Origin of the sequence: Streptomyces sp. NPDC089799, assembly GCF_040684755.1 — a bacterium.
In the GTDB taxonomy this organism is placed as follows: domain Bacteria; phylum Actinomycetota; class Actinomycetes; order Streptomycetales; family Streptomycetaceae; genus Streptomyces.
In genome coordinates this window covers 1-49,758 of sequence record NZ_JBFBGR010000049.1, presented here as the reverse complement: position 1 = coordinate 49,758, position 49,758 = coordinate 1, and the positions used below count along the sequence as shown (strand labels likewise).

Annotated in this window: 41 protein-coding genes and 1 pseudogene; 20 read left to right on the top strand and 22 right to left on the bottom strand. The window is 74.6% G+C overall.

Annotation, left to right across the window (positions count from 1 at the left end; genetic code table 11):
- Positions 1-240 precede the first annotated feature (240 nt).
- The 3 genes from AB0O36_RS34255 to tdh all read right to left on the bottom strand — a co-directional run bounded on the left by AB0O36_RS34255 (position 241) and on the right by tdh (position 3,951).
- The gene (locus tag AB0O36_RS34255) at positions 241-1,155 is read right to left on the bottom strand and encodes a LysR family transcriptional regulator (RefSeq protein WP_365117212.1); all 915 of its coding nucleotides are present in this window, start codon (positions 1,153-1,155) and stop codon (positions 241-243) included.
- 222 nt (positions 1,156-1,377) lie between these two features.
- Positions 1,378-2,586, bottom strand: coding sequence for a glycine C-acetyltransferase (locus AB0O36_RS34250; protein WP_365117209.1), 1,209 nt, complete (start codon positions 2,584-2,586; stop codon positions 1,378-1,380).
- Positions 2,587-2,919: 333 nt separating this feature from the next.
- Positions 2,920-3,951 (bottom strand): L-threonine 3-dehydrogenase, encoded by a 1,032-nt coding sequence (gene tdh / locus AB0O36_RS34245; protein WP_365117206.1) that lies wholly within the window; start codon positions 3,949-3,951, stop codon positions 2,920-2,922.
- 465 nt (positions 3,952-4,416) lie between these two features.
- Here tdh and AB0O36_RS34240 point away from each other — a divergent pair, with 465 nt between their 5' ends.
- Positions 4,417-5,325 (top strand): alpha/beta hydrolase, encoded by a 909-nt coding sequence (locus tag AB0O36_RS34240; RefSeq protein ID WP_365117204.1) that lies wholly within the window; start codon positions 4,417-4,419, stop codon positions 5,323-5,325.
- 12 nt (positions 5,326-5,337) lie between these two features.
- Here AB0O36_RS34240 and AB0O36_RS34235 read toward each other — a convergent pair whose 3' ends face one another.
- Positions 5,338-6,207: a class I SAM-dependent methyltransferase gene (locus AB0O36_RS34235; protein WP_365117202.1), complete on the bottom strand. Its 870-nt coding sequence runs from the start codon at positions 6,205-6,207 to the stop codon at positions 5,338-5,340.
- Positions 6,208-6,639: 432 nt separating this feature from the next.
- Here AB0O36_RS34235 and AB0O36_RS34230 point away from each other — a divergent pair, with 432 nt between their 5' ends.
- The 5 genes from AB0O36_RS34230 (at position 6,640) to AB0O36_RS34210 (ending at position 10,940) form a co-directional block, all read left to right on the top strand.
- Positions 6,640-7,281 (top strand): hypothetical protein, encoded by a 642-nt coding sequence (locus AB0O36_RS34230; protein WP_365117200.1) that lies wholly within the window; start codon positions 6,640-6,642, stop codon positions 7,279-7,281.
- Positions 7,278-8,684, top strand: a complete 1,407-nt coding sequence (locus tag AB0O36_RS34225; RefSeq protein ID WP_365117198.1) for an MAB_1171c family putative transporter — start codon at positions 7,278-7,280, stop codon at positions 8,682-8,684. Before AB0O36_RS34230 ends, AB0O36_RS34225 begins: the two co-directional genes overlap by 4 nt.
- Positions 8,681-9,679 carry a dihydroxyacetone kinase subunit DhaK gene (dhaK, locus tag AB0O36_RS34220; protein WP_365117195.1) on the top strand — a complete coding sequence of 333 codons (999 nt, stop codon included), beginning with the start codon at positions 8,681-8,683 and terminating at the stop codon, positions 9,677-9,679. Before AB0O36_RS34225 ends, dhaK begins: the two co-directional genes overlap by 4 nt.
- A gap of 86 nt (positions 9,680-9,765) precedes the next feature.
- A complete protein-coding gene (gene dhaL, locus AB0O36_RS34215; protein WP_365117193.1) occupies positions 9,766-10,413 on the top strand; it encodes a dihydroxyacetone kinase subunit DhaL in 648 nt (215 codons plus the stop codon).
- A 113-nt stretch (positions 10,414-10,526) separates the two neighbouring features.
- On the top strand, positions 10,527-10,940 hold the full coding sequence (locus AB0O36_RS34210; protein WP_365117215.1) for a PTS fructose transporter subunit IIA: 414 nt from the start codon (positions 10,527-10,529) through the stop codon (positions 10,938-10,940).
- Between the two features lie 76 nt (positions 10,941-11,016).
- On the opposite strand, the gene AB0O36_RS34205 is transcribed toward AB0O36_RS34210, so the two are convergent.
- Positions 11,017-11,400: an RNA-binding S4 domain-containing protein gene (locus tag AB0O36_RS34205; RefSeq protein ID WP_365117191.1), complete on the bottom strand. Its 384-nt coding sequence runs from the start codon at positions 11,398-11,400 to the stop codon at positions 11,017-11,019.
- A gap of 134 nt (positions 11,401-11,534) precedes the next feature.
- Here AB0O36_RS34205 and AB0O36_RS34200 point away from each other — a divergent pair, with 134 nt between their 5' ends.
- The 3 genes from AB0O36_RS34200 (at position 11,535) to AB0O36_RS34190 (ending at position 14,961) form a co-directional block, all read left to right on the top strand.
- Entirely contained in the window at positions 11,535-11,930 is a 396-nt protein-coding gene (locus AB0O36_RS34200) for a helix-turn-helix transcriptional regulator (protein WP_365117188.1), read from the top strand.
- A 53-nt stretch (positions 11,931-11,983) separates the two neighbouring features.
- Positions 11,984-12,802, top strand: a complete 819-nt coding sequence (modA, locus tag AB0O36_RS34195) for a molybdate ABC transporter substrate-binding protein (RefSeq protein WP_365117186.1) — start codon at positions 11,984-11,986, stop codon at positions 12,800-12,802.
- Between the two features lie 227 nt (positions 12,803-13,029).
- A complete protein-coding gene (locus AB0O36_RS34190; RefSeq protein WP_365117183.1) occupies positions 13,030-14,961 on the top strand; it encodes an ABC transporter permease in 1,932 nt (643 codons plus the stop codon).
- A 134-nt stretch (positions 14,962-15,095) separates the two neighbouring features.
- Here AB0O36_RS34190 and AB0O36_RS34185 read toward each other — a convergent pair whose 3' ends face one another.
- Positions 15,096-15,632 carry a GNAT family N-acetyltransferase gene (locus AB0O36_RS34185; protein WP_365117182.1) on the bottom strand — a complete coding sequence of 179 codons (537 nt, stop codon included), beginning with the start codon at positions 15,630-15,632 and terminating at the stop codon, positions 15,096-15,098.
- A 109-nt stretch (positions 15,633-15,741) separates the two neighbouring features.
- Positions 15,742-18,783 carry a phosphodiester glycosidase family protein gene (locus tag AB0O36_RS34180; protein ID WP_365117179.1) on the bottom strand — a complete coding sequence of 1,014 codons (3,042 nt, stop codon included), beginning with the start codon at positions 18,781-18,783 and terminating at the stop codon, positions 15,742-15,744.
- A gap of 291 nt (positions 18,784-19,074) precedes the next feature.
- Between AB0O36_RS34180 and AB0O36_RS34175 the strand changes: the two genes are divergently transcribed.
- The gene (locus AB0O36_RS34175; protein WP_365117176.1) at positions 19,075-19,731 is read left to right on the top strand and encodes a DUF4328 domain-containing protein; all 657 of its coding nucleotides are present in this window, start codon (positions 19,075-19,077) and stop codon (positions 19,729-19,731) included.
- Between the two features lie 32 nt (positions 19,732-19,763).
- Here AB0O36_RS34175 and AB0O36_RS34170 read toward each other — a convergent pair whose 3' ends face one another.
- Positions 19,764-21,974, bottom strand: a complete 2,211-nt coding sequence (locus AB0O36_RS34170) for a SpoIIE family protein phosphatase (RefSeq protein ID WP_365117174.1) — start codon at positions 21,972-21,974, stop codon at positions 19,764-19,766.
- Between the two features lie 63 nt (positions 21,975-22,037).
- On the opposite strand from AB0O36_RS34170, the gene AB0O36_RS34165 reads away from it, so the two are divergent.
- Positions 22,038-22,502, top strand: coding sequence for an SRPBCC family protein (locus AB0O36_RS34165; protein WP_365117172.1), 465 nt, complete (start codon positions 22,038-22,040; stop codon positions 22,500-22,502).
- A gap of 988 nt (positions 22,503-23,490) precedes the next feature.
- On the opposite strand, the pseudogene AB0O36_RS34160 reads toward AB0O36_RS34165, so the two are convergent.
- Positions 23,491-24,534: pseudogene (locus tag AB0O36_RS34160) on the bottom strand (DUF6777 domain-containing protein); the annotation flags it as partial.
- A 106-nt stretch (positions 24,535-24,640) separates the two neighbouring features.
- Between AB0O36_RS34160 and AB0O36_RS34155 the strand changes: the two are divergent.
- Positions 24,641-25,957 (top strand): streptophobe family protein, encoded by a 1,317-nt coding sequence (locus AB0O36_RS34155; RefSeq protein ID WP_365117171.1) that lies wholly within the window; start codon positions 24,641-24,643, stop codon positions 25,955-25,957.
- Between the two features lie 12 nt (positions 25,958-25,969).
- Here AB0O36_RS34155 and AB0O36_RS34150 read toward each other — a convergent pair whose 3' ends face one another.
- From AB0O36_RS34150 to AB0O36_RS34140, 3 genes are read right to left on the bottom strand one after another with little or no spacing between them, the layout of a single operon-like run.
- Positions 25,970-26,962 (bottom strand): serine/threonine-protein kinase, encoded by a 993-nt coding sequence (locus AB0O36_RS34150; protein ID WP_365117169.1) that lies wholly within the window; start codon positions 26,960-26,962, stop codon positions 25,970-25,972.
- On the bottom strand, positions 26,962-27,738 hold the full coding sequence (locus AB0O36_RS34145; RefSeq protein ID WP_365117166.1) for a hypothetical protein: 777 nt from the start codon (positions 27,736-27,738) through the stop codon (positions 26,962-26,964). The genes AB0O36_RS34150 and AB0O36_RS34145 overlap by 1 nt, the downstream gene beginning before the upstream one ends.
- Positions 27,739-27,744: 6 nt before the next feature.
- A complete protein-coding gene (locus AB0O36_RS34140) occupies positions 27,745-30,216 on the bottom strand; it encodes an FHA domain-containing protein (protein ID WP_365117163.1) in 2,472 nt (823 codons plus the stop codon).
- 186 nt (positions 30,217-30,402) lie between these two features.
- On the opposite strand from AB0O36_RS34140, the gene AB0O36_RS34135 reads away from it, so the two are divergent.
- The 5 genes from AB0O36_RS34135 to AB0O36_RS34115 all read left to right on the top strand — a co-directional run bounded on the left by AB0O36_RS34135 (position 30,403) and on the right by AB0O36_RS34115 (position 35,901).
- Positions 30,403-31,419, top strand: a complete 1,017-nt coding sequence (locus tag AB0O36_RS34135; RefSeq protein ID WP_365117161.1) for a cation diffusion facilitator family transporter — start codon at positions 30,403-30,405, stop codon at positions 31,417-31,419.
- Positions 31,420-31,460: 41 nt separating this feature from the next.
- A complete protein-coding gene (locus AB0O36_RS34130; RefSeq protein ID WP_365117160.1) occupies positions 31,461-31,961 on the top strand; it encodes an NUDIX domain-containing protein in 501 nt (166 codons plus the stop codon).
- Between the two features lie 47 nt (positions 31,962-32,008).
- Positions 32,009-33,268, top strand: coding sequence for a Tm-1-like ATP-binding domain-containing protein (locus tag AB0O36_RS34125; protein WP_365117158.1), 1,260 nt, complete (start codon positions 32,009-32,011; stop codon positions 33,266-33,268).
- Between the two features lie 294 nt (positions 33,269-33,562).
- On the top strand, positions 33,563-35,239 hold the full coding sequence (locus tag AB0O36_RS34120; protein WP_365117156.1) for a serine/threonine-protein kinase: 1,677 nt from the start codon (positions 33,563-33,565) through the stop codon (positions 35,237-35,239).
- Positions 35,236-35,901: a hypothetical protein gene (locus AB0O36_RS34115; protein ID WP_365117153.1), complete on the top strand. Its 666-nt coding sequence runs from the start codon at positions 35,236-35,238 to the stop codon at positions 35,899-35,901. The genes AB0O36_RS34120 and AB0O36_RS34115 overlap by 4 nt, the downstream gene beginning before the upstream one ends.
- A 13-nt stretch (positions 35,902-35,914) precedes the next feature.
- On the opposite strand, the gene AB0O36_RS34110 is transcribed toward AB0O36_RS34115, so the two are convergent.
- The 4 genes from AB0O36_RS34110 to AB0O36_RS34095 all read right to left on the bottom strand — a co-directional run bounded on the left by AB0O36_RS34110 (position 35,915) and on the right by AB0O36_RS34095 (position 41,160).
- Complete coding sequence (locus AB0O36_RS34110) at positions 35,915-37,288, bottom strand: pyridoxal-dependent decarboxylase (RefSeq protein WP_365117151.1); 1,374 nt, start codon at positions 37,286-37,288, stop codon at positions 35,915-35,917.
- A 64-nt stretch (positions 37,289-37,352) separates the two neighbouring features.
- Positions 37,353-39,293 (bottom strand): S41 family peptidase, encoded by a 1,941-nt coding sequence (locus AB0O36_RS34105; RefSeq protein WP_365117148.1) that lies wholly within the window; start codon positions 39,291-39,293, stop codon positions 37,353-37,355.
- A gap of 214 nt (positions 39,294-39,507) precedes the next feature.
- Positions 39,508-39,822, bottom strand: coding sequence for a DUF6191 domain-containing protein (locus AB0O36_RS34100; RefSeq protein ID WP_365117146.1), 315 nt, complete (start codon positions 39,820-39,822; stop codon positions 39,508-39,510).
- A gap of 48 nt (positions 39,823-39,870) precedes the next feature.
- The gene (locus AB0O36_RS34095) at positions 39,871-41,160 is read right to left on the bottom strand and encodes a bifunctional GNAT family N-acetyltransferase/ATP-binding protein (protein WP_365117144.1); all 1,290 of its coding nucleotides are present in this window, start codon (positions 41,158-41,160) and stop codon (positions 39,871-39,873) included.
- A 200-nt stretch (positions 41,161-41,360) separates the two neighbouring features.
- On the opposite strand from AB0O36_RS34095, the gene AB0O36_RS34090 reads away from it, so the two are divergent.
- From AB0O36_RS34090 to AB0O36_RS34080, 3 genes are all read left to right on the top strand, one after another.
- Positions 41,361-42,848: a hypothetical protein gene (locus AB0O36_RS34090; protein ID WP_365117142.1), complete on the top strand. Its 1,488-nt coding sequence runs from the start codon at positions 41,361-41,363 to the stop codon at positions 42,846-42,848.
- Between the two features lie 271 nt (positions 42,849-43,119).
- Positions 43,120-43,944, top strand: a complete 825-nt coding sequence (locus AB0O36_RS34085; RefSeq protein ID WP_365117139.1) for a serine protease — start codon at positions 43,120-43,122, stop codon at positions 43,942-43,944.
- Positions 43,945-44,004: 60 nt separating this feature from the next.
- Positions 44,005-44,421 carry a VOC family protein gene (locus tag AB0O36_RS34080; RefSeq protein ID WP_365117136.1) on the top strand — a complete coding sequence of 139 codons (417 nt, stop codon included), beginning with the start codon at positions 44,005-44,007 and terminating at the stop codon, positions 44,419-44,421.
- 57 nt (positions 44,422-44,478) lie between these two features.
- Here the strand turns inward: AB0O36_RS34080 and AB0O36_RS34075 are convergent, their stop codons facing one another.
- The 6 genes from AB0O36_RS34075 to AB0O36_RS34050 form a co-directional block, all read right to left on the bottom strand.
- Entirely contained in the window at positions 44,479-44,931 is a 453-nt protein-coding gene (locus AB0O36_RS34075; protein WP_365117133.1) for a hypothetical protein, read from the bottom strand.
- A complete protein-coding gene (locus tag AB0O36_RS34070) occupies positions 44,928-45,422 on the bottom strand; it encodes an NUDIX domain-containing protein (RefSeq protein WP_365117132.1) in 495 nt (164 codons plus the stop codon). Before AB0O36_RS34070 ends, AB0O36_RS34075 begins: the two co-directional genes overlap by 4 nt.
- Before the next feature lie 9 nt (positions 45,423-45,431).
- Positions 45,432-47,093: an apolipoprotein N-acyltransferase gene (gene lnt, locus AB0O36_RS34065; protein WP_365117129.1), complete on the bottom strand. Its 1,662-nt coding sequence runs from the start codon at positions 47,091-47,093 to the stop codon at positions 45,432-45,434.
- 70 nt (positions 47,094-47,163) lie between these two features.
- A complete protein-coding gene (locus AB0O36_RS34060) occupies positions 47,164-47,688 on the bottom strand; it encodes a hypothetical protein (RefSeq protein WP_365117128.1) in 525 nt (174 codons plus the stop codon).
- A gap of 141 nt (positions 47,689-47,829) precedes the next feature.
- Entirely contained in the window at positions 47,830-48,960 is a 1,131-nt protein-coding gene (locus AB0O36_RS34055) for a YncE family protein (protein WP_365117126.1), read from the bottom strand.
- The gene (locus tag AB0O36_RS34050) at positions 48,960-49,580 is read right to left on the bottom strand and encodes an ankyrin repeat domain-containing protein (protein ID WP_365117124.1); all 621 of its coding nucleotides are present in this window, start codon (positions 49,578-49,580) and stop codon (positions 48,960-48,962) included. The genes AB0O36_RS34055 and AB0O36_RS34050 overlap by 1 nt, the downstream gene beginning before the upstream one ends.
- Between the last annotated feature and the right edge of the window lie 178 nt (positions 49,581-49,758).

Here is a 49,758-nt window from a genome sequence, read left to right as displayed (position 1 = left end):
GGGCGCGGGCAGATCGATGGGACGGACCGGGCATCGGGCTATTCGCATCGGGCATCGCTTCGAAGCAGATCGAGGAGACACAGCAGGGGGCAGCGCGAGGGCACAGAGCGGGGGCAGAGCGCGGGCGGAGCAGGGGCACGAGGCGGAGGGGGGAAGAGCGGGGAGGGAAGAGCAGGCAGGCAGCGCTGGAAGGCTCGACGTGGCAGCTTTGGCGGTCACCGCGGGTCAGGCCTGCAGGGGTCAGTCTCGGCGTAGGTGGGAGGACTCTCGGAGCAGGGCTTCCAGGACCGGGGCCAGGAGCGGGTGGGATTCCGCGCCGCGGCGGGTGGCGGCGAAGACCCGGCGGGTGGCGGACGGGCCGGTCACCGGGCGGACGCGGACTTCCTTGAGGTCCATGCCGCGGAGCGCCGAGCGTGGGACAAGGGCCACGCCCGCGCCCACCCCCACCAGGGCGACCACCGCGCGGAAGTCGTCCGAGGAGTGGGTGAAACGGGGGGCGAAGCCGGCCGACTCGCATGCCAGCAGGGTCACGTCGTGGCAGGGGTTGCCCGGGTACTGGCCCACCCAGTCCGCGTCGGCGAGGTCGGCCAGGGCGACCGTGGGATGGTCCGCCAGGGCGTGCCCCGGCGGCAGTACCGCGTCGAACGGTTCGGCGTAGAGCGGGAGGACGGAGAAGCGGACGTCGTCCGCGCCGGGGCCGCCCCGGTACTCCACGGCCAGTGCCACGTCGGCCTCGCCGTCCAGCACCATCGGCAGGCTCTGGTCGCCCTCAGCGTCGCGGACGCGCAGGCGGATGCCCGGTCGGTCCACCCCCAGCCGGGCGATGACCGGGGCGAGGACCTCCGCGATTCCGGTCGCGAAGGCCACCACCGTGACCTCGCCGGAGGCGCCGCCCGCGTACGCGGCGAGTTCCGCCTCCGCGCGTTCGAGCTGTGCGAGGACCTCGTGGGCGTGGCCGAGGAGGATTTCGCCGGCGGAGGTCAGCCGCACACCGCGTCCGCTCCGGGTCAGCAGGGCGTGCCCGGTCTCCTGTTCCAGCGCCGCGAGCTGCTGGGACACGGCGGACGGGGTGAGGTACAGCGCTGCGGCCGCGGCGGTCACCGTACGGTGGTCCGCCACGGCGCGCAGGATGCGCAGCCGGCGGGGGTCGATCACCCCACCATCCTCTCAGCCCCGCGTGGCATGCAGTCCCGCGTCACCCCTCGTCACCGTTCACAACGGTGCGTCGCCTTCAGTGGCCTGTTGTGCGGGTGCATTGCGACCGGGTGGCGTTGTTGCGTTCCCGATCCATCCCGGCGCGCGTCGGTGCCTTCGCGGCCGCCGTGCGATCAGCACGCGTCGTGTGCCGGGACACGCCGGGTCAGGACCGTGTCGGGGTCAGGACTGTGCCGCGGTCAGGGCTGCGCGGGCGTCCGTGAAGGCGGCCACGGCGCGCTCCACGTCCTGCGTGGAGTGGGCGGCCGAGAGCTGGACGCGGATGCGGGCGGCGCCCAGCGGGACGACGGGGTACGAGAAGCCGATCACGTAGACGCCGCGCTCCAGCAGCAGTTCCGCCATGCGGGCCGCCTCGGCCGCGTCGCCGATCATGACCGGGGCGATCGCGTGGTCGCCGGGCAGGATCTCGAAGCCGGCCTCGGTCATCTTCGTGCGGAACAGGGCCGTGTTCGCGGCGAGCCGCTCGCGGAGGTCGCCCGCCGACTCCAGCAGGTCCAGGACCTTCAGCGAGGCCGCCGCGATGACGGGCGCGAGGGAGTTGGAGAAGAGGTACGGGCGGGAGCGCTGGCGCAGCAGCTCGACGATCTCGGCGCGGGCGGCCACGTAGCCGCCGCTCGCCCCGCCGAGGGCCTTGCCGAGGGTGCCGGTGATGATGTCGACGCGGTCCATGACCCCGTGCAGTTCGGGGGTGCCGCGGCCGCCCGCGCCGACGAAGCCGACGGCGTGCGAGTCGTCGACCATGACCATCGCGTCGTACTGCTCGGCCAGGTCGCAGATCTCGTCGAGCGGGGCGACGTAGCCGTCCATCGAGAACACGCCGTCGGTGACGATGAGCTTGCGCCGGGCACCGCCGTCGGTGGCCTCCTTCAGACGCGCCTCCAGCTCCGCCATGTCGCGGTTGGCGTAGCGGAACCGGCGGGCCTTGGAGAGCCGGATGCCGTCGATGATGGAGGCGTGGTTGAGGGCGTCGGAGATCACCGCGTCCTCGGGGCCGAGGAGGGTCTCGAAGACGCCGCCGTTGGCGTCGAAGCAGGAGGAGTAGAGGATCGTGTCCTCCTGGCCGAGGAAGGCCGAGAGGCGGGCCTCCAGCTCCTTGTGGACCTCCTGGGTGCCGCAGATGAAGCGGACGGAGGCCATGCCGTAGCCCCAGCGGTCCAGGGCGTCCTTGGCGGCCGCGGTGACCTCGGGGTGGTCGGCGAGGCCGAGGTAGTTGTTGGCGCAGAAGTTGAGGACCTCGCCGGGGGCGCCGCCCGCCGTCACCTCGACGGAGGCGCTCTGCGGGGTGCCGATGACCCGCTCGGGCTTGTGCAGTCCGGCGGACCGGATCTCGTCGAGGGTGGTACGGAGGTCCTCGCGGACGGACGTGAACATGTGTGCTCCTAGTGCGGCGTGGGCGACCTGTGCGACCTGTTCGACCTGTGTGCCGGGGGCGGCTTGGGCGACGGCTGTGCTGGTGTGTGCGGCGTCTGCGCGGCGTCTGCGGTGTGTGCGGCGTCTGCGCGGTGCGTGCGGAGGCTGCGGTGTGTGCGGCGTCTGCGGGGTGTGGCGTGTGTGCCCGGGTGGAGGGCCGGACCCCGCGGAAGGGGGGAGGGGTGCGGGGTCCGGCCGGAGGGGGTGGTCTGCTCCGGACCGGCGGCCGGGGCGGGCGGGCGAGGCGGGCGGCCGGGGCCGTCGGCTCCGGCCGACGGGCCGGCGCTTGCCTGCCTAGGCCGCGGTCCAGTCCAGGATGATCTTGCCGCTGCGGGCCGTGGCCGCCTCGTCGAAGGCCGCCTCGAAGTCGGTGTACGCGTAGCGGCCGGTGATCACCGGGCTGAGGTCCAGGCCGCCCTCCAGGAGGACGGTCATCGCGTACCAGGTCTCGAACATCTCGCGGCCGTAGATGCCCTTGATGGTGATCATCGAGGTGACGATCTTGGCCCAGTCCACCGGGAACTCCTGCGCCGGCAGCCCCAGCATGGCGATCCGTCCGCCGTGGGTCATGTTGTCGATCATGTCGCGCATGGCCTCCGGCCGGCCGGACATCTCCAGGCCGATGTCGAAGCCTTCGCGCAGCCCGAGCTCGCGCTGGGCGTCCGCGATCGTCGACTCCGCGACGTTGACCGCCATCGTGGCGCCGGCCTTGCGGGCCAGGTCCAGGCGCTCGGGGCTGACGTCGGTGATGACCACGCTGCGGGCGCCGGCGTGCCGGGCGACGGCCGCGGCCATGATGCCGATCGGCCCCGCGCCGGTGATCAGGACGTCCTCGCCGACGAGCGGGAAGGACAGGGCGGTGTGCACCGCGTTGCCGAACGGGTCGAAGATCGCCGCCACGTCCAGGTCCACCCGGGTCCGGTGCACCCACACGTTCTGCGCGGGCAGCACCACGTACTCGGCGAACGCGCCGTCGCGGCCGACGCCGAGGCCGAGCGTGGACCGGCACAGGTGGCGGCGGCCGGCCAGGCAGTTGCGGCACTTGCCGCAGACCAGGTGGCCCTCGCCGCTGACCAGTGCGCCGACCTCGATGTCCTGGACGTCGGCACCGATCGCGGCGACCTCGCCGACGAACTCGTGGCCGAGGACCAGCGGGGTGCGGACGGCGCCCTGCGCCCAGCCGTCCCAGGTGCGGATGTGCAGGTCGGTCCCGCAGATGCCGGTGCGGAGCACCTTGATCAGCACCTCGCCCGGGCCGTACTCCGGCTCCGGCACGTCCATGAGCCACAGCCCGGGCTCGGCCTTGTGCTTGACGAGTGCCTTCATGGGTGGGCTCCAGGCAGGTGAGAGGGGCGTACGCGACCGCCGGTGCCGGCGTGAGCGGGCTGGTCGGCACGGTCGGCGAGGTCGCCGGGACCGTTGTGACCGGTGCGGCGTCTGGGACGAGACCAATGTGCCGAGGCCGGTGGTGATCAGTCCATCGAGGATTTCTTAAGCGGGCCGACAGCAAACCTTCATGCCCGTACGTTCACCGCAACGCCCCTCCCCCGAGCCCGGTCCCGAGCCCGGTCCGGAGCCTGGTCCGGCGCCGCTCCTGCCCCGGTCCGGCCCCCCCTCCGGCCCTGGGTCCGGCCCCGGTCCGGAGCCGCTCCCGAGCCCGTGCCGGGCCCGCTCGCCGGGGCTGCCGGAAGGTTCGTCACTGCATGCCCCTGCACCTCGCTTGACCTGCACCTCTATGCTCCTCCCGTGACCGGGGTAGGGCATGGAGCAGGTAGCGGGGAGGTGGCGGGCGTGCCGAGTCTGCGGAGTCGGGCGCTGACGGCCGCGCTGATGGCGGCCGGACGGCGAAGACGCTTCGCGTCCGCCGAGGCGGTACGGGACCAGGTGGCGCGCTCCGCGCGGCGGCCGGCCTCGCACCTGCCGCCGCGCTCGCTGGGGCGGGTGGCGGAGGTCTCCCGTACGTTCGTGGGCGCCTGGCCCGTCTACGACGCCGCGCCGCGCGGGGCCGACCCGGTGACCCGGGTCCTCTACATCCACGGCGGCAGCTACATCGACGAGCTGGTCCGGCCGCACTGGTCCCTGGTGCGGACCCTGGTCACCGAGGCGCAGGCGCACTGTGTGGTCCCGGCGTACGTCCTGGCCCCGCGCGGCACCGCCGACCGTACCGTTCCGGTCGCGACCGACCTGCTGAGCGGGCTGATCGCGAGCAGCGGGGACGGCGGGACCGTGCTGATCGGGGACTCTGCGGGCGCCGGGCTGGCCCTGGCCGCCGCCCAGCGGCTGCGGGACCGCACCGGCGCGCAGCCCTCGCGGATCGTGCTGATCTCGCCGTGGCTGGACGTGAGCATGACCCACCCGGACCAGGCCGCGCTGGAGCCGGCCGACCCGATGCTGGCCCTGCCGGGGCTGGCCGAGGCGGGCCGGCTCTACGCCGGCACCCTCGCCCTGGACGATCCGCTGGTCAGCCCGCTGCACGGGTCCTTCGCCGGGCTCGCCCCGATCAGCGTGTTCACCGGCACCCGGGACGTGCTGACGACGGACAGCCGGGAGTTGTTGCGCCGGGCGCGGGCGGACGGCGTGGAGGTGGACTTCCACGAGGCGCCGGGGTTGCCGCACACCTATCCGCTGCTGCGGGTGCCCGAGGGCAGGGCGGCCCGGGACCGGATCGTGTCCCTGGTCAGGGACGCCGCGGAGGGGTGACGGCCGCCGCCGTCAGGCGGTGCAGATCATCAGTGAGCTGACGGGCGTGGTCCGGTACGCCGTCCAGAACGCCTCGTCCCGGTCCCGGTCCGGCGGCGGGGTCCGGCTCGGCTGCCAGCTCACCGAGGCGAAGCCCGCCTCCACGGCGGCTTCGGCGTACTCCTGGTGCGGCCACTCGCGGCAGGTGAACGGCACCGGCGGGTCGGTCGGGAAGGACAGCCGCAGGAGCGGCGCGTCGCCCTCCGGGATCCGCTCCAGGAAGCGCACGCCGAAGGGCGACCAGTCCGTGTGGGGGTGGGCGCCGGGGTTGAGCACGATCGCCAGCAGCCGTCCGCCCGGCCGGAGGCCGGCGCGGATCGCCCGGAACACGGAGTGCAGGGCGTTCCGGTTCTCGGCGTAGTTGAAGAGGTAGACGGCGGTCGCGAGGTCGAAGGCTCCCAGGGGTGGCAAATCGGCCATGTCGGCCGTCACGTACTCGATCCCGTCGATCTCGTGGGTGCCGTGGCTGCCGTGGCTGCCGTGGCTGTCATCGGTGCCGCCGGTGCCGCGGGCTCCGTCGGCCCCGCCGGAATCCGCTCCGGCCGGTCCGGCCGCCGGGGCCTCCTCCCCCGCGCGTCCCCGGGAGTGGGACCGCGCCAGCCTGATCATCTCCGCCGAGGTGTCCACGCCGACGGTGCGCCGCGCGCCCGCGCGCGCCAGCAGCCGGGTGTGGTGGCCGCGGCCGCAGGCGAGGTCGAGGACGTCGAGCCCCTTCACCCCGCCGAGCTGGTCGAGCACCGTGAGGAGGGTGTGCGTGTCGGCCGCGCAGAAGGCAGCCGCGCTCTTCGACTCCTCGAAGCGCGTGCCGATCACGTCGTACTGCAGGTGGTAGTCGTGCCGCATGCCGATCATGCTCCCGCCGCCGGACGGGCGGGCGCGGGCGCGGGAGCCGTACGGTCCCCCGGACGGGTCGGCGTTCGGCGCAGTCGGGTACGGCGACCGGGGTGCGGAGCGGCAGGGGGAGCGCGCGGGAGCGTGCCCCGGGAGCGCGCGGGAGGGCCGTACGGCGCGCACGGCGTCGGGGCGCCCGGTGGCTCCCGCACCCGGAGGCCGGATTTCCGGTCACCGGGAACGAGTGGAGCGATCTTCGGCCGAGCACCACTTCGGCCGATAACTGCCGCCATTCGCAGGCAACACCGCACAACCGGGGACATGTCACTGCCCCAATCCGGGCAGAGCACCCCCGCGGTGACGGCCCGGCAGGTTCGGGGAACGGCCGGAGATCGGTCCCGGAACTGCCTTTCGGCCAGCGGAGACGGACTTTACGATCAGGCCGTGACCTTCACTCCACGGCTGAGCGGCGGCAGGCACGGCACGGGCATCAAAGCGATGCGCCGGACCCGGGACGCGATACTCCGCGGACTGGAGCTGCCCACGCCCGTGGACGCGGCGGGGGTGTTCTCGGCGCTGTGCGCCTCGATGGCCCGCAGGCACCGCCAGCCCGTCGACTACCGGCTGGTCCGGTTCCCGGTCAGCACGGTCAGCGGCCTGCTGGTCCGGACCGAGCACAGCAATCTGATCCTCATCGAGGAGAACACCTCCACCGAGCACCAGCTGGGCATCCTGGGCCATGAGCTGTGGCATCTGGAACAGGATCCCCGGCCGGCCCCGGGCTCGTACGCCGGTCCGTATTCCGGCCCGTATTCCGGCCCGTATTCCGGCCCGTCCTCGCGCTTCGGCACGCGGGACGCCCGGGACGTGCGGGACGCCCACCTGGACCCGCGGGCGCACTCGCGCCCCGACTGTTCGCGCAGCCCGGAGGCCGAGGCGGACTGCGAGCTCTTCGGGGCGCTCGTCGCCGGGCACTGCATGCGCTGGCTGGACACCGGCGCGCACGGCATGCCCCGGTCCTCCAGCCAGTTCGAACGCCGACTGCACACCTCCCTCGGCCGGCCGGGGCCCGACTCGGTCTGGTGAACGACAACTCCGGTTACTGGATCCTCGCCGGGACGATGTGGACCGCGTGTCTGATCAAGACACCGGGCCTGCGCCACCGGCGGAGTCCCCTGTACCTCACGGTGTGCGGCGTGCTGCTGCTCGGCGGCATGGCCTACTGCTTCGCGAACCCCGACGTGATCGGCGCGGTGAACACGGCGACCGGTGTGCCCAACTTCTCCGCCCCGCTCGTCTACGGCCTGCTGACCGCCGAGAGCGCCATGATCCTCACCCTGCTGGTGTACTGGCGGGACGGGCCGGAGGAGCGGGCCCGGCGGGCCGCCCGGCGCTGGCAGGCCGCGTACGGGGCGGTGGCCGTCGCCCTGGTCGTGCTGTTCGTGATCGGCGACGCCCCGGAGGAACACCGGATCGACTTCGACGTCCACTACGCGAAGACGCCGTACGTCCGCGAGATGATCCTCCTCTACCTGCTGGCGCACACCGGGGCGGTGCTGTCGGCGACCGTGCTGTCCATCCGCTGGTTCGCGAAGGTGACGGGCCCGCCCTGGCTGCGCCGGGGGCTGCGGGTGCTGATCCTGGGCTTCGCCCTGAACTTCGGTCTGGACGTGTCCAAGTTCGCGGCGATCGGGGCCCGCTGGGCCGGTGGCGACTGGGAGGTGCTGAACAACCGGGTCGCCCCGCTGTTCGCCTTCGCCTCGACCCTGTTCATGTGCCTCGGGTTCATCCTGCCGCTGGTGGGCGAGCGGGTGTCCGGCGCGGTCTCCGACGTACGGACCTTCGTACGGCTGGGGCCGCTGTGGCGGGCCCTGCGGTACGCCGGCCCGGTCGTGGTGGTCGCGCTGCCCGTGCCGTGGTGGGAGATGGAACTGCGGCTGACCCGGAGGGTCGCCGAGATCCAGGACTGCCGGCTCTCGCTGCGGCCCTACCGGAGCGATTCGGTCGCGACGGGCGCCCGGGCCCGGGCGGCGGCCGCCGGGCTGCCCGGGGAGACCGCCGACGCGGCCGTCGAGGCGGCCGTGCTGGCCGCCGCGCTGGCCGCGAAGATCGCGGCCGAATGGAGCGGGGAGGCCGAGCCCGAACTGGGCGGTCCCGCCGCCACCTTGCCGCTGCTGGACCGGGACGCGCTGGTTCGGGTCTCGCGGCAGTTCGGCCGGCCCGGCCGGGGCCGCGGCGGCCGGAAGGGACGGACTCGCCGGGGTGGCCGGGGCGGCGGGAGCCGACCGGGTGGCCGGGGCGGCGGGAGCGGCCGGGGCCGGCACGGGGTCTGGGGCCGTTGGGGCGGCCGCCCGGCCGGGTCCGGGTCCGGGTCCGGGTCCGGGTCCGCCGGACTGTCCGGTGCGACGGCGCGGGCTTGGGCCCGTACCCGCCGAATCCGGCGCAATGACCGCGCTCCGGGGACCCGGTCGGCAAGGATGAGCCCATGACGATGCTCATCAACAGCGCCGGGACCGTGGTCGAGGACGCGCTGCGCGGGATGGCCGCCGCCCACCCCGAACTGTCCGTGGACGTGGCACGGCGGCTCGTCGTACGCCGGGACGCCCCGGTGGCGGGGAAGGTCGGCCTGGTGTCCGGCGGCGGATCGGGGCACGAACCGCTGCACGCCGGGTTCGTCGGGCTCGGGATGCTCTCCGCCGCCTGCCCCGGCGAGGTGTTCACCTCGCCGGTGCCCGACCAGGTGGTGCGGGCCGCGGCCGCGGTGGACGGCGGGCAGGGCGTCCTGTTCGTGGTCAAGAACTACACGGGCGACGTACTGAACTTCGAGATGGCCGCGGAGCTGGCCGAGGAGGAGGGCATCCGGGTCGAGCGCGTTCTGGTGAACGACGACGTGGCCGTCGTGGACAGCCTCTACACGGCGGGCCGGCGCGGCACCGGGGCCACCCTCTTCGTCGAGAAGATCGCGGGCGCCGCGGCCGAGGAGGGCGCCCCGCTGGACCGGGTCGCCGCCGTGGCCCGCCGGGTCAACGAATCCTCGCGGAGCTTCGGGGTGGCGCTGAGCGCCTGCACCACCCCGGCGAAGGGCAGCCCGACCTTCGAACTGCCGGAAGGACGGCTGGAACTGGGGATCGGCATCCACGGCGAACCGGGGCGGGAGCAGCGGCCGTCGATGACCTCGCGGGAGATCGCGGACTTCGCGGTGGGTGCCGTGCTCGACGACCTGCCGGGGCCGGCCGGCGGCCCGGTGCTCGCGCTGGTCAACGGCATGGGGGCGACCCCACTGCTGGAGCTGTACGGGTTCGGTGCGGAGGTGCACCGGGTCCTCGCGGAACGCGGGGTGCCGGTGGCCCGGACCCTGGTCGGGAACTACGTCACCTCGCTGGACATGGCGGGGTGTTCGGTGACGCTGTGCCGGGCCGACGAGGAGCTGCTGCGCTGGTGGGACGCGCCCGTGCGGACCGTCGCGCTGCGCTGGGGCTGCTGACCGTATGGTGGCCGGAGTCGGCGGTTCGGGACGGTGCGGGGCGGGCCCGGGCAGGGCGCGGCTCCGGGACGAGACGAGGAGACCGGGTGCGTGACGCGGAGTTCTTCCGGCGCTGGATGGCGGCCGCGGCCGCCGCGGTGGAACGGGAGGCGGAACGGCTGACGGAACTCGACTCCCCCATCGGGGACGCGGACCACGGCAGCAACCTGCTGCGCGGTTTCACCGCGGTCGTCCGGGAACTGGAGGCGGAGCGCCCGGAGCAGCCGGGGGCCGTGCTGCAGCTGGCCGGGCGGACGCTGATCTCCACGGTCGGCGGGGCGTCCGGGCCGCTGTACGGGACGCTGCTGAGGCGGACCGGCAAGGAGCTCGGCACGGCCGCCGAGGTCTCGGACGGGGAACTGCGGGCGGCGCTGGACGCCGGGGTCGGCGCGGTGGCCCGGCTGGGCGGTGCCGCGCCGGGCGACAAGACGATGCTGGACGCCCTGCTGCCGGGGATCGGGGCGCTGGGCGCCTCCTACCGGGCGGCCGGTGAGGCGGCGGAGAAGGGGGCACGGGCGACGGTGCCCATGCAGGCGCGCAAGGGCAGGGCCAGCTACCTGGGCGAGCGGAGCATCGGCCACCAGGACCCGGGCGCCACGTCCTCGGCGTTGCTGCTGGGAGCCCTGGCGGACGTGGCGGACGCGTGGGACGCGATGGATGCGATGGACACGGCGGACGGGGAGGGCGGGGCATGACCGCCTCGGACACGGGTGCTGCGGGCACCGCGGGCGATGCGGGGGGTACGGGAGCCGCGGGTGCTGCCGGTGCTGCGGGAGGCACGGGCCCGGACGCGCCCGGCGGCGGGCCGGTGGACGAGGGTGCCGGGCCGCTGGTCGGGATCGTGCTGGTCTCGCACAGTGCCCAGGTCGCCCGGTCCGTCGCGGAGCTGGCCCGGGGCCTGGCGGCCGGGGGCCCGGTGGCGCCGGTGGCCGCCGCGGGCGGCACCGCCGAGGGCGGGCTCGGCACCAGCGCGGACCTGATCGTGGCCGCGGCGATCTCCGTGGACCGGGGCGCCGGGGTGGCGCTCCTGGCCGACCTGGGCAGTTCGGTGCTCACCGTGAAGTCGCTGCTGGCGGAGGAGGAACTGCCGCCGGGCGCCAGGCTGGTGGACGCGCCCTTCGTGGAGGGCGCGGTCTCCGCACTGGTGACCGCCTCGGCGGGGGCGCCGCTGGACGCGGTGGTCGCGTCGGCGGCCGAGGCGTACAGCTACCGCAAGGCGTGACGGGCGGCGGGGCCGTGCCCCGCCCTGCCCGGCGCGCCCCCGCGGGACCGGCCGGCGTCCGCCCGGACCGTAACGGTCAGCGGCCGCGCAGCTGCTCCATCTCGCGCCGGTCGCGCTTGGTCGGGCGGCCCGTTCCGCGGTCGCGGAGGCCCGTGGCGGCCACCTCCACCCGCGTGGGCGGCGGCGGGCTGTTGTCGACGTACGCCTCGGCCGCGACGGGGGCGCCGACCCGCTTGGTGAGGGTCTGCCGGACCACCACGATGCGTTCCCGGCCCTCGTGGAAGAGGCGTACCTCGTCCCCCGGCTTCACCGACTGAGCCGGCTTGGCCCGGTCACCGTTGACGCGTACGTGTCCCGCGCGGCAGGCCGCCGCCGCGATCGAACGGGTCTTCGTCAGGCGGACCGCCCAGATCCAGGCGTCGACACGTGCCGATGTCTGTTCGCTTCCCGTGGCTGCCATGTCCCGACTCTATCGATCGGACCGCCCCGAAGCGGAGTGCTTTTTGGCAGATGAGACAACAGGTCCGGCATGTGCCATGGAGATCGGGCCAAGAGAATTGCAAATGCGCCAGCGGTGCCCCTACCTTGTCGCCCATGCAGTCCTACACCATCGGTCAGGCGGCGCGACTCCTCGGCGTGAGCCCGGACACGGCACGCCGCTGGGCCGACGCAGGCCGGGTCGCGACCCATCGCGATGACAGCGGCCGGCGGCTCATCGACGGCCGCGACCTGGCCGCCTTCTCCATCGAAATGGGACAGAACTCCCAGGCCGAGGACGACGAGCCGTACACCTCGACCCGCAACGCGTTCCCCGGGATCGTCACGGCCGTGAAGCTCGGCGACGTATCCGCCCAGGTCGAGATCCAGGCCGGTCCGCACCGGCTGGTCTCCCTGCTCACCAGGGAAGCGGTCGAGGAGCTCGGACTCCAGGTCGGCATGCGGGCCACCGCCCGCGTCAAGTCGACCAACGTCCACATCGACCGCGCCTGAGACCGGACCGACCGGCCCGGCCCGCCGCCCGCACCCCATCGGAGTATCCGCGCATGTCCCCCAAGACCTCGTTCCTGAACCACCGCCGCGCCGCGGCCGCCGTGCTGTCCTCGGCCCTGCTGCTCTCGCTCACCGCCTGCGGTGGCGACAAGGACGACAAGGCCGACGAGTCGAAGGCCTCGGCATCCGCCCCGGCGGCGCCGAAGGCCGCCAACCTGACCGTGCTCGCCGCCTCTTCGCTCACCGACGTGTTCAAGACCGCCGGTGACGTGTACCAGAAGACCCACCCCGGCACGAAGATCACCTTCTCCTTCGCCGGTTCGCAGGAGCTGGCCGCCCAGGTCAAGCAGGGGGCCCCGGCCGACGTGCTGGCGACCGCCGACACCAAGACCATGGACGGTCTGAAGGCCGAGACCGGCAACCCGACGATCATCGCCAAGAACCGCCTGGTGATCGCCGCAGGCAAGGGCAACCCGTTCAAGGTGGACGAGCTGAAGGACCTCGCCGACACCAAGCTGAAGGTGGTCCTCGCCGCTCCCGAGGTCCCGGTGGGCCGCTACAGCAAGCAGATCCTCGACGCCCAGAAGATCGAGGTGAAGCCGGTCTCCCAGGAGCCCAACGTCCGCGCCGTGCTGAGCAAGGTCGAGCTGGGTGAGGCCGACGCCGGTCTCGTCTACAAGACGGACGCCGCCAAGGCCAAGGGCAAGGTGGAGGCCGTGGAGATCCCGGACGAGCAGAACGCCGTGGCCTCCTACCCGGCCGCCACGCTGAAGGCGTCCAAGAACGCCGAGGCCGCCGCCGCGTTCGTCGCCTGGCTGAGCACCCCGGAGGCGCAGCGCATCCTCCAGGACGCCGGCTTCCAGCAGCCGTAACCCGCCGCCGGCCGCCGCCGTTGCCGCGGCCGCCGAGAGGGACTGTCCGATCCACCGAAAGGGACTGCCTGGTCCGGGGGGACAGGCAGTCCCTTTCGGGCTGTCCGCGGCCTGTTCGTGCGGGTGGCCGCGCGCGATGATCGACCCCGGCCCACGCCCCGTCCCGGTCCCGGCCCCGTCCCCGCACCGGCCCCGTGCCCCTTTCCCTCCTCCCGCCAGGAAGCCGTATGCGCAAACCCCGTACCCGACCGCCCGTCGCGCTCGTGCTGCCCGCGCTGCTCGCCGTGGCGTTCCTGCTGCTGCCGCTCATGGGCATCCTCGCCCGGACCTCCTGGCAGGACCTGGGCGAGCACCTCACCACCCCCGGGGTGGTCGAGGCGCTGAAGCTGTCCCTGCTGGTGTCGGGCTGGGCCCTGGGGCTGTCGCTGGTGCTCGGCGTGCCGCTGGCGTGGCTGCTGGCCCGGGTCGACTTCCCGGGCAAGGCGCTGGTGCGGTCGCTGGTGCTGCTGCCCATGGTGCTGCCGCCGACGGTGGGCGGTGTGGCGCTGCTGCTCGGCTTCGGGCGGCGCGGGCTGCTCGGGCCGTGGCTGGAGGAGACCTTCGGCATCACCCTGCCGTTCCACACTTCCGGAGCGGTGGTGGCGGCCACGTTCGTGGCGATGCCGTTCCTGGTGATCAGCCTGGAGGGGGCACTGGGCGGGCTCCGGCAGAGTTACGAGGAGACGGCGGCCTCGCTCGGCGCCGCACCGTTCCGGGTGTTCCTGACGGTGACCCTGCCCATGGTGGCGCCCGGACTGATCGCGGGCGCGGCGCTCACCTGGGCGCGGGCGCTCGGCGAGTTCGGGGCGACGATCACCTTCGCGGGCAATCTGCCCGGGACCACGCAGACCCTGCCGCTCCAGGTCTACCTGCTGCTGCAGGACAAGCCGGAGGCCGCCACCTCGCTGTCGCTGCTGCTCCTCGCCATCGCGATGGCGGTGCTGATCGCGCTGCGCGGCCGGTGGACCGGTACTCCGGTGGCGCGCAGGGACGTTTCTCCCGCGTCGGCCGACGACACCGCACCCGAGCCCGAACCCGCTCCGGCGTCGGCCGGGGCGACCGCCACTCCGGCCGTCCCGGCCGGACAGTGGCCCCTGCACGCCGAGGTGACCGGCTTCAACCGGCTCACGCTGGCCGCCGAGCCCGGCACCACCATCGCCGTCGTCGGCGAGAACGGCGCCGGCAAGACGACGCTGCTGCGCGCCCTGCTGGGGCTCACCCCCCGCGCCCACGCCGAACTCCGCCTCGGCGACGCCGATGTCACGGCACTGGCCCCGCACAAGCGGCAGGTGGCCTGGGTCCCGCAGGACGGTGCCCTGTTCCCGCACCTGAGCGCGCTCGCCAACACCGCCTACGGTCTCCGCGCCCGCGGGGTGCCGCGCGCCGAGGCGCGCCGGGAGGCGCGGGAGTGGCTGGACCGGCTGGGCGTGGGCCACCTCGCCCACCGCAAACCGCCCCAGCTCTCCGGCGGCCAGGCACAGCGGGTGGCGCTGGCCCGGGCACTGGCCGCACGGCCCCGGCTGCTGCTGCTCGACGAGCCGCTGGCCGCGCTCGACCAGACCACCCGCGCCCATGTCCGGCACACGCTGCGCAGCCACCTGGCCGGTTTCGGCGGGGTCTGCCTGATGGTCACGCACGACCCGGTGGAGGCGGTTTCGCTGGCCGACCGGGTGCTCGTACTCGCCGACGGCGAGGCGCTGCAGGACGCGCCGCCGGCCGAGGTGACGCGGCATCCGCGCTCGCCGTGGGTGGCCCGGATGCTGGGCCGCAACGCGTGGCCCGGCGAGGCCGGGGAGGACGGCCTGGTGCTGGACGGCGGCGGCCGCCTGGTGTCGGCGGAGCCGGCCCCCGCGGGCAGCCGGGCGCTCGCGATCATCGCGCCGGAGTCGGTGTCCGTGCACCGTGAGCGCCCGGACGGCAGTCCGCGCAACGTGTGGCCGGGCACCGTCCGCGAGATCACCTCGGTGGGCAGCCGTCTGCGCGTGCTGATCACCTCCGCCGAGGCACCCGACCTGGTCGCGGAGATCACCCCGGACGCGGCGGCGGAACTCGGCCTGTCCGACGGGGCTCCGGTCTGGACGAGCGTGAAGGCGACCGAGGTCACCCTCGTGGAGCTCTGACGCCGCCGGGGGCGGTGCGTCACGCGGTCTGCCCGGGCGGAGCGTCTCGGGGTCTCCGCGGGCGGTGCGTCACGCGGTCTCCCCGGGCGGAGCTTCACGCGGACTCCCCCAGGCGGTCCGTGACGCCGTCTCCGTCAGCCGATGCGGCGGGCCAGCACCCGGCCCGGCCAGCCGTCGGACAGGTAGGTGTCGGTGGGGGTGAACCCGTTGCGCTCGTAGTACGCGACCAGTTCGCCCCCGCCGCCCGCCCAGCAGTCCACGCGCAGCAGCCCCACACCGGCCCGCCGGGCCTCCTCCACGGCGTGGTCCAGCAGCGCCGCGCCCACGCCCCGTCCGGCGTACCGGCGGTCGGTCACCAGCAGTCGGACGAACCGCTCGGGCTCTCCGGCCGGTGCGACGGGTATCTGCGGGCTGGGCCCGGAGTCGAGCACCATGGCGCCGACCGGTGTGCCGTCCGACTCGGCGATGTACGGGGCGTTCTCGGTGGTGTAGCGCTCGACCCGTTCCGCCCCGCCGGGGCGCCGGGAGTACGGCACCGTGCCCCACTGCTCGGTGTTGCCGCGCGCGTTCATCCAGGCGACGGCGGAGTCGAGCAGGGAGAGGATGGCCGGTGCGTCGGTGATGCCGCCGGGCCGGATCCTCAGGCCGTCGGGCCGTGCGGTGTCGTCCATGGCGGAAGCCTAGGCGGCGGGGCGTACTTCGAGGTCGGCGAGGTCAGCGAGGGCGGCAAGGCGGGCGAGGGCACCGAGGGACGCGAGGTCGAAGTCGCGGTCGTCCGCGTCACCTGGGGTTCCGGGGGTGTGCGGAGAGCCAGGAGCGGCCCGCCGTCGTTGCTGCCGTGTCGACGTCGAGGACCGTGCAGTCCCCGTCGGCGGTCCGGACGGACAGCACCCCGTCCGAGCGGGCCGCGCCGGGAGCCGGCGCGCCCAGGGTGATCACCGCCGCGCTCTTGCCGCTGGTCCGGCGGAAGTCCGCGAGCAGCAGCGACCGCGCCGCGGCCTCCCGGTCGTCCACCTGCTCCGGACCGGCGTGCTGCTCCACGACGGCCAGGGCGCCGGTCTCCGGGTCCCGGGCGGCCGCTTCGATGCCGGCGCGCAGGGCGCCGAGCCGGGCGGCGCCGCCGCCCTCCAGGGTGGAGCGGGAGGTGTCCAGGGGGACGAAGCGGACTCCCCTGTGTCGGAAGGAGACGGCGCCGGGCATCCGGCGGAACGTTTCCGTGGTGGCGTCCTCGGACCAGCCGGCCGAGGATCGCCCGGCTTGCCCGACGCCGGCCCGTCCCTCGCCGACCCGTCCGTCACCGGCTGCCCTCGGGATGCCGTCCGACGTGCCGTGCGTCGGGCCGTCCGTTGAGCCGTCCGGGCCGGGGGGTGCCGACAGCACGAAGTCCACCTGCCCGGCCGCCGCCCGGCCCACGGCCTGTCGCGCCTCGGCCTCGGACAGCCCGCCCGGGAGCACGGCGAACCGCCAGGCCCGGTGTCGGTTTTCACCGGCGGCCCCACCGGCATGCGCCGCCGGCGCCGTCCCCGGTCCGGCAGTCGGCCGCCGCGGGAGCCAGGCGGGAACGGCCGGTTCGAGGCCGCCCCGGGCGGACCGGCGACGTACCACGTCGTACGGCACCCCCCGTGTCGCGCGCGGACCGTCCGCCGCTCCGACGGTGCCACCGAGCCAGGCCGGGCGAGGCCCGAGCCACTGCCCCGTGGCCACGGTCGCGGCGAGGTCCCGGGGTACGCCCGCGCGGTGGCTGCCGGTGCCGGCGACGGTCCACCACCGCGGGGCGGGGCCGGGAACCCGCCCGGACGCCGGCAGGGTTCCCGAGCCGGCTCCGCCCGGGCCGCCCACCGGTCCCGGCGGGCCGGAGGCGCCGCGCACCTCCCCGGGCGCCCGCGCCGGATCGTCGGGGGAGGGCTCCGTCGCCGCCCCGCCGTCCGCCCATGCGCCGTCCGCGGGTCCGCCCTCCGCCTCTTCGCCTTCCCCGGAATCCTCCTCGCCGGACTCCTCCTCGTTCTCCCCCTCGCCCGGGTGCACGGCCTCCGGGAACTCCGCCTCGCCGACCGAGACCGGGAGCACGGTCGTGGCGCCGGTTGCGGGGACCGTCGCGCGGAGTTCCGCCGTGCCGTGCGCGGAGAGGGCGGTCACCGTGAAGCCGCCCGCGCCGTCGCCGTCGACCCGCCAGCGCGAACGGTCGTACTGCCAGCGGACGTCGCGTGCCTCCACCGGGGCGAGGTTGCCCCCGCTGTCGGAGCCGAGCAGCTGGAAGGCCCTCCGGTCGCCCGGGGCGGGCAGGGCGACGTGGTCCTCCGACGCCTCGATCCGGGTGAGCGGGCCGAGCACCTCCATCCGGAGCTCGCCGGTGTGCGGCGCGCGGGGCGCGTGCGCCCGGTGTCCTGCGGACCGGTGGCGTTCCGCGCGCCCCGCGTACACCGGTGCGCTGCCGGGCCGGTCCGCGTGGAAGACCCCGTCCCGCCCGGCCCGTCCGGCGCTGCCCGGGGCGGTCCACCAGTCGGGGCGCGGCGCCACGGCGGGCCCGAGCGTCTCGTCGTAGGCGGTGGCGGTGAGGGTGCGGCTGAGGCCGGGGAACACACGGGCGGTTCCGGCGAGTGCCGTGACCTCGTAGCCGGCGGGCCTGCCGCTGCCCGATCGGGCGGTCAGCACCAGTCCGTTGGGGACCGTACGGAGGCTGCCGTCGGACGGGGAGTTCTCCACGGTGAGGTCCGCCCCGCCGGGGTGTCCGGCGAGCAGGGTGCTGGAGCCGCCGCCGTCGAGGTTGAGGGCGTTGTGGGCGCCGTGTTCGCGGAGCAGGCGGCCGAGCGCGGTGAGGGTGATGCCGGCGCTGTCGCGCTGCCGCCCGTCCACGGTGATGATGCGGACCTGCCTGCCGTCGCGGGAGAAACCCACTGCGGTGCGCGGTGCAGGGGTGTTGTTCCGGATGTGGTCGAGGTTCTGCGGGACCCCGTCCACGACCAGCGGTTCGCGCCCGCCCACGGCAGCCGTGGGCAGCGGCCGGCCGGCTCCGGCGGTGGGGCGGGCGCTGACGTGCACGGGGTCGCCCGGGCGCAGCGCGGCCACTTCGGCGGCGGCGGTGCCGCGGCCGGCGAGCAGTACTCCCCCGGGCAGCGGGGCGATGCCGCGCGCGGGCCGGCGTACGGCGGTGACCCGGCCGTGCCGGATCTCGGCCTCGGCGTCCGCGCCGGGCGGGAGGGCGCCTCCGGTGCCGGTCCACTCGGCGGTGTAGGCGGCGATGCCGTTGGCGGGCGGCCGGGCGGAGTTGTGTCCGACGAGCCGGCGGACGGCGCCGCCGGGGAGGGTGACGGTGCCGTCCAGGGCCAGGCGCAGCACACGGCCGACCGGGCCGGGGCCGAAGCCGACGGCGGCGCCCGCGCCGCGTGCCGGGGAGTGCAGCAGCCGGCCGGCGGCGATGCCGGGGCCGAGCGGGGCGCCGGTGCGGCGGATGTCGAAGAAGTCTCCGTTCACCGCGGCGACCACGCGCCGGCCGGAGCCTGCGGGGTGGCGGGCGGCGGCGTCGGCGACCGTGCCGCGGACGGCTCCGCGGCCCGCTCCGGGTGCCGGCGCCGGTCCGCCGAGGTACTCCACGCCGAGGCCCGGCGCGTCGAGGTCGACGACGAGTTCGTCGATGCGGAGCCAGCGGTCGGCTTCCACCCGGTCGTAGGACTCCAGGCGGACACCGGGGGCGATCCGGCGGGTGGTACGGGCGGTGTCGGCGCCGCCCGCGGGCCCGGGGGCCGCCTGTGCGGCTCCGGCGGCCGGCAGGGCGGTCAGCAGCAACGGCAGGGCCGCACCGATGATCGGACGGAGAATCACCATACCGGCAGCATCCGCCCGCCGACGCGTGCGCCCGGTGACGACACAGGGGGAGCGAACCGGCCGCGGCCCGTTGTTCAGCCATTCGTCGCCAAGGGCGATGAGATGCCCGCCCAGGCCCGGCCGCCCCGCGGGGCGGGGGTTCGTGATCCTGTGCGCCGGAGTCCCCGGCGCATCCGCCGCTCCGCCGCCGTACCGACGGAACGATCCGCCGGCACTTCCGTTCTGCCGCCGTCCCCACCGGGCGGACCGGTTCCGACGCACACCGGGCGGTCGCTCCCGCCGCCGCCCCCGTTGCGCTCCCCTCAGGGCCTGTCGACAGCGCTCACCGTGCTGCTCTCGGTGGCCGGGGCGGTCCGGTTGTTCGCGATCGGCGCGGGGGTGCGGATGCATCTGCCGGCAAGGGACACGGACGGCCTGGACGACCGGGACCACGACGGCGCCTTCGGCTCCGCCAACCTGCTCCTGAGCATGGCCACTTCCCTGCAGGTACTGGTTCAGATCGCCACCGGAACGGTCTTCATCGTCTGGTTCCACCGGGTGCGCAGGAACGGCGCGGTCTTCCGGCGTGACGGCTTCCGGCGTCCTTCCGGCTGGGCCGTCGGCGCCTGGTTCATCCCGTTCGGCAACCTGGTGATCCCGTACGGAATCGCGAGGGACACCTGGCACGCCGGCACGCAGCGGGGTCCCGGCGGCGAGCACCGCCGGGTGTCCACCGTTCCCCTGACGGCCTGGTGGACCCTGTGGGTCACCTCCGCGGTGGTCGACCGGGTCGCGAGCAAGCTCTACGGGGCCTCCGACACCGCCGAAATGCTGCGGACCGCCTCGGTGATCGGCATCGCAGGCGATCTGCTCACCCTCGCCGCCGCGGTCTGCGCGGTCCTCTTCGTACGCAAACCGACGGCCATGCAGCACACCATGGCCGTGTACGGGCCCCACGCCGCGGCCTGACCGGGCGGGCCGGGCCGCCGTGGTCAGCCGCGTCAGGGCCGGCCGGCCGGACGGATCGCCGGATCGCGGACCAGGAACTCGCACCACACGCACTTGCCGTTGCCGCGCGGTTCCACGCCCCAGTCCGCGGCCAGCCGGTCCACCAGCATCAGGCCGCGGCCCGACACCGCCCAGTCTCCGGCGTCCCGGCGGCGCGGCAGTGCACTGGAGGTGTCCTCCACCTCGATCCGGATCCGCCGCTCCGGGAGCAGCCGCAGGCTGACCTGCCCGCCGCCGTCGGTGTGCACCAGGGCGTTGGTGATGAGCTCGTCCGCCGCGAGCACGATCTCGTCGGCCTGGTCCATGGCGCCCCACGCGGCGGCCGCCGCCCGGATCAGATGGCGCGCGGTGGCCGGACCGTCCGGGTCACCGGGGACGAACTGCTGGCGGAGCGGCCCGCTGCCGCGCGGCGCCGGACTGCCCCGGCGGCGCAGCAGGAGCAGGGCTATGTCGTCCACCCCGCCGGTATCGCCGACCAGGTCCACCAGCGCGTCCGCGAGACCGTCCACGTCCGCCGGGCCGTCCCGGACCGCCTCCATGAAGGCGCGCAATCCGCTGTCGTGGTCCGCACCGGGGCGTTCGATGAGCCCGTCCGTGCACATCAGCAGCGTGTCGCCCGGGTGCAGCTCCATGCTCGTGACGGGGTAGCCGGAGCCCGGTCCGCCGCCTGGACCCGCTCCCGTTGCGTGTCCCGACCCGTTCCGCAATCCGTTCCCCGGCCGGTTCCCCGGGCCGTGCCCCTGCCCGGCTGCCGGCCCACTGCCCGGCCCGCTGCCCGTGCCGGGGTCCCCGGCGTCGCCGGAGCCGGCGGGCTCGTGCGGCAGCAGCCCGAGCGGCAGGCCGCCGGCCACCGCCACCCGGTGGCAGCTGCCGTCCCCGCGCCGGACCACCGGGTCGAGGTGGCCGGCCCGGACCATCTGGACCATGCCGGTGTTGAGGTCCACCTCGGCGTAGGTACACGTGGCGAACCGTTCCGTCTCCAGTTCCCGCAGGAAGGCGGACGCCCGGGCCAGCACCGTGCCCGGGGTGTGCCCCTCGGTGACGTACGCCCGCAGCACGATGCGCAGCTGCCCCATCACGGCCGCCGCGTCGGTGTCGTGCCCCTCCACGTCGCCGACCATCACCCCGACCCGTCCCCCGCCGAGCGGGATCACGTCGTACCAGTCCCCGCCGATGTCCCGGCCCATCCGCGCGGCCTGGTACCGCACGGCGATCCGCGCACCGGGCACCTCGGGGATGCGCCGCGGCAGCATCGCCCGCTGCAGGCCCTCGGCCAGGTCGTGTTCCTGCTCGAAGAGCATGGCCCGCTGCAGGCTCTGCGCGATGCCGCTGCCCAGGGCCACCAGGAGGTTCCGCTCCTCGGCGGAGAAGTCCGCTTCACGGGTGTAGAGCAGGCCCAGCGCTCCGATCGGGCGGCCCTGGGCGATCAGCGGCAGGTACACCCCGCTGCGCACGGACAGCGGCTCGATGTAGGGCCAGAGCAGCGGGTACCGTCCCTGGAACACCTCCCGGGACGCGATGAAGACCGGCTGCAGGGTCCGTACGGCCTCGCTCATCGGGAACGCGGCGTCGATCCGGGTGTACTCGATCTCGGGCACGTACGAGCCGAGCTGGCCTTCTGCGACCAGGTGGATCCGGCCGCCGTCGACGACCCCGAGCATCACGCTGACCGCGCCCAGATGGCCCAGTGCCTCCGGGTCCTTGAGGACGTCGGTCACGTCGTTGACGGTGCGGGCGTGGGCCAGGATCGCGGTGGTGCGCTCCACCACCCCGGTCATCCGGCGGCGTCCCTCGCCCTGCCGCCCCCGCAGCTCGGGTTCGCGCGGGTCGTGCGCGGCGTCCCGGACGATCCCGATGATCCGGTACGGCCGTCCGGCCGGGTCGCGCAGGATCCGGCCCTGGATGTGCGTCCAACGGGGGGAACCGTCCCGGCGGCGGATCCGGAAGTACGCCCCGAAGCGGTCGCGGCCGTCCTTGAGCGCCTGCGACACCAGGGCGTCGATACGGGCCTCCTCGGCCGGCGGGATGCGCAGCCGGAGGCCGACCGGGGTGCCGCTGTACTCCTCCGGGCGCAGTTCGTAGACCTCAAGGGCGGTCGGGTCCAGATGCATCTGCCCGCTGTCGAGGTCCCAGTCGAACGTGCCCATGCGGTTGAGCGCGAGGCTCAGGTCCGGCCGGGCCGGCCAGTCGACCTGGTGGGCCATGCAGCAACTGTCTCACCGATCGGCGCCGCGCGCGGGGGCCGGGGCGGCGGCACAATCCGGATCATGGGAAACACTGAGGTTTCGGTCGAGCGGGACGTCGCGGCTCCGATGACGGCGGTCTGGGACGCGCTGACGGACCTGGAGTCCATGCCCCTGGTGCTGAGCGGGGTGGACGCGGTGGAGGTCCTCACTCCCGGACCGTTCGGCGTCGGCACCCGGTGGCGGGAGACCCGCCGGATGTTCGGCAAGTCCGCCACCGAGGAGATGCGGGTGACGGTGTGCGACGCGCCGGTGCGGTACGTGACCGAGGCGGAGAACCACGGGATGCACTACTTCTCCGAGTTCCGGCTGACGAGGCGCACGCCCGGACGGACGTCGGTCCGGATGACGTTCTCCGCGCGGCCGCTGCCCGGCGGCAAGCTGCCGCTGCTCGCACGGCTGCTCGGCGGACTGGGCTCGCGGGCGGTGTCGCGGGCGATCGCCAAGGACCTCGCGGACGTGGCGTCCTCGGTGGAGCGGACCGTCTGACCGTGCCGGGCGCCTCCGCCCGGGGTCAGCGCCCTCCGTCCGGCGTTCCGGGTTCCTCTGCCGGCGTTCCGGGTTCCTGCTCGGCGGGCGTGCCGCGTTCTTCGGCCGGCGTTCCGGGTTCCTCGGTCGGGGCCGGGCGCAGCCGCGTCGGGGTCGGCAGCGGGGCCGGGGGCCTGGTGGGACGCGCCGAGGTCGGAGCCGGGGGCCTGGACGGGGGCCGGACCGCCGTCGGGGAGCCGGCCGGGGCGCGCGTCGTGGGCGTGGCCGCGGGTGCGGTGCCGCGGGTCTCGCGAGAGCTCGGCCGCCGTGACTCGGTGGGGGTCGCGGTCCTCTTGTTCTCCTCGCCCCGGGTCCGGGTGGCGGATTCGCTCGGGGTGGCCTTGGCCGTGCCCGGGGCCGTGCCCGTACCGGATCCGGTCGGGGCCGGGGACTTGGTGGCCGACTCCGTGGCCGACTTGGTGGCCGGCTCGGTGCCCGTCGGGGCGGCGGACTTGGTGCCGGACCCGGTGCCGCTGGGGGTACGGGATTCCGTGGCGGTACCGGAGCCCGTGGGCTTGCCTGATTCCGTGGGCTTGCCTGAATCCGTGGGCTTGCCTGATTCCGTCGCGCTGCCGCTCTTGGTCGGCCCGCCGGATTCCGTGGCACTGCCCGATTTCGTGGAGGTGCCGGATTCCGTGGGCTTGCCGGATTCCGTGGGGCTGCCGGATTTCGTGCCGGTGCCGGTCGGCGTTCCCGTGCCGGTCGGCGTTCCCGTGCCGGTCGGCGTTCCCGTGCCGGTCGGCGTGCCCGTCGGCGTACCGGTCGGCGTGCCCGTACCCGTCGGCGTACCGGTCGGGGTCCCGGTGCCCGGGGGTACGCCGGTGCCCGTGGGGGTGCCGGGTCCCGTCGGGACGCCCGTGCCCGTGGGGGCGCCGGTGTCCGGGGGCGGTATCTCGGGGGGCGTGATGACCGGCGGCGGGACGGGCTTGTCCGGTGTGGTCCGGTGGACGCCGGGCTTGCGTTCGAACCAGCGCTGCTCCTGGTGGTCGTAGATCACGACCCGCTTGACGGGCTCGGGGGCCGGGGCGATCACCACCACGCGCTGCGGGTGATAGCCCGGCCACAGCTGCCCGTAGCGCTTGGAGTCCGGTTTGAGGGCCACCGGCTCGCTCAGCGGGTTGCCGCAGGCGCACCGCACCCGCGGCACTCCCCGGTCGTCGACCAGGACGGCCGTGCCGGCCTCTAGCACGGCCTGGTAGCTGGTGGCCCGGCCGTCCTGGTAGCCGTGGTTGGTCACCCGGGTGTCGACGCGCAGCTGCACCGGGGTGAGCGAGCGCAGGTAGCCCGGGACGGCGACCGGCCGGATGCCGAGGGCGGAGGCGAAGGCCGCGTTCTTCTGCGGTTCCGCGGAGAGGAGGCTGATCTGCTTCTCGACGTCGCAGCTGGCCTGGTCCCTCGTTCCGCCGTAGAGGCCCGGTTCGCCTCCGCTGACCGGCCGGGTGGCCACGAGTCCGGTCGCCGGGGCGGTGGGGGTGTTGCTCATGGCGGGCGGGGGCATCCGGTCCCCGCCGGTGGTGGCGGTGGATTCGGTGAAGGGGTCCTGGCCGGTGGATCCGGCCGGCTGGAGGAAGAGCTCTCCGCCGGTGACCGGAGTCCCGGCCGGGCGTATGAACACCACCGCCAGCACCACCGCGGCCGCCAGGGCGACCACCGCGGTGACCACCCGGGGCACCGACCGCCACCACGGGCCGCCGTTGCCGCCGCTCCTGCCGGCGTGTTCGTCCCCGCCGCCCTTGTCGCCGCCGCCCTTGTCCCCGCCGTCCCCGGCACCGCCCTCGGTGCCTCCGGGACCGCCGGGGCCTCCGGGGCCGCCCGCGCCGCCTCCCGTGGATCCGGACCCGCCCGCTCCGACCGGCCCGCTGGGCGGTCCCTTCGCGGTGGTGGTCGGCGGGGGCGGTGGAGGCGGCGGGCCGCCGCGCCCGCCCGAGAGCGGGCCGGCCGGAGGTCCCGTGGGACGTTCGCCCGGAGAGGTGTCCGAGGGTTGTGTGGTCACGGATGCCCTCCCGCCGGCCGCCCCCCTGCCCCTTCTGTCACTCCTGCGCACCATTGTGTGCGCCGCTGCGGTGGTGCCCGCAAGCGGAGGATGCCTACGGTGGCACGTGACCCAACCGTTGCGCCCTTCCGCGAGACGAACCTGGGGCGATGCCGCGCTCGCGGTCCTGGCGGGGTTCGCGGCGATGACCGTGCTCGCCGCGGCCGGCCTGGCCTTCGCGGGCGCCGCCGACCTGCCCGACGGGGCCTACCCGCGGGTGGTGGCCGCGGTGGTGGTGATGGCGGCCGGCGGCTCGGTCGGGGTGTCCGGCGACGCGGGGTTCCTCGCGGACGCCCATGCGGTGCTGTCCGTGCTGCCGCTCTCCGTCAGCCTGGCCGGTGCGCTCGCCGTGGGCTTCCGCTTCCTGCGGCCGCTGCGCGGGCGTGCCGTCGCCGCGCCCGGTGAACTCCTGCTGCGGGCCGCGCCCCTGGTCGTGCTGTGGCTGGCGGTGCTCACCGGATTCGCGTTCGCCGCCCGCCACACCTTCGGCGTGACCGTCGTCCCGTCGCCGGGCCGGGACGACACGGGCGACCTCGGCGACCTCGGCGACCTCGGCCAGTTGGGCGACCTGGGCCAGCTGGGCGACCTCGGCAACATCCTCGGCGCCACGCCCACCGTGGGGTTCGAGGCCGCTGTCCCGGCGACCCTGCTCTTCGGGCTGCTGTGGATCCTCGGACTGCTCCTGATCACGCTGCTGGTCTCCCGGCGGGCCCCGCTCCCGGCCCGGTTGGTGCGGTTCCACGAGGCGGTGCGCCCCGCCGCCTACGCCACCGTGGTGCTGCTCCTCGCGTACGTCGCGATCGGCGCGGTGGTCGGGCTGGTGGCGGCCGTGACCCGGGACCGGACCCCCGAGACCCTCGCCGTGATCCTGCTGGGCCTGCCGAACCTCGCCTGGCTCGCCCTCACCGTCGGCCTCGGCGGCGCCTGGGAGGGCCGTGTCCAGGGCCCGTTCGGCCTGCCCATGCCCCGCCTCCTCGACCAGGTGCTGCGCACCCCGGACGGCAGCACGACCACCCTCGACGTGCGCGCGCTCGCCGAACACGACGCCCGGGCCTGGTGGCTGGTCGTCCTGGCCGCCGTCCTGGTCCTCGGTACGGGCTTCCTGGCCGCCGTACGGTCCTCCGCGCGGGTGCGGCCCTGGCAGCACGCGCTGCACCTCGCCGTGGCGCTGGCCCTGGCCGTGCTGACGGTGTGCCTGCTGGGACGGATCGAGGCGCGGTTCGGGCTGTCCCTGCTGGGCATCGGCGAGGCGGACGCCCTCGGCGGCCGGGTCGAGCTGCGCGCGGTGCTGTGGCGCACCGTCGGGTTCGCGCTGGTGTGGGGTGCCGTGGCCGGGTTCCTCGGGGCCCTGCTGGCCAGGCCGCTGCAGCGGCGGAGGACCTGACGCGCCGGGAGGTCAGGTTTCCCGGAACACCGGCAGCGCCCAGGCCGGCGGTGCGGGAGGCGGTCCCGGTCCGGTGGCGGGCGGCGGCTGCGGCTCCGCAGCGGCCTCGGTGTGCCCGGCACCGGCCCGGCGCAGCGCCGCGGCGAACTCCAGGCAGGTCTCCCAGCGGTCCTCGGGGACCTTCGCCAGGGCCTTGGCCAGTACGTCGTCCAGGGCGGGGGGCAGGTCGGGCCGCCGGGCGCTCACCGGGGGCGGCGGGTCGTAGAGGTGCGCCCCCAGCAGGGCCATGTCGTCGTCGCGTTCGAAGGGCGGGGCGCCGGTCAGGGCTTCGAAGACCACGCAGCCCAGTCCGTAGACGTCGCAGCGGCCGTCCACCGGCTTGCCGGAGATCTGTTCCGGGGCGACGTAGTCCAGGGTGCCGACGAATTCGCCGACGCTGGTGAACCCGGTGAGGGAGAGGGACTTCTTCGTCAGCCCGAAGTCGGTGAGGTAGACGTGCTCCGGGTGGTCGGGGTCGGTGCCTTCGGCGATCAGGATGTTGCCGGGTTTGACGTCGCGGTGGACCAGGTCGTGGTCGTGGGCGGCGTCCAGCGCGGAGGCGACCTGGCCGGTGATGCGGGTGGCGGTGTCCAGGGGCAGCGGCCCGGTCCGGTCCAGCAGGGTGCGCAGGTCGAACCCGCGGACGTAGCGCATGGCGATGTAGAGCATGCCGTCGGCCTCGCCGGCCTCGAAGACGGGGACGATGTGCGGGTGGTCGATGGCCGCGGCCACCCGTGACTCGTGGGCGAACCGCTTGCGGAAGGTGTCGTTGCGGGCGAGCTCGGGGGCGAGCAGTTTCAGTGCGACGGTCCGGTCCAGCCGCAGGTCGGTCGCCCGGTAGACCACCGCCATGCCGCCGTGCCCGATCTCGCTCTCCACCTGGTAACCGGCGAACTTCTTGCCCTGGAGGCCCGAGGGTCGGCCGTCGACGAAGGGGCTCCCGTCGTTGCCCGGCGGGGGCGGCATCAGCGTCCTCCGTCCGGCGGGCGGGGCACGTCGATGCGGGTGGGTTCGTGGTCCGGGGGCTCCGGGGCGGGACCGCCGGGCGGTGCGGTGCCGGGCTGCCGGCCGTCGAACCGCGTGGCCGGCCCGTCGGCGGAGGCGTCGGAGGGGGCGGAGGGGGCGGAGGGGGCGGGGGCCCCGGATGCGACGGCGGTGGGCGCGGGCGCCCCGGCGGCCGCGGCTCCGCCGGGTGCTCCGGCGGAGGCCCCGGCGGAGCCCGCCCGGTCCGGCGCGCCGCGAACGGCGTAGGTGGCGAGCGTGGTCCCGTCCCCGTACATCCAGCGCCCGGAGGACTCGTCGTACAGCCAGACCTGTTCGCCGTCGACGACGATGCCGGCGCGCAGGCCCCGGGTGGAGAGCCGGAAGGTGTCGGCGTCGGTGCGGCCGGCGGTGTGCTCCTCGGCCGCCCTGCGGTAGCGGTCCAGGGCGTCGGCGGCCCGGGCGATCAGCGGGCGGACGTCCTCGGCCCGTTCCAGCGGGCGTCCGCCGGTGGGCGGCGGCTGCGGGACGGTCACCAGGAGCCGCCCGTCCACCCAGGCGGTCCAGCCGTTGGCGCACTGGATCTCGCCCCAGGCGCCCCGCCGGGAGAGCAGCTGGACGGGCAGGAAGGCGTCCAGGGGCATGGTCGGGCGGGAGGCGTCCGGGGTCTCCCAGGCCGGGAGTCCCTCCCGCGGGACCACGTGGGTGGGGTGGAAGTCGGGGATCGCGGAGAACTCGGGTCCGGCAGCGGGACTGGTCATGGACGGCTACTTCCGCATGATGGCGGGTTCCTGGCGGCGCAGCAGGCGGCTCACCAGGAACCAGCACACCGCCGACAGGAGGATCAGCATGCCCATGTTGGTCAGCCAGACCTCCGTGTCATGGGCGAAGAGCGGGTCCTTGGTGTAGGGGCGGGGCACGATCGCGGCGAGGTGGACGGTGCCGGCCATGGCGGCGAAGGCCCATCGGGCGGGCACCAGCCAGGCGATCTGTTCCAGCACCGGTTTTCCTTCGAGGTCCAGCACGGCTCCGCAGAACACGACCTGGATGATGGTGAGGAGGACCAGCAGCGGCATGGTGACCTCCTCCTTGCGGACCAGTGCCGAGATGACCAGGCCCATCATCATCGCGGAGAAGGACAGCAGTGCGACGGCGAGGGTGATCTCGATCAGCGGGGGCATGAGCACGCCCTTGCCGCCCGGCGCGTTGAGATCGACTCCGGCCAGGCCCACCACGGTGAGCAGGACGGCCTGGCCGACGGTGATCGCGCCGAGGACGACCACCTTGGAGGTCAGGTAGGCGGATCTGGAGAGTCCTACGGCCCGTTCCCGCTGGTAGATGACGCGTTCCTTGACCAGTTCGCGGACGGCGTTGGCGGCGCCGGTGAGGACTCCGCCGACGCACAGGATGAGCAGGGCGTTGGAGGCGGTGTCGGGGGTGAATTCCGAGCCGGCCAGGGCGCGGACCATCGCGCCCATCACGAAGGGCAGGCCGATCATGATGGCGAGGAAGGTGCGGTCGGCGCTCAGCGCGGTGGCGTAGCGGCGGACCAGGGTGGAGAGCTGGGCCCCCCAGCTGCGGGCCGGGGGCGGCGGCGGTGCCGTCCGGCCCGCCGCGGAGGGACGTTCGGCGGTGAGCAGGGGCTGGCGGGCGGCGCTCTCGATGTACTGGCCGTGGAGGGTGGAGTCGCGGTACTCCCCGGCCCAGTCGCGGTCCTTGCGGGCCTCGAACGCCTCGAACGCCTCGGGCCACTGGTCGTAGCCGAAGAAGCCGAGGGCCTGCTCCGGCGGTCCGTAGTAGGCGGTCCTGCCGCCCGGGGCCAGGACCAGCAGCCGGTCGCAGACGTCCAGGCTGAGCACGCTGTGGGTGACGACGATGACGGTGCGGCCGTCGTCGGCGAGGCCGCGCAGCATGTGCATCACCGAGCGGTCCATGCCGGGGTCGAGGCCGGAGGTGGGCTCGTCGAGGAACAGCAGGGAGGGTTTGGTGAGCAGTTCCATGGCGACGGAGACGCGCTTGCGCTGGCCTCCGGAGAGTCGGTGGATCTGCAGGTCGGCGCGCTGTTCCAGGCCGAGTTCGTGGATCACCTCGTCGACCCGGGCCTGGCGTTCGGCTTTCACGGTGTCCTCGGGGAACCGGAGCTCGGCGGCGTAGGACAGGGCGCGGCGGACGGTCAGCTGCGCGTGCAGGATGTCGTCCTGGGGCACCAGTCCGATGCGGCTGCGCAGTTCGGCGTAGTCGTGGTAGAGGTCGCGGCCGTCGTAGAGGACGGTGCCCTGGTCGGCGGGGCGCAGGCCGGTGAGCGCGCCGAGGAGGGTGGACTTGCCGGCGCCGCTGGGGCCGACGATGGCGAGCAGGCACTTGGCGCCGACCGGGAGGGAGACGTGGTCCAGGAGGATCCGGCGGCCGCCGTCGACGCTGACGGTGAGGTCCTGGACGTCGAGGGAGACCTCGCCGGTGTCGACGTACTCCTGGAGCTGGTCGCCGACCAGGCAGAAGGAGTGGTGGCCGATGCCGATGATGTCGCCCTGGGCGACGCGGGCCCGGTCGGTCCGGCTGCCGTTGAGGTAGGTGCCGTTGTGGCTGCCGAGGTCGGCGATCTCGTACGTGCCGTCGGCGAGGGCGCGGAACTCGGCGTGCCGGCGGGAGATCACGAGGTCTTCGAGGACCAGGTCGTTGTCGGGGGCGCGGCCGATGCGTACGGCGGTCCGGGCCGGCAGCGGCCGGATGGTGGTGGGCTCGCGGAAGGTGCTGGTCAGGGCGGGGTTGGCGACCGCGGTCAGGCCGACGGGCGCGGCACCGGGGGCCGCGGCGGGCATGGCGCCGGCCGGTGCGGCCGCAGCGGGCGCGGCGGCGCGGGGCGGGTCGGCCGGCGGGGGCGGCGGAGGCGGCCCGGGAGGCCCGGGCGGTGCTTCGGGGGCGCGGCTGACCAGGAGGGCGCGCGGGCCGTCGGCGATGCTGCCGAACCGGAGCTCGGTGCCGGGGCCGACGCCCCATTCGCTGACCCGGCGGCCGTCCGCCCAGGTCCCGTTGGTGCTGCCCTCGTCCTCCAGGGTCCAGTGGTCCCCGTCGGTGTGGAGGTTGGCGTGGTGCCAGGAGACCCGGGCGTCGTCGAGGAACACGTCGCTCAGCGGGTCCCGGCCTACGTGGTACACGCGGTCCGGGCTCATCACGGTGGAGCCGGCTTCGGTCTCCAGGACGAGCTCGGGCGCGGTCGGCACACTCGGGCTCTGGACCATGAGCAGATTTTCCCACGATCCTTCCGGCTTTTCCCCGGCGAGATATCACCGCAGGTCAGAGGCCTCTTATGGGGAATGACAACGGTCCCCGTTGCAGCCTTTGCCGATCGCGCGAAGGTGCGGTTCACTTCACGCGTCGGATACGGAGACGCCGGGACCCGACCCGGCGGACACGCGGGGGAAGAGATGGCTGGACACGACCACGACCACGGTCACTCGCACGGGCCCGGGGAGCACGGGGGCCACAGTCACGGGGTGTCCGCCGACGCGGACCGCCGCTGGCTCGGCATCGCGCTCGCCCTGATCTGCGGCTTCATGGCCGCCGAGGTGGTCGTCGGCATCGTGGCCGACTCACTGGCCCTGATCTCCGACGCCGCGCACATGCTGACCGACGCCGTCTCGATCGTGCTGGCGCTGATCGCGATGCGGCTGGCGGCCCGGCCCGCCCGCGGCGGGTTCACGTACGGGCTGAAGCGGGCGGAGATACTCTCCGCGCAGGCCAACGGGCTGACGCTGCTGCTGCTCGCGGTCTGGCTGGCCTACGAGGCGGTCCGGCGGCTGCTGGATCCGCCGGAGGTGGCGGGCGGGCTGGTGCTGGTCACCGCGCTGGCCGGGATCGTGGTCAACGTGGCTGCGGCCTGGTGCATCTCCAAGGCCAACCGCACCTCGCTCAACGTCGAGGGCGCCTACCAGCACATCCTCAACGACCTGTTCGCCTTCATCGGCACCGCCGTGGCCGGCCTGATCGTGCTGACCACCGGCTTCGTGCAGGCCGACGCCATCGCCACGCTGGTCGTGGTGGCGCTGATGGTGAAGGCGGGCTACGGGCTGGTCCACGAGTCGGGGCGGATCTTCCTGGAGGCGGCCCCCGCCCATGTGGACCCCGACGCGGTCGGCGACCGGCTGGTGGCGCACGGACCGGTCACCGAGGTGCACGACCTGCACATCTGGACGATCACCTCGGGCCAGGCGGCGCTGTCGGCGCACGTGCTGGTGGAGCCGGCCGGTGACTGCCACGCCGTACGCCGCGACCTGGAGAAGCTGCTCGACGCCGAGTACGGCATCACCCACACCACCCTCCAGGTGGACCACACGCAGGAGACACTGCTGCGCGTAGGCCGTCCGGGTGAAACGGATCCGGCCGATCCGCACTGCGCCGACCCGCACGGGCCGGTCCACCGCGAGGGCCCGCACGACCACTGAGCCGGCGGCTGGAACCGCCCCGCGCGGGGAAGGCTCGGGCCATGACGAAGAAGTACAGTGCCGGGCTGCTGCTGTTCCGCCGCACCGGTGGCGACGGCTCCGGGGGCGACGGCTCCGGAGCCGGAGTGGAAGTCCTGCTGGGCCATATGGGCGGGCCGTTCTGGGAGCGCCGGGAGGCCGGGGCCTGGGTCATCCCGAAGGGCGAGTACGAACCGTACGACGAGGAGCCGCAGGACGCGGCCCGCCGGGAGTTCCGCGAGGAGCTGGGCCTGCCGCCGCCGCAGGGCGCGTACCTGCCGCTCGGCGAGGTGCTGCAGGCGGGCGGGAAGCTGGTCACCGTCTGGGCGGTGGAGGCGGAACTGGACCCGGCGCTGGTGCGGCCGGGCACCTTCACCATGGAGTGGCCGCAGGGCTCGGGCCGTTACGAGGAGTTCCCCGAGCTGGACCGGGTGGCCTGGTTCCGCCCCGACGCGGCCCGCACGGTGATCCTCGCGTCCCAGGCGCCGTTCCTGGAGAGGCTGGCGGGACTGCTGGCCGAATGATCCCCGGTGGGCTTGTCAGCCTCGCCCCGCGCCTGGACATTGCACATATGACGAACGTCGTGCTGGTCGGGTGTCTGGACACCAAAGGTGTGGAGTACGGCTGGTTGCGCGAGCGGCTGGAGCGCGCCGGCGTCGATGTCGTGATGGTCGACACGGGAGTGATGGGCGAGCCGAGGGTGCCCGCGGAGGTGCCGAGGGAGGACGTCGCACGGGCGGCGGGAACGGAACTGCGGGAGCTGCGGGCGACCGGTGACCGCGGCTCCGCCGTCACCGCCATGGCGCGCGGTGCGGAGGAGGTCGTCCTGCGCCTGCACGCCGAGGGCCGGCTGCAGGCCGTCCTCGCGATCGGCGGCAGCGGTGGCACGTCCATCGCCACCCGGGCGATGCGCGCGCTGCCGCTCGGCGTGCCGAAGCTGATGGTCTCCTCGATGGCTTCCGGGGACGTGTCCGTGTACGTCGGGTCCTCGGACATCACCATGATGTACAGCGTGGTGGACATCGCCGGCATCAACACCGTCTCGGCTCCGGTGCTGGCGAACGCGGCGGACGCGGCCGCCGGCATGGCGAAGGGGTTCGCCGAGGCGTCCCGCGAGGTCAGGCCGGGACAGCTGGGCTCCGGCGGGCGGCCGCTGATCGCGGCCAGCATGGCCGGGGTGACCACGGAGGGCGTGGACGCGGCCCGCGAACGGCTCACCGAACTGGGCTACGAGGTCCTGGTGTTCCACGTCAGCGGGACGGGCGGGCGCACCCTGGAGACCCTCGCCGGACAGGGGGTGTTCGCCGGAGTCCTCGACCTGACCCTCAGCGAACTCGCGGACGAGCTGTGCGGGGGCATCCTGACCGCCGGCCCGGACCGGCTGACCGCGGCCGGACGGGCCGGGATCCCACAGGTGGTGAGCCTGGGGGCGCTGGACATGGTCAAGTTCGGGCCGCCGGAGACGCTGCCGGAGCGGGCCCGGTACCGCAGGGTGCGGGTGCACAACCCGTCCATCACGGTGATACGCACCACCCAGGCGGAGTGCACCGAGCTGGGGCGGCTGGTGGCGGACAAACTGCGGGGGGCGACCGGGCCGACCGCCGTGTGCGTACCGCTGCGCGGGCTTTCGACGCTGGGCGCGCCGGCGGGCCCGTACCACGATCCGGCCGCGGACCGGGCGCTGTTCACGGCGCTGCGGGAGGGCCTGCGGGGCAGCGGCACCGCGGTCTTCGACTACGACACCCACATCAACGACCCGGGCTTCGGCCGCGCCGCGGCGGACCGCCTGCACGCCCTGATCACCGACCGAGCGGGCCGCGCAGCGGCCTGACGCCCCGCGACGTCCGGGCAGGCGTGCCCCGCCGTGTGGGCAGGCGGGCCGCAGGGCGGCACGGGTGGGCACACGGCACCCGAAGCGCGCCGGTCGCGCAGCGCTGCCCCCACCCCGGCCGGCCTGCACCGGTCACGGCCCACCGGGGTGGAGCCCCGCCCCGGCCGGGCCCGAGGTTGGGAACCGGCCGTGGCGGAAAACGTGTCCTGAGGGGTGGCCGACGGCCACGGTCGCCGGACCGATCGCCGGACCGATCGCCGGACCGAACTCACGGGCGCACAGGGGGCGGCAGCAATGAACGCGTGGAAGGTGCCCGGTTACGACGAGACCCGGGAGCTCGGATCGGGCGGCAGCGGCCGTGTGGTGCTCGCGGTGCACACCGCCACGGGCACCCCGGTCGCGGTGAAGTACCTCAGCGACCGCTTCCGCCGCGACCCCGCCTTCATCGCGGAGTTCCGGGCGGAGGCCCGGCTGCTGGGCGGGCTGCGCTCCCCCTGGGTGGTCGGCCTGTACGAGTACGTGGAGGCGCCCGACGGTGCCGCCATCGTGATGGAGCTGGTGGACGGCATCGCGCTGCGGGCCCTGCTGGCGCAGCAGACGGCGGCCGGCGACCGGCTGGACGCCGAGGCGGCACTGGTCGTGCTCAAGGGGTCCCTGCTCGGGCTGGCCGCCGCGCACCGGGCCGGGGTCGTGCACCGGGACTACAAGCCGGAGAACGTGCTGGTGGCGGCCGACGGCACGTCGAAGCTGGTGGACTTCGGGATCGCGGCCGGCCGCGGCACCACCCCCGGAGTGGCGGGCACCCCCGCCTACATGGCGCCCGAGCAGTGGCAGGGCCGCCCGGCCTCCCCGGCCGCCGACGTCTACGCGGCGACGGCCGTCTTCTTCGAGTGCCTGACCGGGAGCAAGCCCTACGGCGGGGCGAACTTCGCGGAACTGGCGCTGCAGCACGTCGAGGCCCCCGTCCCGGCGGAGGCCGCACCGGAGCCGGTGCGGCCGCTGATCCGGCGCGGCCTGGCCAAGCGGCCCGAGCAGCGGCCGGAGAACGCCGAGGCGTTCGTGGCCGAGCTGGAGGGCCTCGCCCGTTCGGCGTACGGGCCGGACTGGGAGGAGCACGGCCAGCGGAAGCTCGCGGCGCTGGCCGCGCTGCTGCCCCTGCTGTTCCCCTCCGCGGGAGGAGCCGCGCTGGGGACCACGGCGGTGGCCACCACCTCGCTGGGCCCCCGCCCCGGCTCCGGGTGGGCGCCGGGGCGGCGCGGGTGGCTCGCCGCGGGCGCGGCGCTGGTGGTGGGGGCGCTGCTGGTGTTCACGGACGCGGCCGCGGGCGGGCAGGCGGGCGGCGCGGAGGCGCTGAGCTCCTTCGCCACGACGAGCCCGGCCGCGCCGGAGCCTGGCTCGCCGGCCTCCGCTCCGCCGCCGTCCTCTCCCTCGCCGACGGCCTCGCCGAGCCGGTCCCCCACGACCACGCCCTCGCCCTCGCCCACGCGCATGCCCACGCCGACGCCCACCACGAGCCCGGTGCCGACGCCGACCCACCGGCCGACCGGCACTCCCGAGCCGACTCCGACGGTCACGGATCCGCCCCACACCCCCACCACCGGCCCGACCACGAAACCGCCCACCACTCCCCCGCCGTCCCCGTCGCCCTCGGCGGTGGTCGGGTCGGTGTCCGTGACCGGGTTCCGGCAGACCGGTCCGGAGACCGGGCAGGCCACGGTGTCCGTGGAGGCCAAGGGGTCACCGGTGACGGTGGTGCTGGAGTGGTTCACCAGCGACGAGACGGGCGTCCTGGGCACCCGGGAGGGGACCGACACCCTCCCCTACGAGGCGGGCGGCGCGGCCCCCGTGACGATGAACCACACCTTCACCGGCCAGGGCTGCTACTGGGCGGTGCGGGCCACGACCAGGCCGGCCGCCGGCAGCGGCTCCTCGTACCGGCAGATCTTCCTCAGGCGGTGCACGATCACATGAGCAGCCACGACGACCGCCGGGACCACGGGGACCACGACGACCACGGAGAGCTCGTCGAAGACGGGGACCGCCGCGATGCCACCGGGGAGTACAGCGCCACCGTCCTGGGCAGCCACTGGTTCACCGGTCCGGCGCCCGGGGCCCGGCCCGACCGGGTGGAGGGTTCGGTGCTGCGGTTCGGCCCCGGCGTCACCGCGCAGGCCACCGTGCCGTTCCCGGTGCCGTTCCCCGAGCAGGGGGCGTACGGCCCGGCGCCGGCCCCCGGCCGGCGCCGCGGGCTGCGCCGTTACGCGCTGGCCGCCGCCGTGCTGGCCGCCGTACTGCTCTACCTCGGCTGGCAGCGGTACGGGCCGGGTGTCGAGGTGCGCGACCTCGCCGTCACCACCGGGCCCGGGGGTCCGGCCTGCGATTCGGCCGCCGACGTGACCGCCGTGGTCGGCACCAACGGCCGTCCGGGGAACATCCGTTACGAGTGGGTGCGCAGCGACGGCACCCGCTCCGGTCCGCTGACCGAACGGGTCACCGGCGGGCAGACGGAGGCCCGGGTGCACCTGTTGTGGACCTTCCGGGGCCGCGGCACCCTCGCGGCCCGCGCCGAGATCCGGATCCTGGAACCACGACCCCGGTCGGCCGCCGTGGACTTCACCTATCGCTGTCCCTGAGACGCGGTGCTTTTCAGGCGCCGGCTGCTGCGCGCCGGATCGCGGCGAGCGTGCGGGAGACGTCCTCGCCGGTCGTGGACCAGTTGCTCACCGAGATCCGCATGACGCGGCGGCCGTGCCAGAGGGAGCCGCTGATCCAGGTGGTGCCGTCCTCCAGCAGCCGGTCGATGACCCGGTCCGTACGGGCGTCGTCGCCGAACTCGGCGCAGACCTGGGTGAACACGACCTCGTTGAGCACCCGCGCGCCCTCGATCGCGGCGATGCCCTCGGCGAAGGCGCGGGCGTGTCCGCACAGCCGCTCGACCAGCCCGGCCACGCCCGAGCGGCCCAGCGACCGGAGGACGGCCCACACGGTGAAGGCCCTTCCGCGCCGGGACAGTTCGGGGACCTTGTCGACGGGGTCGCCCCTCTCGTCCTGGATGAGGTACTCGCCGCGCAGGCCCATCGCCGTCCTGAGCGCCACCGGGTCGCGGACGATGGCGAGGCCGCAGTCGTAGGGGACGTTCAGCGTCTTGTGGGCGTCGGTCGCCCAGGAGTCGGCTTCCGCGCAGCCCTCCGTGAGGTGCGCGTACGCCGGTGAGGCCGCGGCCCACAGCCCGAACGCGCCGTCGACGTGCACCCAGGCTCCGGCCTCGCGGGAGGCCCGGACCGTCTCGGGGAAGGGGTCGAAGGCGCCGGAGTGGATCTCCCCGGCCTGCAGGACCACGATCGTGGGGCGGTGCTGTCCGGCGTCGTCCGCCAGGGACTGCCCAAGGGCCCCGGGCACGATGCGTCCCTGGTCGTCGGCGGCGACCGTTTCGGGACGGCCGAGGCCGAGGTAGCGCAGGGCCAGGTCGACGGCCATGTGCCGGTCCTCGCCCGTCAGGACGCGGACGGCCGGCCCGCCGGCGAGACCGTCGCGGGCGGTGTTCCGGCCGGCCCGGGCCAGGACCGTGTCGCGCCCGGCGGCGAGGCAGGTGAAGTTGGCCATGGTGGCACCGGTGGTGAAGCCGACGGCGCTGCCGCCCGGCAGCCCGAGCAGGTCGAGCAGCCAGGCGGCGGCGATGTCCTCCACCGCGGTGTGGGCGGGGGTGACGGCGCGCATGACGCAGTTCTGGTCCCAGGCGCTGACCAGCCAGTCCGCGGCGAGCGCGGCGGGTTCGGTGCCGCCGACCACGAACCCGTAGAAGCGGCCGCTGGGGAAGGCCGTGAGCCCCGGCTCGCAGGCGGTGGCCAGCAGGTCGACGACCTCGGCGGGGATGCCGGGACCGTCGGGGAGTCCCGGGCCGAGTGCGCGCACGGTCTCCTCGACCGAAGCGCGGGCGGGAATCCGGCGATCGGACAGGCCGGCCAGCCAGCGGAGGGCGTGCTCGTACGCCTGCCGGAGCGCGGCCTCGCGCTCGTCCATACCTCGGACTATCCGGCAGCCGCGACCGCCCCGCAAGCCGCGGCCCCCGGTCCGGAGACACTCCCTAGTTGAGCATGGCGGTCTCGCTGGCGACGAGCTCGCCGGAGGCGAAGCCCTCGACCCGGGCCGAGTGGGCGGCTCCGGCATCGGGGACGGTGACGTCGGCCTGGCCGTCGGCGAGGTCGACGGAGGCGCGCGGGCGCTGGTCGACGTAGACGTCCAGCCGGTCGATGTTGGTGACCTTGACCTTGAGCCGCAGTGCGTCGCCGGCCGCGGTCGCGTCCGTGATGGACACGGCGTGCGGCTCCAGGTCCCGGAGGATCCGCCCGGCCCGCTCGAACAGGTCGGCGTTGTCCTCCAGCAGGTCCCGGCGAGTCATCCGGTACGGCTCGTCCGGGGTGATCCCGAGGTCCTCCACCGGTGTGCCGGAGTTGGCGCCGACCCGCAGCGTGCGGCGGATCGCCACCCGCATGCCGGCCTGCTTCGGCAGCGGCGAGTACGGCGTGCCGGGGTCGCCCGCGAGGAGCTCGACGAGGTGCTCGTGCGTCCAGACGTTGGCGCCGCCGGCGCCGGTGCTCTCGTCGGTGCCGAGGACGGGGCCGATCCGGTGGTCCTGGAAGCCGGCGGCGAAGATGTCCGTGGCCGAGTAGCAGCGGGCGTTGGTGACAAGGACGACCGGGCCGGAGTACTGCTGTCCGATCGCGTTGGCGCCGTCCTCGGGTGTGAGGGGTACGGCGCTGGAGTAGGTGGCGCCGATCTCCACCGCCTGTTCCAGGGAGGGCAGCCAGGCGCCCAGCTCCCGGGGGGACTTCCGGCAGATCCGCAGGTTGAGCGGGCTGCTGATGAACTGCACCGGCTCGGGGGTGATGCGGCGCGGGGTGAGGGTCTGCAGGGCGAACTCGGCGTTGAAGATGACGCCGCCGCCGTTGTCGCGGACGTCCAGGATCAGGCCGCGGTCCGGCATCAGGTGGAGCAGCCGGACGAACTCCGTCAGGAACCCTTCCACGTCGAGGTCCATGAAGGTGAAGATCCGGATGTAGCCGAAGGTGCCGGCCGCGGTCGTCACCTGCTGTGCCCGGAACACCTCGGGCTTGGAGGTGGGGATCTCACCGGCCCGTACGCCGGGGGCGTCCTCGCCCGCGTCAAGGGCCCTCTTGCGGGCGAGGACGTTCGGCGCGAACAGCATGATCTTGGCGCGGTTGGCCTCCTCCATGTCCAGGTCCAGGCCCTCCGCCGAGGCGACGCCCGCCGGCGCCCCCGGGCCGCCGCGGAACGCCGGGAGGGCGATGTTGTCCACGATCCGCCAGATCTCGCGCAGCTCGCTCCGGTTCCCGTCGCCGTCGGTGTAGCTGACGGTCACCCACTCCTCGAACGGGGGGAGGTGCATGCGGAGCGGCCGCAGGGTCAGCGACTGCACGCCGCGGCTGCGGCGGGCGGCGGTGTTGCTGCCCGCGAAACGGGCGGCGTTGAGCTCGACGGCCCTGGCGATGGGGATGCCGCTCCAGTGGGTGATCTCGGTGCCGGGTCCGAAGCCGGGGGCGGAGAAGCCCTGCGCGACGTGGGTGACGATGAAGTGCTCGGCCCCGGCGTCTTCGTACCGTTCGACGAGGAACGGCAGGAAGGCGACCTTGCCGGCGTAGGGGGCGGGGAGCAGGTAGTTGGTGTGGAGGTCCCTGACCGAATGGAAGATCTCCGACATCTCGGAGTGGAACAGCCACTCCACGGGCATGGTGTCCGCGGTCTGCCGGTCCAGCCGGCGGCGCAGCACCCGTAGGCGCTGCACCGGGTTGACGGCGTGCATGGCGGTCTTGAGCGGGAGGTGGACGTAGTTCTGCTCCAGCATGAGCAGGGCCTGGTCGACGATGAGCCGGCGCTCGTCGAGCGTCAGGGTGCCCGCTCCGGCGAGGAACTCGGACAGTCCCGTCGCCGCGGCCAGATGCTCCCGTACGGGAGGTGCGGCGCGGGGGACGAAGTCCGGGGCAGAGGAATCGGCGGGGTGTGCCATCGTGCCTCCCGATGTGGGGACGGATCTCTGGGGCTCCGCCCCCGGTTATCGGGTGGGGTGTCCGGGCACGTGAGCCGGGCGCTCCTCATTCGCCTGAACGGACGGCGTGCGGGCTCCGACATCACTCCGGGGCGTACGGGGCGCATGGGGTGCATGGGGCGTAAGAGACCTACGAGGCGTACGACGCGTACGAGGCGCAAGGAAGCGGGACGGCTCAGGGCGTGTCGGTGAGGCGGATCACGGCCGTGCCGGAGTCGAGGTCCACGCGGGTGCGCGGCGGGGCGCCGTCCTCCTCGTCGTCCCGCATCACCAGGGCGCTCCGGCGTTCCCGCAGCTCGTTCTGCTTGCCCGGCGAGAAGCTCGCGTGGAGCTGCTCGAACCCGGTCGAGGAGATCTGGCCCTGCCGCCCGTTCCACCGCCACGGCAGCACGCCCGCCCGGCCGGCGCGCAGCAGTGCCTGGTCGGTGAAGGCCATCACCGTCAGCAGCAGCGCCAGGCCGGGCAGGGTCATGAAGACGACGAATCCCATGGACCGAGCCTATGCCGTGGCCTTCGGACCGTGCCCGGCCGGTGGGGCTCAGACCCGGGCGTGGGCGGTGATGTCGGCCTCGAACTCACCGGTCATGGCGGGGGTCACGGTGGGCCGGCACTGGGCGACGGCCGCCAGGTAGTCCTCCGTGGTCGCGCCGGGCGGGAGGGCGGCGAGGGAGCGGGTGCCCACCGCCTCCAGGTCCCGTTCGAAGGACACCTGGGCCGCGATCCGGGCCGCGTGCTCGATGTCCGCCGGGGTGAACAGCTCGCTCGCCGCGACCAGCGCCGCCACGTCGACGTCGGTACGGCCGGCCGTGTAGCGGGACCAGATCGCCGCGCGGGCGCCGGCGTCGGGGGTGCCGATCGGGATCAGGTAGTCGAAGCGGCCGGGCCGGAGGAACGCCGGGTCCAGCGAGCGGATGGAGTTGGTGGCGCACACCAGGAGCCGCTCGCCGCCCTCCCGGAAGCCGGGGATCAGCTTGAGGAGTTCATTGGTGACGCCGTGGATGCCGCCCGGCTGGGCCGGCTCGGTCCGGACCGGCGCGATCTCCTCCACCTCGTCGATGAAGACCAGCACCCGCTCCAGCTCGGCGATCCGCGCGAACGCGGTGCGCAGTGCGGCCGCCAGGTTGCCCTCGTCCGCGAGCCGGGAGGGCAGGAGTTCCACGAACGGCCAGCCCAGGCGGGAGGCGACGGCCCGGGCGAAGGTGGTCTTGCCGGTGCCCGGAGGGCCGAAGAGGGTGATGGCGCGCGGCGGCCGGACGCCGTGTTGCGCGGCCCGCTCCGGTTCCGCCAGCGGCAGCACCACGCGCCGTTCTATGAGGTCCTTCTCGGTTTCCATCCCGGCGACCCGGGCCCACAGGTCATTGGGCAGGAAGCGTCCGCCGAGGTCGTCGAGCAGGCCCGCGGCCGGGCCGTGCAGCGGCTCGGTCTTCTCGAAGTAGGCGACGGCGGGCTGCCGGGTGTAGCCGGCGTTGAGCAGGCCCTCGCCGAGCAGGTCCTCCTCGGGGAGCACGTACGCGATCCGGCCGACCCGGGCGGCGATCAGCCGCCGCTCCAGCTCCACCAGCAGCGCGCTGGCCAGGCCGCGGCCGCGCCAGCCGGAGGCGATCGCGATCCGCATCACCCAGGCCCGCTCGCCGGAGACGGTGGCCAGGGCGGCGCCGATCGGGACGCCCTGGTGCACGGCGACGACGGCGGGCTGCCGGTCGGTGAGGGCGCCGATGCATTCGGCGAGCGAGAAGACGGACTCCTGGCCGAGCTCGGCCGTCGTGTCGATCAGGTGGACGACCGCGGCGAGATCGCTCTCGCGGTAGTCGTGGATCAGCCAGTTCACCCAGTACCGCCCCTCGTTCCGTGCACCCAGGCGTCCGGAGCGCCCGGGCGCGCTCCTGGTGCTCTTTGCGGTGAGGCTAGGGGCGGCCGCCCGTACGGCTCACGCTCCGCGGTGCACAACAGGCGGTCCGGAATCCCGCCGCGGCGTCCATAGACTGGTGTCTTCCGCCGAGACGACCGCACCGAGGACCGGACCGCTTCATGACTTCGCACATAGCCGAGCCCCGCCGTTCCCGGACGGTGGGGCTGATCCCGGCCCTGTGGACCCTCGGACTCGGCCTGTGGGGGCTGTCACGGCAGGACAGCGTGTGGCGGGACGAGGCCGCGACCTGGCAGGTGGCCGGCCGCTCGGCGGGCGAGATCTGGCACATGCTGGGGCAGGTCGATGCCGTGCACGGCCTGTACTACCTGCTGATGCACGTCCTGTTCGAGGTGTTCGGGGCGAGTACGGCGACCCTGCGGCTGCCGTCGGTCCTCGCGGTCGCCGTGGCGGCGGCCTGTGTGGGCGTGATCGGGCAGCGGCTGGCCGGCTACCGGGCCGGGCTGGGGGGCGGCCTGGCGCTCGGGCTGCTGCCGGCCGTGCAGTTCCACCTCCAGGAGGGGCGGCCGTACGCGCTGGTGCTGGCGGGTGCCGGACTGTCCACGCTGCTGCTGGTCCGGCAGCTCGGCGGGCGGGCGGACGGACCGCGGGCGGGCACGTGGCCCCGCTGGGCCGCGTACGGACTGCTGGTCCTGGTCTGCGCGCTGCTGAACTGGATGTCGCTGCTGCTCCTGCCCGCTCACGCGGTCACGCTGTGGTGGGTGCGGGCGGGCAGGGCGCTCCGGCTGCGCTGGGCGGCGGCCTCGGCGGCGGCCGTGGCGGGCGTGCTGCCGCTGGTCCTGTTCAGCCGGGGCCAGTCCGACCAGGTGTCCTGGATACCGCCGCTGACCTGGCACATGATGATCGGCCCCGGGGTGCTGCTGGCGATCGGCGGGCTGGGCGCATGGCTGGACAGCCGGTCGCGGCGGCGGCCCGGCTCCGCCGGCACCGGCCGGCTGTCGGCCGCCGCCGTGGGGCTGCCGCTGCTGGCCGTGCCGCAGCTGGGGCTGATCGGGCTGTCCCTGGTGCAGCCGCTGTTCCTGGACCGGTACGTGCTGTTCTCCATGCTGGGGCCGGCTCTGCTGATCGGCGCCGCGCTGGGCGCGGGCGCACGTGCACTGGAGGGCCGGGCCCCGCGGGCCGCGCGGGCACTGGTCCCGGTGGTGGTGGGGGTGGCACTGGTGGCGATGCTGCCGGTGGAGCTGGCCAAACGGGCGCCGGGCAGCCGGGTGGACGACGTGCTGGCCGTGTCCGCGGAGGTGGACCGGCTGAAGGGGGACGGGGACGGGGTGCTGTTCGTGCCCGCGGCCCGGCGGGACACCGCGCTGGTCTCCCCCGACGCCTTCGCCGGCCTGGCGGACCTGGCACTGGAACGGTCACCGGTGGCCTCCGGGACCCTCAAGGGCGAAGAGGCGGAACCGGACCGGATCCGGGCCGCGGTGCTCGGGCGGCAGCGGGTGCTGCTGGTGACGGACGCGGCACGGGTGGCGAAGCCGGCGTCGGCGGCGCGGGACCGGATGAAGCTGGCGGTCCTAAAGGAACGATTCACCGTGGTGGCGGACGAGCAGGTCCGGGGCCGCCGCGTCACGGTGTACGAGCGCAAGGGCTGACCCGATCCCGGGGCAGGGACCCACGGGGCCGGACCTGCTCCGGACGGAGCTCCGCTCCAGGGTGGTGCCGGGCACCGGCTGGGCCCCGACCGGGCCCGGGGGCCGCTCCGGCGGGACCGGAACCCTGCCCGAGGGCCCTCTTCGGCGGAACCGAGCGGGCCCGGGCCAGGGCGGCCCGCCCACCGCACCCACCCCGACGGGATCCCGGATTCACAGGAGATTCTCACGGAACCCGGAGACCCCTCACAGCCGGGCCGCCGAGGGTCGTCGCATGAACCGCCACAGCCTCCGCCGGCCAGGCCGAAGCCGGCAGTCGCACCGAACCCTCCGCCGCCCCGTCCGGATCGCCGGGCGGGCCGCGCTCGCAATGACCGCGGTCGCCGCCCTGCTCTCGGTGGACGTGCCGGACGCCTCGGCGGCTCCCGGGCCGGGCACCACCCTCGTGGCAGCTCCGGGCGGCGTCGCCGACCGGGTGGGCACGCTGTTCGCGGGCGGAACCGACGGCGGCCACTTCTGTACCGCCTCCGTGGTGCACAGCGCGGACCGCGACGTGATCGCCACCGCCGCACACTGCCTGGGCGACGTGGACGCCACCGTCTTCGTCCCCGGCTACCGCGACGGCGCCACCCCGTACGGGGTGTGGCGGCTCACCGGGGCGGAGGCCGCACCCGCCTGGACGGAGGCGGAGGACCCCGACGCCGACGTCGCCTTCGCCACCGTGGCCCCGCTGGACGGCCGGCGGATCGAGGACGTGGTCGGCGGCTTCCCGGTCGCCCCCGACCAGCCGGCCGACGCGGTGGTCACGGTCCTCGGCTACCCGAGCTCGCGCGAATCCCCGCTGAGCTGCACCAACGAGACCAGCCTGTGGTCACCCGCCCAGCGCCGCATCGAGTGCCCGGACCTCAGCGGGGGCACCAGCGGCAGCCCGTGGCTGGTGGACGGAGCCCTGGCGGGCGTGCTCGGCGGCCACGAGGGCGGCGGCACCGACCCGGACGTTTCGTACAGCGCCGTGCTGGGCCTTGCGGCCCGCGAACTGCTCCTACGGGCGGACGGTCGGTCATCGGAGGGAAGTCCGTGCCGGAAAGGCGAGCCGTGATCCCCGCCCCGATGCCCTTGTGCTGGTCTGTGTCGCGACACGAACGGGAAGGACACCACCTTGGCATCGCGGCTCAACCCCTACATCAGCTTCGCCGGCGACGCGAAGCAGGCGCTGGAGTTCTACCAGGAGGCCCTCGGCGGCAGCCTGTCCGTCCACACCTACGGCGACTTCGGGGCGGAGGCACCTCCCGGATACGGCGACCGGATCATGCACGGCATGCTGGAGACGCCCGGCGGATTCACGCTGATGTGCGCCGACAACCCGCCGGGTACGGAACACAGGTCCGGCAACGACTTCGCGGTGAGCCTCAGCGGCGACGACGCGGACGAGCTGCGCGGCTACTGGGACAGGCTGCGGGCCGGCGGCACCGTGGCCGTGCCGCTGGAGAAGCAGATGTGGGGCGACGTGTTCGGCATGTGCACGGACAGGTTCGGCGTCACGTGGATGGTGAACATCGGCGGGGAGCAGGACTGACCCGCCGGACCTGACCGGCCGCGACCGACCCGCCCCTGAGCCCGGCGCCGGGGCGGGTCAGTCGCGCAACGGCGGCGCCGGAGGGAAGGCCTCGGCGACGCCCTCCCGCAGGGCGCGCAGCACGCCCGGGCCCGGCCCGTACGCCGGCATGACCGTCAGCGCGTACGCCAGGTGCGCGGCGGACAGCACCACGACGATCAGCGGCGAGAAGAACAGCAGCGGGAACAGCGGCAGGCAGGCCACCATGCCCGCCGCCGGCCGGAACAGCGCCTGTTCCCCGTGCCGCCACCGGCCGCACAGCAGCAGGAGGACCAGGGAACCCCCGCCGAAGACCGCGGCGAAGCCGGGCATGGCCCGCCACAGCTCCGCGAAGGCCGGGCCGTACGGGCCGTCCTCGAGCGGCGCGGTGCACAACGCCCCCGCCGTCCAGCCCACCGGGAACACCGGTAGGTAGCGCAGGGCGCTCGACAGCGCCCACCTCGGCCAGGCGGTACGCGCGGGTCCGCTCATGCGGTGCCCGCCGCGGGTGCGGCGGCGGGCTCGAACCAGGTGGGGTCGTCCTTGAGGGCCTGCCGGATCCGCCGGGTGGCGAACGGGTGCAGCCGGGGCAGGTCGTCCACCGCGAACCAGCCCACGTCCAGCGATTCCGCGTCGTTGACCCGGGCCTCGCCGCCGGTCGCGCGGCAGCGGATGGTGGTGTCGAGGAACTGGCAGACGTCCCCGTTGGGATAGGTGACGGGCGGCAGCATCTCCACCAGCACCACCCGCTCCGCCTCGCACCGTACGGCGGTCTCCTCGTACACCTCGCGGACCGCGGTCACCGCGGGCTGCTCGTCCGGTTCGACGATGCCCCCGATCACGGACCAGTGTCCGGTGTCGGCCCTGCGCCCCAGCAGCACCCGGCCCTCGTCGTCGAAGACGACGGCGGTCACGCCGGGCAGCAGGAGCAGCTGGTGCCCGGCGGTGGCCCGGATCCGGCGGATGTACTCGGGAGTGCTCATCCCCCGACCCTACGCGGCGTTCCGGGCGCGGCGGTGACGCACCGCGAGGAGCACGAAGCCGGCCGCTGCAACAGCCAGGAGGGCGTACTCGGGGGCCGGGCCCAGGCGGGTGGCCGGGGTCTGGCCGGACCGCAGCGGGATCCGGACGACCAGGGCGTCGGGGGTGAACATCTTCGTCTGCGCGACGACCTTGCCGTCGGGCCGGATGACGGCGCTGACGCCGCTGGTCACCGGCACCAGGACGGTTCGGCTGTGTTCGACGGCGCGGACCCGGTCCATGGCCAGCTGCTGGTAGGTCATCTGGGAGCGGCCGAAGGTGGCGTTGTTGCTGGGGACCGCGATCACCTGCGCGCCGGCCCGGACGGTGGACCGGACGGCGTCGTCGAAGGCGGCCTCGAAGCAGGTGACCATGCCGACCCGGCTGCCCGCCATGTCGAACACGCCGGGCTCCTTGCCCGGGCCGAAGTCGCGCCGGACCCGGTCCACGTCGGAGCTGAACAGCCGGACCACGGACCGCATCGGGATCCGCTCCCCGAAGGGCTGGATCTTCCGCTTGTCGTAGGTGGTGGTGGGGCCCTTGACCGGATCCCAGAGGATCATGGTGTTGCGCAGGGTGGGCCGGTCCGCGGGTTCGAGGACGGAGCCGATCGCGACGGGCACGCCGATCGCCTTGACCGCGTTGTCGATCACCGCGTAGGCGTCGGACTCGGCGAACGGGTCCAGGTCGGAGGAGTTCTCCGGCCAGACCACGAAGTCGGGCCTGGGGGCACGGCCGGCCCTCACGTCCTGGGCGAGCTGCACGGTGCGCTGCGCGTGGTTGTCGAGGACGCGGCGGCGCTGGGAGTTGAAGTCGAGGCCGAGGCGGGGGACGTTGCCCTGGATGACGGCGGCGGTGACGGTGCCGTCCTGGGCGTCGTCGGACACCAGCGGGCGGGCGGCGAGGGCCGCGCCGAGCGGGGCGGCCACCCCGAGGACGGCGAGCGCGGCGGTGGCCCGGCGGGGGTGGCTGCGGGCCGCGCGCAGGACGGCGTACAGGGAGAACCCGCACAGGGCGACGGCGAACGACAGCAGCGGGGTGCCGCCCAGCGCGGCGAGTGGCACGAACACGCCGTCGGCCTGGCCGTAGGCGAGCTTGCCCCAGGGGAACCCGCCGAACGGGACCCGGGCGCGGAGCGCCTCGCCCGCGATCCACACCGCGGCGGCGAACAGCGGCCACGCGGGGAGGCGGCTGACCAGGGCGATGCCGAGGCCGGTCAGGCCGATGAAGAGGGCTTCCACGGCGGACAGCGCGAGCCACGGCACCGGCCCGACCTCCTCGCCGGTCCACACGAGCAGCGGCAGCAGGAAGCCGAGGCCGGCGAGGAGCCCGAGGCCGAAGCCGGCGCGGGCGCGGCGCCCGTACAGACAGCCGGCGAGCAGGGCGAGGGCGAAGGGGGCGATCCACCACAGGGGGCGGGGCGGGAAGCTCAGGTAGAGGAGCCCGCCGGAGAGCAGGGCGCCGGCGGCGCGCAGGAGCGGGGCCGTGGCACGTGCGGCGCGCAGCCGGTCCGGGAGGCCACCGCCGGTACCGACTGGGGTTCCGGGACCGGCGCTGTCGGCGCTTCCGGTGGCGGTTCCGGGCGGGGGCTGAGGTGGCTCGTTGTCGACCACGCGGGGGGCACTGCTGCTCATTCGCGGAGTGTACGTCCCCGGGCTGTGCCCTCCGAAGCCGCCGCCCGCCGACCGCCGCACTGCGCCGGTGTCACGGGGCGAGGGCGCGCAGGTGGGCGCGGATGACCCGGACCGCGTTCTCGGCGTCGTCCACCGTCACGGTGAAGAGCTTCCCGTCGTCCAGCCGCAGTTCCAGGGCCTCGCCCCGGCGGATCACCACGCACATGCCCCGCTCGGGCCGCCAGCGCAGACCCCAGCCGCCCCACTGCTGCGGGGTGACGCTGGGCAGGAACTCCGCCGCGCTGATGCGGGCGAGGCGAATCCGGCGCCGCGGCAGGCCGACGTGGCCACAGCGCACCTCCACCGCCTCGGCGTCGACGGTGACGTGGACGTGCACGAAGGCCAGCGTCCCGTAGAGGATCAGCAGGCCGACGGCCAGGCAGCCGACGACGGCCATGGCCATCGCCACGGTGCCGGCGGTCCAGGAGGAGCCGACGGCGAGCTCCACACCGAGAACGATGCAGGCGACGCCCACGCCGGCGAGCAGCCACTGCCCGCGGTTGTGCGCGCTACCGGTCCACAGCGGACCCGGGGGGTGATCCGGTTGACCCGTCATGATTCGCAGCGTACTCAGCTTCCGCACGCACGCCACCGCCTCTCGGCCACTTGGTGCAGGGGCCGGCACCGCCCGTCTGCCCGTCCCGGCCCCGCCCAAACCGGGGGCCGCCGACGGAGCAGCCCCCGGCCGCCGGGCGGACTAGAGCACTGCGATGCCCAGGGGGCGGATGCCGGCGGCGAGGCGGCGGGAGGACCCGTCGGCCAGGTCCACGACGGTGAGTCCGTTCCAGTGACCCTCGCGGGTGTACCCGCCGGTGACGTACGCCGTCCGGCCGTCGCGGGAGACCGCGACGTCCTCGTGCGGCCCGTCCAGCGGGTACACGCGCTCGGTGCCATCGGGTGACCGCACGGTCAGGGACGGGCCCTCGCCCTCCTGCACGGCGCCCGTGCCCACGACGAGCAGACGGCCGTCGGCGGTGAGGGCGGTGCCGTGCTGATGCGTGTCGGCCGTCATCGGTTCCACGGCCACGGCGCCGCTGCGGGGGTCGACCACGGCCAGCCGCTCCCCCTCGAACGGCAGCAGCAGTCGGCCGTCGCCGGGGCGTACGACCGCGTAGTGCGGCTTGAGCCATGAGGCGAGGCCGCCCTCGGTGCCGTAGGGGGCGACCTCGATACGGCTCGTGGCCAGGCCGGCCGCCGCGACCACCGTGACATCGAAGGAATCGTGGCCGGTCACGTACACCTCGGCACCATCGCGGGCGACGTCGACGTCGAAGGGACGACGGCCGACCGGCACGGTGGCGGTGACCTTGCCGGCGGCGGTGTCGATCACCTCCAGCACACCGCGGCGGCCGGGGACGTTGACGCCGACGTAGACCCGCGAGCCGTCCGGCGCGACCGCGATCCCCATGCCGCCGCCACGGTACTCACCGGTGGTGACGGGGCCGGTACGGGCGCCCGTGGCGTACGGAATCCGGGCCACGCGCGTCCGCGCCCTCGTGTCGACGACCACGACGCCCTCGGCCGTGGCCACCCAGGCGAGACCGTCCGGCCCGACGGCCAGCCCGTACGGCGCAGTCCCCACGGGCACGGATCCGACCGCACCGCGCTCAGGATCGACGAAGGTGACGGTGTCGGCACCGAAATCCGCGACGAGCAGCGTCCCTCCGGGAGTGGGCTGCCCGGTGGGCAACGGAGTCCCGACGGGAGCGGGCGCGGGCGAAACAGCAGGACCGGCACTCGCGTCATCGGCGCCGACCGGGCTGCAGCCCCCCAGCAGCACGGCAACGGCGGCGACGACAGCCGGCGCCGCCCTGCTCCGAAGCCTCATCACCGCTCCCCACCGGAGCCGTCCTCCTGCGCCACGCGCAGGAGCCGCGCCAGCCCGTCGAAGCCGCGCCGCACGGCGTGCTCGTACGGCGTCACGCCCTTGGAATCACCGAGCCACGGGTCCGCTCCGGCCCCGAGCAGCAGGCGTACGACCTCCTCGTGGCGGAAATCGCCGTCGCCGAGGATGACCGCCTCCAGGAGCGCGGTCCAGCCGAGCCGGTTGACGTGGTCCACGTCGACGTCGGTCTCGGCCAGCACGGCGCGCACGTACCCGACGTGCCCGCGCTCGGCGGCCGGAATGAGCGAGATCCCCCCGAACCGGTTGCGCTGCGTGAGATCCGGGCCGGCCGGGAGCAGGACCCGCATCATGCGGACGCTGCCGGTGACCCCGGTGACCAGCCAGGGGCTGTCCTCGCGGGCATCGGGGGCATTGGGGTCGGCGCCCGCGGCCACCAGGAGCTCGGCGACCGCGATGTGGTCGCCGAGGACCGCGAGCAGGAGCGGTGTGCGGAGGTCCTCGTCGCGGGCCTCCGGGGAAGCACCGGCGGCGAGCGCGGCGCTCACCGCCCCGGTGTCCCCGGCCCTGGCGGCATCGAGCAGCAGTCGGTCGTGCGGGTTCATGCCCCCATCGTGGCCCGGCCGGCCGGGCCGGCCGGTCCCCCCGCCGTCCCTCCCTCCGCCACCGCCAGGCCGACCCTCCCGTCATCCGATCGGCCGATCCGCCCCGACCCGCCCTCCGCTAGGCCGGCGGGCCCAACCAAGGCAGTGTGCCCCACACCTCCGGCCCGCATCGGCCCCG

Excerpts from the sequence above, each read along its gene's own strand:
- lnt (WP_365117129.1), bottom strand. The coding sequence starts at position 47,093 with ATGAGCAGCAGTGCCCCCCGCGTGGTCGACAACGAGCCACCTCAGCCC.
- AB0O36_RS34150 (WP_365117169.1), bottom strand. The coding sequence starts at position 26,962 with ATGCCGCCCCCGCCGGGCAACGACGGGAGCCCCTTCGTCGACGGCCGA.
- AB0O36_RS34105 (WP_365117148.1), bottom strand. The coding sequence starts at position 39,293 with ATGGCACACCCCGCCGATTCCTCTGCCCCGGACTTCGTCCCCCGCGCC.
- AB0O36_RS34060 (WP_365117128.1), bottom strand. The coding sequence starts at position 47,688 with ATGACGGGTCAACCGGATCACCCCCCGGGTCCGCTGTGGACCGGTAGC.
- AB0O36_RS34235 (WP_365117202.1), bottom strand. The coding sequence starts at position 6,207 with ATGCGGCACGACTACCACCTGCAGTACGACGTGATCGGCACGCGCTTC.
- AB0O36_RS34070 (WP_365117132.1), bottom strand. The coding sequence starts at position 45,422 with ATGAGCACTCCCGAGTACATCCGCCGGATCCGGGCCACCGCCGGGCAC.
- AB0O36_RS34100 (WP_365117146.1), bottom strand. The coding sequence starts at position 39,822 with ATGGGATTCGTCGTCTTCATGACCCTGCCCGGCCTGGCGCTGCTGCTG.
- AB0O36_RS34075 (WP_365117133.1), bottom strand. The coding sequence starts at position 44,931 with ATGAGCGGACCCGCGCGTACCGCCTGGCCGAGGTGGGCGCTGTCGAGC.
- AB0O36_RS34205 (WP_365117191.1), bottom strand. The coding sequence starts at position 11,400 with ATGGCAGCCACGGGAAGCGAACAGACATCGGCACGTGTCGACGCCTGG.
- AB0O36_RS34120 (WP_365117156.1), top strand. The coding sequence starts at position 33,563 with ATGAACGCGTGGAAGGTGCCCGGTTACGACGAGACCCGGGAGCTCGGA.
- AB0O36_RS34180 (WP_365117179.1), bottom strand. The coding sequence starts at position 18,783 with ATGGTGATTCTCCGTCCGATCATCGGTGCGGCCCTGCCGTTGCTGCTG.
- AB0O36_RS34190 (WP_365117183.1), top strand. The coding sequence starts at position 13,030 with ATGCGCAAACCCCGTACCCGACCGCCCGTCGCGCTCGTGCTGCCCGCG.
- AB0O36_RS34145 (WP_365117166.1), bottom strand. The coding sequence starts at position 27,738 with ATGACCAGTCCCGCTGCCGGACCCGAGTTCTCCGCGATCCCCGACTTC.
- AB0O36_RS34185 (WP_365117182.1), bottom strand. The coding sequence starts at position 15,632 with ATGGACGACACCGCACGGCCCGACGGCCTGAGGATCCGGCCCGGCGGC.
- AB0O36_RS34125 (WP_365117158.1), top strand. The coding sequence starts at position 32,009 with ATGACGAACGTCGTGCTGGTCGGGTGTCTGGACACCAAAGGTGTGGAG.
- AB0O36_RS34115 (WP_365117153.1), top strand. The coding sequence starts at position 35,236 with ATGAGCAGCCACGACGACCGCCGGGACCACGGGGACCACGACGACCAC.
- AB0O36_RS34200 (WP_365117188.1), top strand. The coding sequence starts at position 11,535 with ATGCAGTCCTACACCATCGGTCAGGCGGCGCGACTCCTCGGCGTGAGC.
- AB0O36_RS34090 (WP_365117142.1), top strand. The coding sequence starts at position 41,361 with ATGACTTCGCACATAGCCGAGCCCCGCCGTTCCCGGACGGTGGGGCTG.
- AB0O36_RS34130 (WP_365117160.1), top strand. The coding sequence starts at position 31,461 with ATGACGAAGAAGTACAGTGCCGGGCTGCTGCTGTTCCGCCGCACCGGT.
- AB0O36_RS34165 (WP_365117172.1), top strand. The coding sequence starts at position 22,038 with ATGGGAAACACTGAGGTTTCGGTCGAGCGGGACGTCGCGGCTCCGATG.
- AB0O36_RS34085 (WP_365117139.1), top strand. The coding sequence starts at position 43,120 with ATGAACCGCCACAGCCTCCGCCGGCCAGGCCGAAGCCGGCAGTCGCAC.
- AB0O36_RS34140 (WP_365117163.1), bottom strand. The coding sequence starts at position 30,216 with ATGGTCCAGAGCCCGAGTGTGCCGACCGCGCCCGAGCTCGTCCTGGAG.
- AB0O36_RS34170 (WP_365117174.1), bottom strand. The coding sequence starts at position 21,974 with ATGGCCCACCAGGTCGACTGGCCGGCCCGGCCGGACCTGAGCCTCGCG.
- AB0O36_RS34135 (WP_365117161.1), top strand. The coding sequence starts at position 30,403 with ATGGCTGGACACGACCACGACCACGGTCACTCGCACGGGCCCGGGGAG.
- AB0O36_RS34250 (WP_365117209.1), bottom strand. The coding sequence starts at position 2,586 with ATGTTCACGTCCGTCCGCGAGGACCTCCGTACCACCCTCGACGAGATC.
- dhaK (WP_365117195.1), top strand. The coding sequence starts at position 8,681 with ATGACGATGCTCATCAACAGCGCCGGGACCGTGGTCGAGGACGCGCTG.
- AB0O36_RS34055 (WP_365117126.1), bottom strand. The coding sequence starts at position 48,960 with ATGAGGCTTCGGAGCAGGGCGGCGCCGGCTGTCGTCGCCGCCGTTGCC.
- AB0O36_RS34110 (WP_365117151.1), bottom strand. The coding sequence starts at position 37,288 with ATGGACGAGCGCGAGGCCGCGCTCCGGCAGGCGTACGAGCACGCCCTC.
- modA (WP_365117186.1), top strand. The coding sequence starts at position 11,984 with ATGTCCCCCAAGACCTCGTTCCTGAACCACCGCCGCGCCGCGGCCGCC.
- tdh (WP_365117206.1), bottom strand. The coding sequence starts at position 3,951 with ATGAAGGCACTCGTCAAGCACAAGGCCGAGCCCGGGCTGTGGCTCATG.
- AB0O36_RS34050 (WP_365117124.1), bottom strand. The coding sequence starts at position 49,580 with ATGAACCCGCACGACCGACTGCTGCTCGATGCCGCCAGGGCCGGGGAC.